The organism is Mesorhizobium sp. M1050, from assembly GCF_040318715.1.
GTDB lineage: Bacteria > Pseudomonadota > Alphaproteobacteria > Rhizobiales > Rhizobiaceae > Mesorhizobium.
This window is the reverse complement of the sequence record NZ_JAMYMV010000002.1, coordinates 111,310-168,105: the sequence shown is the minus strand read 5'-3', so window position 1 is coordinate 168,105 and position 56,796 is coordinate 111,310. Positions and strand designations below refer to the sequence as shown.

Sequence of the window (56,796 nt, the reverse complement as noted above, 5' to 3'; positions counted from 1 at the left end):
TGCACTGCTAACAGTGCCTGCCAATCCGAAAGGCAACGCCTGATGCCTGTCCTGATCCGACACAGGCCAGAGGCTCGGTGCGCTTCGGTCGCTTTGGGCGAATGGATGCGTCGGCGGGTGGTGAGTTCAAGAGGTCGAGATTCCGCTGGAAACGACTGTCGCGCGGAATCTCCGCGACCTGCTTTCAGGCAGCCTCGCTCAGCAAGACGATCAATGCGTTGTGCGTTCTTACCCTCGTCCGCGACGGACTTCGCTCGCCCTTCGTTCCGCCACCGCCAAACACCGAGACGACGAAATCAATTGGCGCAGCACAATCGATTCATCAATCACAGGACATGCTCTAGATACCGCTGCCGTCCGAATCCAGCTTTGACCGTATTGCGTTGATGGCATCCACAATGACATCGGCAGTCTGCAGGTCTAGCGCGATATCCAACAAGCCTTCGGTTGTCTGGATCGAGAGGATGCCAAGAGGGCCTTTCTCGTCCATGACAGTGCTGACATGAATTTCGGTCGGCACGAAAGGCAGCGCCTTTTTTCCGGTAGGCTTCATTGGGTAACTCATTGCCTTGGGCAGCTTCGACAATCGCGCAACGCGGCAACGATTTCAAGCGGACCAGACGACGCTACCAGCCGTAGGGAAGCCGTCATCAACGAGGTCGAGCATTTAACGCCGCAAACGTGATCACCGGGATTGCCTATCGTCACGCGGTTGTCATATGTTGGCGTTAAATACCCTTAATTCCGGATTTATGGATACATGGATAAAAAGTCCGCTCTCCTCGCATTGGCAGCACTCGGCCAGGATACCCGGCTCGAAGTCTTCCGCCTGCTGATTAAGGCGGGTGCCGATGGCATACCCGCCGGCGAGATCGCTTCACGGCTTGATACGGTGCAGAACACCATGTCGGCGCACCTGAAGGTCCTTGACCATGCTGGCCTGGTCCGCGCTGAGCGTGACGGCCGAACAATCCGATACGTCGCCGACATGACGGGCTTCCGCGACATGCTCGCTTACCTCATGGAGGATTGCTGCAACGGCGCGCCAGAACTCTGTCAGCCAGTTATCCAGGCTGTGACCTGCAAATGTTGAGGGAGGAAGCCATGAGCGATCAAATCTATAATGTCCTGTTTCTCTGCACGGGCAATTCGGCCCGATCGATCCTCGCGGAAGCAATCCTGAACCGCGTTGACGCTGGCAAGTTCAACGCATTCTCGGCCGGATCGCAGCCGAAGGGCGAGGTCCATCCCTATGCCCTCCAACTGCTGAAGAGCCTCAACTACGACACGTCGTTCGCGCGTTCGAAGAGCTGGGAGGAATTCGCGGCTCCTGGCGCCCCGGAGATGAACTTCGTTTTCACGGTCTGCGACAACGCAGCCAATGAGTCCTGCCCGGTCTGGCCCGGACAGCCGATGACGGCGCACTGGGGCATTCCTGACCCAGCCGCGGTGGAAGGCACCGACGTCGAAAAGCATCTGGCCTTCGCCGAAGCCTACCGCATGCTCAACAACCGCCTCTCGATCTTCGTGAGCTTGCCCATGAACATGGTCGACAAGCTCGCCTTGCAGAAGCGCCTGGACGAGATCGGCCGCAACCTGCCGAAGGCCGGCTGAACCCCGTGGCGAACGACCTGCCACGCCGCATCGTCGCGGAAGCCTTGGGAACCGCGCTGCTTGTCGCGACCGTTGTCGGCTCCGGCATCATGGCATCCCGGCTGACCCACGACGTCGCCATTTCGCTGCTCGGCAACACGTTGCCGACTGGGGCCATCCTCGTCGTGCTGATCACGATACTGGGACCGATCTCGGGGGCGCACTTCAATCCCGTCGTCACGCTGGTGTTCGCGCTCCGCCGCGAGATCGAAGCGAACGCGGCGCTCGCCTATGTCATCGCCCAAATCGTCGGCGGCATCGCCGGAACGTTTCTGGCGCACGCCATGTTCGAGTTGCCGATCCTGCAGGCCTCCGCGACGGTGCGGACCGGGACAGGGCAGTGGATCGCCGAGGCAGTCGCCGCCTTCGGCCTTATCTTCACCATCCTGGCAGGCCTGCGCTTCCGCTCCGACGCGATCCCCTGGCTGGTCGGGCTCTACATCACAGCCGCCTACTGGTTCACCGCCTCGACGTCCTTCGCCAACCCGGCCGTCGCGATCGCCCGCGCCTTTTCCGACACTTTTTCTGGCATCCGCCCGGTCGACCTGCCTGGCTTCATAGCTGCCGAACTGCTGGGGGCCTTGCTCGCGATGGCCCTGGCGGGTTGGCTGCTCGCCGAACCGAAACCAATGAGACAGATGAAGGCTGCCGAATGACTGTCACGATTTACCACAACCCCGACTGCGGCACCTCGCGGAACACGCTGGCCATGATCCGCCAGTCCGGCGAAGAGCCGCAAGTGATCGAATATCTGAAGAACCCGCCATCGCGCGAAAAGCTCGTCGAACTGTGCGATGGGAAAGACGCCTCGCCAATTGCTGCGCGAGAAGGGCACGCCTTACGCTGAACTCGATCTCGGCAATCCCAAGTGGACCGACGATGAAATTCTGGATTTCATGATGGCGCATCCGATCCTGATCAATCGTCCGATCGTGGTGACGCGTCTCGGCGTCGTCCTCGCCCGGCCTTCGGAAGCGGTTCTCGACATCCTGCCCAACCCCAATATCGGGCTGTTCGTCAAAGAGGATGGCGAGGTTGTCATCGACACAAAGGGCAAGCGCATTGCCTGATCGGGACCAGATGGCCGAAGACTCGATGCCGAACGTGGACGACGAGCAATCCTGACGCGTCACTGAATATCGCTCACTTCGGCGTGTAAGCCCCGGAAATCACATCCTATCTTTATCAGCGGCACTTCACGCTTCCTCATCGTCTACTCGCACGAAGGCTGCTCAGAATCTTCGCTCCATCTGAGCCGACCAACTCTCAGCCATAAGCAAACCCCCGGCCCAGAGGGCCGGGGGTTTGCGGCGATCACCGGAAGAGCTTCGGGCTGTGCTACGGGCGCGCTACGAGACGAACTCGCGCTTGAAGCGGGCGAGCTCATCTGGACGCACGAGGCAATTGCCGCAGCTGCCCATAGGCTAAGTGCGGGTGCCAGTGCCGATATCGCTTTCTTCATGCTTTTCCCAATCGAGCGACTGTCACGAATCCCGCAATCAGTATCAACCTTCTCGGCTCATCGTCGAACCGCGACGGCGATGTCGCGGCCGCCGGACTACGCTACCTGCTGGGTACTCGCCACGAGATGAAGGGCCGGGGCAACATGCGGCAGTTCGTGGATCGTCACGCTCGGGCACACCTTCCGCGCAAGGTCGCACAGGTGCTGATGGTGGGTGAAATAGACTACCTGGCCCACCTTTGCCATTTCCGCGAAGAGTCGGAAGGCTTCCTCTGCACGGAAATCGTCAAAGGTCTCCATGATGTCATCGGCAAGGAAAGGCACCGACCGATGCGAAGAGGAGAACTCGTGATATCCGGCAACGCGAAGCGCAAGATAGAGCTGGAACCGCGTTCCCTTCGACAGCGCGGACGCAATCTTCGATCCGCCGTCCGCGCTCACCGCGACCAGCATCTCCGTGTCCCTGTCAGGCTGGGTAGCGAGACCCCGGTAGTTGCCCCTGCTGATAGTATGGAACGCCTCAGACGCTTGAGCCATCATGGAACTCCGATGGCGGTCCCGGTAAATTCGAAGCGCCTGTTCGGCTGCCGCGACTCCAATGCGTAGATTGAGATAGCGGACAGCCTTTTCTTCGATTTCGAGCGACACAGTCCGGCGACGCTCTTCGACCCGGGCGACGGCATCGTCATCTCCTATTGCATTGACCGCGTCAGCCGCCTTGCTGTGTTCGGTGAACAGTTCCCGGTTCCGTTGATCCTGATCCTCGAAACGGCCTTTGAGTTCTGCCGCCTCCGTTTCAAGGGCCGCCCGATCAGTGTTCTCGAGGGACCGTTCAGCTTCGTCCAGGGTAGGTGATCCAACAGCGTTCATGATGTCTGTCGCGGCGGAATCAGCTTCACCTCTGAGCGTGGCTCGCCGCTCGAGCTGCTGCAGCACGACTCCGATATCCGTAAGCGAGGCCACGCCGAAGAACTGGAGGAGTTCGCCTTTTCGCCGTTCATGGATCGCGATGGCGTCAGACAACTCACGCTGCTTTTCCTTAGCGACCTGGATAGCCTGCTCTTTCTCAACGCGACGGGCCCAAGCGGACGCGGCCTCGCGAACGCGATTTTCTGTCGCCGCGGCGAGATCCAGCGCAGCGGACTGTTGTACGGGAATGCTCAGTTCATCAGCGAGGCGGCCCACTTCGGCAGCAAAATCTGCCTGGTCCCTCTCCATCTTCGTGACACGATCTGCCAGTCCGCTCTTCTTCTCGATGAAGGATCCGAGATCGCCGACGGCTGACAAGATCTCTCGAACGTCCGCGACCGGCCGTGGGCCTTGATCGCCCAGCCACGACGCAGAGCATGCCGCTGTCCATTCGGATGTCCAACGCTGATCGTCCGCGGTGGCTCCTTCAAGGATACGCTCGCGGTCTGCCAGTTCCCGCTGACGGTCCTCGAAGTCTCGCCGGAACTGCTTCATTTCGGACGCCCGGTCGACGAGGGCTTGGGCAAATGCCACCAGTGTCTCGAAGCTCGCGTTCGAATCATATGACGCGCCAACAGCGGCGAAGGCGGCTTTCAGTCGGTCGCCAGCGGCCACACCATCGGCTTTCGCCGCTTGCCGATCCCGCTCAGCTGCCCGAAGCGTGGACAATGCCTCGAGAGCCAGATCGCGCGAACCCAACCAAGCCTCAAGCCGTTCGGGGGAACTGTCTGCCTGAAAGCCGGGCGCGATGCGCAAGAAGGCCTCGGCAATTTCGTCGTTGATGCGTTGAAAGTCCGTTCTCGCCGCTTCGAGGAGCTCTTGGGCGCGGGCAATGTCCGCATCCATGACAACAGCGGCTTGAAGGCTCTGCTGAAGTCTCGCCAGTTCATTGACATGCACGAAGCGGGCGTTGGTTGCGAGGTCGTCGCGCCGGAGGGTCTCTTCGAAGAGGTCGGCCGTGCTCTCGTCCAATTTCCGGCGATGGTCTGCCCATGCCTCCTCGCGGGCCGCTCGGACGGTGCCAGCCTCCTGTTCGGTGACGATGCCTGCGACGGCTTCCAATGCTTCGAGTTCGGCGGTCAGGTGCTTGCGATCCGATGCCAGACGCTCCACCTCCTGCTGGTGGCGTTCGACCTTCTTTCGAGCCGTTGCGAGGTCGGCCTTCCACCGCTCGATGCTGAACTTGTCCGGTACGGCCATGTCGAGAAGCTGCTGCGGGTTCCCGGCCCACGGCCTCAGTTCGCGCAGCTTGGACGAGAGCGTCTCCTGGTGTGAAGCAAGGGTCCGGTCGGCCAGTCGCAGACGAACGCCATGGTCGTCGGCTCGCAGCACAGCCAGTGTGGCCGTCATGCCTGCCATGCCGGCGTCGGCAGAGGCATAGGATGCGGCTCCGGTGCCTTGTCCCGCGGCCTCGAATTTTTCGCGCGCTTCGGCCATGCGTCGCCGCGCACCTGAAACCTCGTTCTCTGCCGACCTGAGCGACGACGTCACGCCGGAGCGGCTCTCGATAAGGTCGCTGAGGGCGCCGACGACGGACGTCCCAAGAACCAGACGCGCCGGATCGGCCTCGTCCTCCTGGCCAATCCGACGCAGAATCCCTGCGATCGCAGCGTCGGCCTCGCGCATCTGCAATCGACGTTCGGGAATGTCCTTCGCCGCCGTGAGATAGCGCGCCCGCAGATCCGGGAGCCGCGACGCGCGATCGGCAAGCCTCAGTGCAGCATCGTCGACAGTCTCCTTTTCCAACTCCGACACAAGTTCATCGATGTTCTCGATGGCGCTTCTTGAGCGCGTCGCCAGTTCGATCTCGTCTTTCTGGAGCGTCGCAAGTTCCTCGGCCACCCCGATCGGGGGCTCCGGAAGGGATTCAAGGGGAGCGAGCTTCTCGCGGGCGGCTCGCAACGTTGTCAGACGAGGAAGCGCGATGAGCAGGCGTTGGATCTGGTCGATCCGCGACTGTATGCGGCCGCGAGCGGCAATCGTCTCTTCATACCGTGAGGCGGCGCTTTCTCGCGTGCCGACCAACTGGGCATATCGGCTGGCCAGTGTGTCGATCTTCGCCCGCTCCTCTTTGAGCGCGTCAAGCTGGCTCTTTAGCTCGCCCAATTCTCCGCTCCGCGCTCGCTTCTTGTAGAAGGCGTCCGCTTCCGTTCTCAGGTCGCCAAGCCGATGGCTCAGGTCGGCCAGGCCAGCGCTGGCCGAAAACAGGAGTTCTCCGAGGTCGCCCTTGCTCGCCAGGATGCTTTCACCGCCTGCCTCGAGCGTGTCGTCGTCGAGCGAGAACATCGTCCGGTAAGACCCCCGATCGATGCCTCCGAGATCTACGCGCAGCACGGCTTCGGAGATAGGCTGGTCATCCGCGTCAAGAAGGCTGTTCTGCGGGCGCTTGATGCGAAAAACCTCTCGCTCACCCGCCGCTAGTTCCAAAGCCGCGCCGAGCCGCATCGAGGCATAGGGATGCAGGAAGTCATAGGGGCTGCGCGTCTCGATCCCGAACAGGAGGTCCAGGACGGCCGCGAGCGCGGTCGATTTCCCGGCCTCGTTCGGGCCATAGACGATATGCAGGTCCGAGCTGCCCTTGGTGCGCTGGCCGAAGTCGATCGTGTGGTCGGTGAACTTTCCGTAACGGGCGAGATCGAGACGACGAATACGCATCAGGCAGCCTCCACGTCCGAGTCGGCATGCAGGCGTGCGACTACGTTGTCCGCGCCGTCATTCAGCAGGTCGGCAACGACGAGGTCGAATGCGGCCTCGTCCTCTCCGAGTATATGACGGCATTCCGGAGGCAGCTGTCCTCTCAGTTCCTCCGCGACCTCGAATGCCGCCGCCTTGAACGCATCCGAACCTGCAATCTCGTCCGAGATCAGACGCCGCAGTTCGCTCAGCGGATCTCCGGAATCGGCTTGCGCAGCCGACGGTGGCTGGCACTGGACCTCCAGTTTCTCGACCCAACAGCGACCCACCGTGGATGCCCGGTCATCGGCTTCGGCCTTGAGGAGGTCGATGTCGCATCGGATGCGCCAGGCGAGGGGAGTGATGCCCGTCAGGCGGACGCGCGCAACCAAGTGATCGGAAGCGGCATCCGTCCGGGTTCGTTCCAGCGCCTTTCCGATTTCCCGAGCCAGGCCGGCCCAGTCTTGAATCTGGCTCGTATCGACTTCGACGCGTTCGAATTGTGCGACGCTGGTGAAGCGCTCTTCGATCCGGACTGACAGGTCGTCGGCAACGGTTACGAGCGATACCGACTTGACGCCGGATTCGTTGATGTCGCGTCCTTGGGGCATGCCGGGCATGACCACGGTACATTTTCCTTCGAACACCGATCGTTTGTGGATGTGGCCGAGCGCCCAGTATTGGAAGCCCGCCGCCTGAAGGTCGGCGAGGCTGCATGGGGCATAGGGATTGTGGCCGCTCGATCCCGAGAGGCTGGTGTGAAGGATGCCGACGTTGAAGGCTCCGTCGATCGCGGGCTTGTACTTGCCGACGAGACTTTCAGGGGCCTGCGGATCGGCAAAGCTCAGGCCATGAACGACGACGGGGAAGTCGCCTCGCGCCCGGTCGACCGCGATGGCGTCGGCCCGCCCGCTGAACACCTTCACCGTTTCCGGAAAGACCAATTCCTTCGTGATCTGCGAGACGGCGTCGTGATTGCCCCGGATAATGAAAACACGAATGCCCGCTTCGTGCAGCCGACGCACCTGTTCCGCGAGAAACCGCGCGGTCTTCATCGATGTCTGCTCGCCGTCGTAGAGATCGCCAGCCAGCAGCAGTGCGTCGACCTGCTCTCGAAGGCAGAGATCAATGACACGGACAAATGCCTGCCGGGTCGCATTCCCGATCAGGTCGGCGAGCTCCGGGCTTCGCATAGCCAAAGACTTGAGTGGTGAATCCAAATGGATATCCGCCGCGTGAACAAACCGATACGCCACTTACGCTGCCTCCCGCAACCAATCAGCTGCCGCTGATTCCCAAGGAACCGTACGTTGCACGCCATAGCGGCAGCGGGTGCCAATTCCTGTCATTTGTCCCCAGGAAACTGCACAGGCTAAATGAAAAGGCCGAAAGGAAGCTGCGTGCGTGCAGCGCTGTCAGCAATTGCGGGGAAAGAAGCGCTAGTCCCGCTAGCGCAGACTACATGAAGAGGCCCGACAGGTGCGTGCGCGCATTGCCGAACTGGAGTGCGACCTCATGATGACCACACCTATGGGACGCGCGCAAAAATTGTCTTTCCCGTGCTAGGCGGGGGATGCATGACGCCTTGGTCAACATCCGACCAGCCGATCTTCCGGCCTTCCAATCCGCGAGACCGGCCGACAGGCAAGGCGGACGCGTCGAAGCATTGCGCTCGACGACCTTTCGGCTGAGCTGCCTGTACCGGGTTCCGTCCGCGAGGAAATGCGGCACAAGGTTCGCCGTTTACAAGCAGGGGACGCTGCGGTCATCGAGACGTTCGTCGCCTTCGCAGGACACCGGGATCGGATCGTCCTCGATTACTTTACCAAGGGTTGCGAAGTTGGGAAAACATTTCCCGGGATTCGTCCGCGTCCTTAAACGAATATGCCGTAAGTCGCGACAGTCGGCGGGGCGAGCTCTGACGATAGCTCTGGTCGGATCGACCGTTGTTTCGATAACATCGTTGAGGAGGTTATATTAATGGAAGGTTCGAAAGGCCCGGACGGAACCTCGCACGAGCTGGACCAGACCATGCCGCCACGGGACGCCGTCCCGTCTCGGCAGGGACGTCGCGGTCAGTCGGGCTTGAAGAAGAGGAATGAGCAGACGATCGACTACGAGAGCCTCGGCATTCCCAGCGCCGCGGTGCCGTTGTTCGAAGAGGCGCGGGAGATGTTTTCTTCGATCGGCCGAAAGAGAACGGACGAGGTCTTCACCTGCGGGGAGGCGCTCTCGAGGGTGCGCGAAAGCGCCCCCAGCCAGGAAGCGTTCGAGCGATGGTCGAAACGTGCGTGCAGCCTGACGAGGCGAGGGGCGGGCAACTACATCGCGGTTCACAACAATCTACGGGAGCATCGGAACGTCCTCGTCGACTGCAGCATGCCGGCAGCGGCGATGTACACTCTGGCGACCGCCGAACAGGAACTCCTCGCTTCCGTAGTCGCAGACCTCAAGGCAGGCAAGCGGCCAACCGTTCGCGAAATCAAGACGCTCGTTTCCGGTGAAACCCAAAGCCTGAAACGAGAGCCTGCCGACACCGCCGGATCCGAGGGCCTGAGGGCGCTGTCGCGGCAGAAGATCCAGAACGCGGTTCCGATCCTCGTCGAGCGGCTTTGGGGTATCCTGAAGGATATCCAGGAGGCGCTCGAGCCGCATTTCGAAGGCAAGAAGGTCGCCAAGGGAGCCCTCGTTGGGAAAGTGGAGCATCCAGCACGCCGAGCCGGAGCCGAGCTGCAGAGCCTGGCGGTCTTCGTCGAACCGAACGCCCAAAGCAGCAGCGATTGGATCGTACATCCGGCGCGCTTACCGCATGGAAGCCAGTGGTGGAAGGTTTCCCAGGTTCTTTACAAACTCGGCGGTCGCGAGGATTGGCCCGACGCCAGCGAACTGGGAGCATGGCTAGTGAACGACGTCGTGCCGGCGCTCGAATTCGCTGTCGGCGCAACCCGTTCAAAAGATGCCGTAGAATGAAAGCGAAGCGATCGCCTCCTCATGCGGCGCGCGGCTCCCGCCCAACGCGTACCTGGGATTCCCGCCGGCACTCGTAGGCCGGATGGCCTTGGGGGCGTCAAGCTGCGAACCTGTGGCAGAAGTGAGACGTGCGCTTGTTCAGCGCTTCCCGCCGATCCTCGGCCGGAAGGAGGAGGAAGGCATCAGCCATGCGCAACCCTCCCTACGCTGCGCGCGAGCCAGGTGGGAAGCTGAGGCGCTGCCGCAACCAGCTCGCTGAACGCAGCGGGCGGCAGTTTCCGTTTCAGGGTGTGTAGGGCAGTCTCTGCTCCCTCCGGTCCGAGCCAGGCAAGCGCTCGCACGGCCTGACCCGCTGGCCGATGTAGCATGGCGAGCTGCCAGCGCGGCGCGTGGCGAAGCTCGACGACCTGCTTGCCAAGGCTCATCATTCTAGTGCGCCGCGATGTCAGATAGACCGACGGGACCGGCACCTGCGTCGTAAGCCCGAGACTGTTGGCAGCAGCCGCACCGCTTGAGAGGATGACCTCGCCGCGCTGAGCGGCGAGCGCCTCGACCGCCTGTTCCACTGAGGGCGCTCGGAAACCGAACCGGCCCGTGACCGGCAGCAGGTAGACGCCGCGCCCGGCTCGGAGCAGGAGGCCCCGCTCGGCCAAACGCGACAAAGGCTTGGTCTAACGCGGCGCGGTTGGCTAGGTGAAGCAAGCTCTTCGCTGCGACGGGCGTGCCTCCCGGCAGCCGCTTCACATACTCCAGGATTTGTTCGGTCATCCTACACCGTCGGGCTGGAGTATCTGGCAGGCAGGGAAACCTATCGCCGGTCGATCACAATCCCGACCGCGGCTGCTACCGGGCCGGCGCAATGTCAGGTGACGCTCACCTACGCCTGCATGGGGTCCACAGGCTTGGTTTCCCCATTATCGTAGACTCTCCGCCAATCCAGTTCGACATTACGCCCGAACAGGGGCTAGTACCTCTGCACAGGGATTATGACTCTTTGGCCGTTGGCTTTGGATAGGCCTTGGCAATTTGAGGCGCGCGTTTTCGGTTGAGAACATCCAGTTGATGCGGGCGCCACTGGTGTTTCGCAGGTGCTCCCAGGCAGCGGTCTCTGCGACGAGGCGATCGTAGCTGTCGATACGACGATCGAGGCACTGGCCGCGCAGAACGCCGATTTCGATCTCGACCATGTTGAGCCAGCTGGCGTGCTTGGGCGTGTAGTGGAACTCCAGCCGTCGCAGGATGCGTCGCGCCTCTGATGGCGGCAGGGCCTGATAGAGCGCGGCGGGCGTGTGGGTTGACAGATTGTCGAGCACCACCCTGACGCGTTCGGCTTGGGGGTAATGGATATCGACGAGGTCGCGCATGCAGTGGGCAAAGTCTTGTGCTGCGCGCCGCTCGGTGACCTTGACCTTGCGCCAGGAACGATGCGCATCGAGGAAGACGAACAGGTTTGCGGTGCCGTTGCGTTTGCACTCGAAGTCGTAGCGCTCCAGCCTTCCCGGCGCGACCGGGATTGGCTGACGCACCTCGCCGATGAGTTGGGTCGGGCTTTCGTCGAAGCACACCACGGGCCGCTTCGGATCGGGTGCTTCGGCATAGAGGTCGAGCACATCCTCCATGCGCGCGACATATTCTGCATCGATCTTGGGAATGCACCACATGTCCTTGCGCCAGGGCTTGAGATCGTTCTCGGCCAGGCGCCGACGCACCGTCTCGCGCGACAGCTGTTCGTGCTCGGTCAGCTTGACGAACGCATCGGCCAGCAGCTCAAGGGTCCAGCGGGCCCGCCCGGGCGGCGGGCTGGAGCAGGCGGTGGCCACCAGCAAGGCTTCCTCCTTGCCGCTCAGCTTGCGCTCCGCCCCGGGGCGCGGCTCTTCGCTGAGTGCCGCCTCCAAGCCCATTTCCACGAAGCGGCGCTTGGTGCGGTAGACCGTGGAGCCACCGACCACTACCGTCGTCGCAATGGTCTCGTCGCCCAGGCCGGCATCGGCTGCGAGCAGGATCTGGGCTCGCTTGAGCTTGCGCGCTGGATGCTTGCCGCTTCGCAGCATCGTTGTGAGTGCGTCGCGTTCGGGTTGGTCGAGATCGACGCGATAGCGTACATTCATCCGGAAGGCCTCCTTCGGTTTGCGGAGATTCCGGAAGAATCGACAAATGAATCAATTAGTTGACGGGCGGTCGCCAGCGGGTCCCAGCTTCACCGAAAAGCAGGGCCAGTATCTCGCCTTCATCTGGACCTACGGCTTGCTCAACGCTCGCTCGCCGGCCGAACGCGATATGCAGCGCTTCTTCGGCGTCACCGCACCTTCCGTCCATCAGATGGTGCTCACCCTTGAGCGCACTGGATTGATCCGCAGGCAACCGGGCCTCGCGCGCAGTATTGAACTGCTTGTCGAACCCGATAGCCTTCCCAGGCTACAACCCATCCAATCCGTCAAATCCTCTGTGCAGAGGTACTAGTGCCGTTCACCGCATCCGCCGACGGCCGAGTTATTGCGGGCTCCAATGTCATGAAATAGCGGGATTTTTTGTCGGTTATGCATCGGCTGGCCTAACGATACTTCTCCCTGCTTACAGGGTAACAATTGACTCATAATGTTAGCCGCAGCTAAGTTTGGCGTTGAGAGGGGACCAACTGAGACTGATCGCATCCACCTGAAGGAGGTTGGATCACTATGTCAGGCAACATCGCAACTTGGTTTCGTACGCACTACATCGCAGCTATCGTCGGTCCAGCATCGGGGGCGATATTCGCCCTTGGTGGCACTTACTTTATCCATCCCTACTCGGGCAGCCAGCAGCAGTTGCCTGCACCTCAGATCGTCTGCGCCCAACCGCCCACGAACATGCAGAAACTTCCCCAAGGGGTTGCAGGTTGGTCGGGGCAAACTGGCACAAGCCAGTTTGCGATGAACGGCGGCCTGAAGGACGGGCTGCTTGGTGGACTAGGGAGCGACGCATATATCGATGACCGCGCTCTTTCCGGGTTGGCCGACGAGCAGTCGAGCTATCCTCAGTTCCAGGCGACCTTCAACCATAGCAAGAAATATGGGCCGCCCCCCGGAGTGAATAAGAGATCGGGTAAAGTCACCAGCTCCTTGAACGGCATGAGTGGATTTAATGCGGTGAGGCGATACACTCCGAATCCGAAGTTTGTGCCGTACCCGAAGAAGTCCAGTGGCGCGGGTTATGTTGACCCGGCTGACGCTGGTCAAAACTAGCAGTAAGACATATTTGACAAACCGCTTATCCCGTTCGCTCAGGGGACCACAACATCTTGACGTAGCAGAATTGAGGGAAAGCACCCCAAAACTGCCGCGCGGCGCCTTGGCGATGCCAAGGAGGGGCGCGGTGCCATTCACAGCAGCATCGTTCAGCTGATGGTGTCACGTTCGGGATGGGCAGTCACGGCGCCGCTCCGCGACGGCGTCAGATCATTCGGCGGCGATCGCCAGCGCCCTGCCTACCTCGCCGAACGGAACTCAAGGACCAGAAGAAGGTCGAGGCCCCAGTTCCAGGGCCACTTTGTCGCGAAGCTCGCCGATCTTGTCGAGGATGCGCTGGACCTCTGAAGCATCCGGGAGAGGTTCCGCCGTATATGGATCGTCGACAGGGTAACGAAAGGCGGTCGCCCAAGGCGATATCGGCACCAGCACAACGGCATCGCCAAGCAGCGGGTGCGTGTTGGGCAACGCGCCGACGAGCCTGCGGAGATCGTGGCCGCCCGATCCCCTGAGGTAGGGAAGCCCAAGATGGACGAGCAGCGTCTTGATCAGCTTCTCAACCGCCTGCTGGCAGTGATAGGCCGCTGCGGGAATGTTCGGTTCCGGATCCGGCAAGAGCGAGCGGCGGGCAGCGTCGATATCGGTGTCGGCGATATCTAGCCAGGCATGTGCATCGGAACTCACGGATGCGCCGTCATGCCCGAGGTCGGTTCGAGCGATCCGATGATCGCGTATCCGTCGCGTGCGATGTCATGGCTCAGGCTGTCGATATCGTCCCTCTTGGCTTCAAATACGGAGCGGCGCAACGGGTACACCTGGATGGACGCATCGAGGTCGGAAACGAGTTCCCAGAGTTTCGACGGCGTGAACTGCTGTGGCCGAACATTGTCCGGCAGCACCACGCAGAGATCCCAGTCGCTGTCGGGCTGGTGATCTCCACGCGCCCGGCTTCCGAACAGGATGACGGCCTCTGCATGGGTAGCCTCTGCAAGACGTTCTGCAGCGGTCTCGACATCTCGTTCAATGACGATCTCAGCCATGCTGTTCTCTCCAATCTTACGAGATGATACAGCGGGAGCACGCAATCGTGAAGCGGTGTTCACGCATCGACCACCCAGGCCCTGCCAAGATGCCGCTGTCGAAATATGCCGCCCGCACCGCCATTCACTCAGCGGCCAGCGCGATAGCCGGCCGTTGTGCGGGCAGCGCCAGTATCCGCGGAACGAGTTGATCCGGCTTGCTGTAGCGCCGCCGTCCGGTCATCCGCTCCTCGCCCTTTCGCCGCGGCATAAGCACTGGCCGCTTGGAACGCTTCAGCCGCATGTACTGGCGAGGCTCCTCGAACTCCCTCACGCCACAGAAGTCCCATCCATAGGCGCGGAACAGTTCCGGCTCTTCCTCTCGGAAGCGGTCCACCCACAAGACGAGGTTGTCGAGTACCTCGACCCGATGCACCCGATAGAAGCGGGCGAGATCCTTCACGATCTGCCGCTTGTTCGGGTGGCACATTTCCATGATGTCTTTGATGTGTTCCTTCTTCCACTGGGTCGTGTCTCCGACGATCCCGCAGTAGGTGACCGGACCGACCCGGCGGCCAGGCCCGCCAAAGCCTCTTCAAGGTTGCTTTGATCGCCTTCGATTGCGGCGAGATCAGTCAGCTTGTCCAGCCAGTGCTGCATTCGTTTTCCTCCGTGATCGCTCCGGTGCTTCGGTTCCTGCGCCGCCTGCGACTGTTTCAGCGATCGTAGCATATGGCTCCGCAGATCTTTATGGGCTCCATGCAATGAGGTTTAAGGACTAGGTCACAGCTCAGGAGATGAAGCTATTAGAGCGGCTCGCCGGTTTGGAGCCCGACCCGTAGGAACGCCAAGAACAAATCGCGCTTCCGGGTTCCTTGGAATTCCCCGTTGACATGGATCAATTTTCGCTGAAGCATTAGTAGAATATAAGTATTGCGTGGCCGATATGAATCGGCATTTCGTAGGAGAGGAAATTTGTTGATGATGTATATTACTATGAGTCGTATTGTCGAGGTCGTGACTTATTCTGAAGTCAAATTTGTATCGGACGATATTGACAATTCCATTTGTGTATTCGATGTGATGATGGCATCACTCCATGCGCAACAGATCGGAATTGAGCAGAGGTTGGAGTTCCGCTTCGATTTGAACGATATGAATATCGCTGGCCGATCTGCCGATGGCAGAAAATTTGATTACTCCATGCGCCTTGGGATTCCTTTTGGCCCGCCGGACGAACTTCCGGCATATTCGAGGTGCCGGAGCAAACCAAATGAGTTCATCGCGGATATTCTTTACTCGGCGTTGTATGAGCAGAGCGAGCGGCGCCAGACCGTCATTTCGGAGAACGGCCCGCATCCCGGCGCGAGCTTTCAAAGCTGAAGGATACAGGTGCGTTCGATGATTCTGAGGACAAATGTCGCGAGCAGAATCGAGCGATCGTTGAGGCTATCCATCATTTGAGGTTGAAGCGTTACTCGCCTCGATTGAGCGATCCGCGCACTATCTCGTATGTCGTCTCTGGCCAACAGGTGAGGCCGTGTCGGTCCCCACGGGACGCCGCACTGGCTGTCGTTTGCTTCGCTGACTCGCCGTCGTCCCCATGCGGCCATCATCATGCTTCCGTCAGCGTGACGTTTCGAGCGACCATGGCCGTTGACTCTGTCTTGAGTGTTCTGTATTTGTTCCCGTCACCATGAAACAGGCATCGCTCCTCATACGCTGATCGCCCCGACGCTGCACTTCGCAGCGGCCGATCATTCTTGCGTATGCGTATGGAGCGTCCCATGACCGCCCACCCTGAAATCCAAACCGACCAACTCGCGTCCGTCCGCGCCGATGCCGCGCGTCTTCATTTTCATCCACGCGGAACCGTTCGTTGTGTCGGCGCGCCTCTGTTCAGGAACCAGGTCGCGCGAGACCTCGGATGCCTGCTCGACCTCGACCCGGCGGTGGTCGAATGGTCATGCCTCCCGCTCGTCCTGCATCGCCGGGGCGACAGCCACGTTCCGGATTTCCTAGTCCTCCGGGAAGAGGGGGCATGTCTGTTGGATTCATTTGCTGCGGCAAGCGACCCTCGGGACCGTTGGAACGAGCAAGCCGCTGCCGAAATTGGTTTCCGTTACTCCGCATGGTCGGCTGATGATCTCAGAGCGGGGTACACGCTCGATAACGCGAAGGACCTCCTGCGGTATGCCCGTTGGCATTGTCCGCTGGGCGACCGTGTTCGCCTCCTTGCAGCGCTGGACGATAATGGCTCGCTGACCGTTGCGGAATGCATTCCGGCGTTTCGCGAAGCGCCGCCAATAGCAGGGTTTTCGTCGCTGGTCCTGCATCGCTTCGTCGAGATCGATCTCGACGAAGCCAGGATCGGACCCGAGACCGCCGTCCGCCGTATCCGCAGCTGAACGCGGCTTCGGAACACCACCGCCCGCGGCCGCACCCGAGCGCCGGGAACCATCAAGTCAGGATTTCCAATGAAACAGATGTCGAAAGCGCTGAGCATCAAGCTCGCCTCAAACGCAACGCGGTTCGTCGCTTACTGCACAGTAATGCGGGCACTCAGGCATCAACGCGAATTCCTGTCGGGACGGCCGGCCGTGATCGTCCTGATCGCACAGAGGGAAGAGGACGTGGAAATTTATGAGAGCGCGACCAAATTCCCGGCGCAGAGAGAATCGCTCATCACCGGAAGCGTGTACGATCGCGACCGGACGCTCGTCATGACGGTCAAACCGGAGGGCCGGAGAAAGTCCGAACGGTTCGACCTCCTTGGGCTCACAGGTTCCAACGACCGCATTATCGTTGTCACGCATTCCCGCGACCTTCTCGCGGAAAACGTCGACGCGGTTGCGGATGCCGTGCTTGTGCTTCCGGCCGTCCAGCCCCGATACTTCAAGGCGGCCGCCCGTTTCTGTCGCGGTCAGCTCCTGTCGGACGAGGACGCCTCATTCCTGGCGACGGTCCCGCTGCACGTTCTCGGCGCGATCTGGCGCAAGGGCAGGGGGCTGGACAAGGTTCTGCAAGCTGCTCGCGCCATCACCCTGACCGCTCCAAAGACGAGCCTAGGGCAGGGACCGACACTGGACGACCTCCATGGACTGGGCGCCGCGGCCGACTGGGGAAGGGAGCTTGCCGTCGACTTGAAGGACTGGCGCGCAGGCAAGATCGGGTGGTCGGAAGTCGACAGGGGAATCCTGCTCAGCGGGCCGCCGGGGTCGGGCAAGACGATGTTCGCCGCGGCCCTCGCGCGAACCTGTGGAGTCCATCTTGTCTTGGGTTCGCTGGCGCGCTGGCAGGCAATGGGCCACTTGGGAGATCTTTTGAAGGCGATGAGAGGCGCGTTCGCTGAAGGCATGAAGAATGCGCCCTCGATCGTGTTCATTGACGAAATCGATTCCGTAGGGGACAGGATGACCTTCTCCGGGCACAACGCGCAATACAGCCGTGAGGTCGTCAATGGCCTGCTGGAATGCCTCGATGGATCCGGTGGCCGGGAAGGCGTCGTCGTGGTCGGGGCGACGAACTTTCCGCATATGCTGGATGCGGCGCTGACCCGTCCGGGTCGCCTCGACAGGCATGTGAACATTCCGCTGCCGGACATGGCGGGACGACAAGGAATTCTCGGCTGGCATCTAGCCGCGGCGTCGTCTGCTCTGGACCTGACTTCCGTCGCCGCTCGCACGAACGGCTGGACAGGGGCAGCCCTGGAGCAGCTCGCCAGGCAGGCGCGTCGTCGTGCGCGCCGTGCCCGGCGCGACCTCGAAACCGCGGACTTGCTCGCTGAACTGCCAGATCTGGTACCTCTTCCTGAAGCCATGCTGTGGCGAAACGCGATCCACGAGGCCGGTCACGTTGTCGTCGGCCTGACGCTGGGTGTCGGCGATTTCAGGAGCGTGGAGATCATCGACGCCTTCGACTCGTCAGGCGAGACCATGCAAAGGGGAGGAGGGGCGCTTTTCGACGAGCAGGTCTTTCCGGAGCGGACCAAGGCCGGCTTCCTGGACCGGATCGCTCTCGCGCTTGCAGGACTGGCAGCCGAGGAGGTTGTCTTCGGTTCGAGGTCTGCCGGCGGAGGGGGCAGGAAAGGTTCGGACCTTCACATCGCCACGGTGACTGCCCTGCAGGTCGAAGCCGCCTACGGGATGGGTGGAGGATTCACGTTCCTGTCCGGGGCAAGCGAGGAGGAACTGCTGGTGACGCTGCATATGAACGGCGGCCTGCAGGCCAGGGTGGAAAACCTCCTTGCCGCGGAGTTCCGTCGCGCGAAGACGCTTGTGGAAGAGATGAGACCCGAGCTCGAAAATATTGCGGGGGCACTGCTTCGTGAGCGCCATCTCTCGGCAGAAGCGGTCGAGGAACTAATTTCATGGTAAGCGTTCTCGGACTGACGCCCTTCCGTGAATTGTCAGTGCCGTTCCTCCCGCCCCCGGGTCCTGAACTTCGCCTCGTGCTGCCCTCTTGGAAGCGCTGGAAACCTTGAAGGCGCAGGGCGATCATCGCCAGGCTCGCCGCTGAGCCAACGCGCCTATGTCGACGTACGTGTTCCACCACAGATCAAGGATTAAACTTCTGATGGCGGTTGCTACCGAATAGCGAGTATCTGGCTATCGGCAGTTTTGCGGGTTTCCTAGCGGTAGTTTTACGAGTCGGCTTGGTCGACGCAAGTGAGGACAGACCTAATCGCCCGAAGGATGCCGAAGTCTGCGTCTCAAACTTGGCAGCCGCCCTAGGTAAGAACCCTCTCGAAACGCGAAAGCTGGCGCTCGAGAACCTGCAAAGCTTCGGCATTAGGTAGCAAAAACCACCAGGCTTAAAATGGCATCCCTTCCCGATGACCTGCGCGCGTGGAAGGCCGTGCCCCAGGTCACGCTGAACACTGTCTTGCAGGTCTTTTCAGTGCATTCGAAACGGTTACGACTCGTCGTATGGCACTGCACCGTTCCGCAGCTAGGGCAAGTTTCTTACCCGGAACCCGGTCCGGAGTTGATCGGAGCGAAGTCAGGTGGTTAACGGCTTGCCACTAGGCAGCAAGAGCCGCAGCCATCCTGCGCAATTCAGGCATCATCTGCGGCTCTTCGGGTTCAACGATCTCAGAGCCAATATCCATCACGAGGGACTTGACCAACGTTGTCTTATTTAACGCACTTTTCTTGACGAGTTCGTCAAACTCGGCGCCAACGCGTGGAGTTATTTTCATCGAAAGACGTTTCGACGGGGTATCGTGCCAGCTTTTCCACTTCGCTCGATGAACCGCCGCGTTTTTACGAAGCCGCTCCACCAAGAAATCGTCATTTACAGACCTGTGCACGAAGTACGCGATCAGCGACTTCCGGAGGATCACGCCAGCAGAAGGATCAATCCGATAAGATGCTAGGTCCAACGTATCCATAAACGGCGCAGCCATAACCACTTCCAAGGGCCTGGAAGCAATCTCGCGAGCAACACGGATTGCTGGCGTCGACTGCGGCGGGATAGCCACAACGGCGCCACACTCGTCGCATGTAGCCGCCATGATCTGCTTCGCCATGCCGATCCCGCTTTCGAAAGGCACATCGTGATAGTCGAAAGTCGTCGTAACGACTTTCCGGCACTTTTCGCAGAGCGCCTTGCTCTTATCTCCAGCATACCAGATTTTCATGTTAGCCTACCTTGATGGATGTACACTTATGAAGACCGTGTCAGGGTCAACGAAATAGAATTTTATGTACCATCCATCTCGTTTGAGGATATGGACTTCAATGCCTTCGAACTCATGGTGCTCAGAACTCTCATGATGCGTGCCATTGCACCTGTCGATAATCGGTATCAGTTGCTCGGGGGAAATATCGCCAGTCATCAAGGCATTCTTGTCCTCGATGCTCCCGCGGGCCGCATGCTGATAAGTACCTTCCTTCAGTGCCTTGATGACGCGATACCTGACGCCCTTGAAAGCCATCCGTTCCTCAATATACGAAGTTCTTCGTAAAATTCAACAAAAAAATCACGCCGCAAGCGAGAAGGTTGCGTGACTACCCCTACTCAGTAACCCGTTATCAAATGGACAACCAATACGCGCCGGGCGCTGTGAAGCGCCTTGTGAGCGGAACTTTTTGCTTTTCGATTCCAAATACGTAGGCCGCTTTCGGTGGTTTTTGCTACCTAACACCGTAGATTTCGGCCGTAAACGCCACCAGGTCTGACCGACCGCCTCATCGCGAGCCGGTCTGGACATGCTTCTTCCGTAGGCCGGGACTCATCGAGCCATTCCACGGCCCCGCCGATCATGATGGCGGCAGGCGGTCCTCGGCCTTGTTCTCAGGCCGGATATTGCCGCCAGCGTATTTGCCGTCGATCTCGTCTTCGCCCTCAAGCAACATGTTTCCCCTGCGCCACGCGATCGCCTCGCGCAGTTTCATCAGAAGCACACAGGCCGTCTTGTATTGCACGCCGATCTTGGCGAGCGGGATTCAAACCTCAAGGCTCGCGTGTCCGGCCGGTAGGGCCCGCGGATACAAGAGCGTTCATCTCCGCGAGCGTTTGGACGATCGAGGTAGCGTCAGGCGCAACACCTCAGATGCTGGCTCGGGGTCTCCAAAGACCTGACGTCGATCCTAGCAGATGGTCCTTTCACAAGGTCTCGTTTCATAGGAATTTCCCAAGTTTCCTCGATCGGATTGAAAAGGCCGGGTAATTCAAAATGAGCATGGATTCGAAGGAAATCGTGGACGTCCATCGAGACGACAGGGATTCTGTACACAATCGCGGTCGCCGCGATCGCAAGGTCTTGGCCCGGACCTCGCCGATGGTTCTGGGGAGACGGCACCCACAAATGCCGCAGGCTCGGGACCGTAGTCATCGATGCGTACGTCCGCGCAACTGCGGCATCCATAGCGAGGAAGACCATATCGGTTTCGAGCACTTCATTCAGCCAGCGTGAGAGATCGTGGGCCCGGCTGGGGTTCCTCAACCGCAGCGATTCAATGCCCCGCTGCAGTTCGAAAACCGCGCCGAATGGAATTGCCAGCCGATGACTCGACGTCGCCCAGTCCGCCCAGGCGAGGACATGCCGATTCGGTCTCTTCTTTGTGAATTCGCTCAGGACATTTGTGTCGAGAAGAAACATTCCGGTGGGCTCCTTTGCGGCCAGAATTGCTTTATGATGCACGAGGCCTAAATCAGAACCACCGGCGAATAGTAAACGCGGTCAATTGGAGCGTGCATTGGCGAGCGGCGGGACAAGTGGCGGTCGTACAGGACGTGGCATCTGGACCGTCAAAGAGGCGAGGGCACGATTCAACGATTTGTTGGCGGCTGCTGCCGAAGAAGGGCCGCAGGAGATTCACGACCGTCGACGGACGTTCGTGCTCCAGATGTCGAAACTCGGACCGAGGAAGTCCGCTCGGGATGTCTTGCTGAAGGGCGGGCCGCTGAATGATGATGAAGAGCTTGATCTCGACTGATTTGCGCGGCTGTTCCAGGCAGGCGATCTTGCGGCTATATAGCCTGCTGCCGACCTCCAGCGATGACATTCGATCGTAGACAATAACCAGCTGCCTTCCACGATGACGTTGTTGCCGATGGACTCTTTCAGCGGGTGGATCGAGCACTCATCCTCTTCGCCCCCGCACACCTCGCAGAGCATGTGCATGTAGTCCGCGAAAGCCGGATAGCTGAAGTTCAGCGTTCTGCCATCGAGGACCGGAAGCAGCCGTGCTGTTTTGCGCTGAAATCAATCATCCAAGGGCGCGCCACCCATTGCCCAACAGCCTACATTCGTTCAGATGTGGTGTTCAATACAATGTGGAGGGGCAGGTCACGGTGTGTGGTCAGCTGCCGTTGAGAGGTTTTCCGTGAGCGGAGACGCGCTGCATCGGTTTATCGATACTGTCGAGGGCCACTATAAGTCGCCAAACCCGGAGCCGCTGCTGCTTTCGCGTTTTGGGCAACAGCACAAAGAACTGCTGGCTGAGCTCAAGGCAGAGTTCGTTTCGCTCAAGGCTGCGGTCCGCGCGGCAGGCGAGGACCGCATCCGATTCATTGACACGACGGTCGGTCGCGAGGCAATCGCTCCTGTTGCGATTGCTGCCGAACTGCAATTACAGATCCAGGAAGATTCAGCCAGCCGACAGCAGGCGGCGAACTACTTCGAGAGCCTGCCGACGCCGGTCCAGATCGCCTTCTGCGTTCGGACCGATGCTGGAGAGAATGTCGCAATCGATACCGTCCGGCCGTTTCGTTTTGCTAAAGTCACAGCGCCGGACCTGGTCCGGCCGACGCAGCGTATCATCCCGGATGTGTATCGTCGGCCCGGTCTTTCACTGCGCACCGCGTCCTTGCAAGATAGGGAAACGCTTTGGCGCCTTTTCCTTGCCTGGTCTAGCGAAGCCAATGTCGATCCGGGGATTTTCCGGCAAGGTGAGGCGTCTACTGCGCTCGGCAGGCTGCTTGCGGCGCAGCCGGCCGACCTTATTCCCCGGCTTGTGATACCCGCCGATATCGCGCAGATCCTGCTCAAACATTCCTGACGATGGCCAAGAAGAACGCGGTACAAGATGTTTCTAGGTCGGAGAAGCGGGGCCCGCCTGGGCCGACGCCGCTGCTTCTCATTGCTGGTCTGCCCGAAATGACGGCGCTGCCTGCCGCGGCGACCATCAATAATAATAGCCGCACACAGTGGCGCGCAATCGCGAGCGTGTTTACCAATCGCGACGGCGGTATCTACGGCGAGCCCGGCGCCATTCTTGAGCTCGGCAGGAATGCGTGCCGGTTCGCGACTGCTAGTGAGCGAGACTCCGATGGCGTTCCGACTCCCAGTCGCATCGCTATGGCCTATGTCGATGAGCCCGGATACGAGCATCTCTGGGACGTTTTCGGTCATGCTGTCTGGCCGATCCCCCTCCGCCATCCCGACTGGACATGGCCGAGGGGGCGGCACTGGCGTCACGAGATCGAGACAGTGAACCGAGTCCTTGCACACGCGATCGCCGCAGCCCGGGCGGATAACTCCGAAGCGACCCGACTTCGGCTCGAAGCGCACCGCGCCGACGACGTCCTCCTGCTGCCCGGTCGCAATTTCCATCTCAATTGCGAGAGCCGCCTTATTGAGCGCTTCCGCGCGTTCATGTCGGGTCAGATCGATATTGCCGGGATCGAAGACGGAATTCGCGTCGAGAAATTCGCCTTTGAGCGGCTCGCTGAATTCTACAAGCGCATGGGTGGGCGAGGGAAGCGCTACGCCGTCGACAGTCGGGACGTCATCTTCGCCAAGAGCAACCATGGCCAAGATGGTGGTCAGCATGGGATTGCTGCGTCTACGGAGATCACTGCGCCGCTACTCCAGCGTACGCTTGAGAGCCGATATCGGTTTGGCACGCCGTTGGATCCGCCGGGATTCCAACATGATGCGCAACGTGAAGGCGGTAGCCCATTCAACTACGAGCCATTCCACTGCGTCACCAAGGGACAGGTCCAAATGAGTGGCGATCACGTCAATGTCTTCCCCAGCGACGTGGTGACCGGAATGATTGGAGGCTGAAAAAGTAAAGGGCGGGCATCACTGCCCGCCCGATACATTCAACGCGTTATCTTCATTTTCCATCGACTAGTTGGTTCCAACTACGCGGTCCCCAAAGTTCCGCGACTCGAAGGTCGCAGCTACCCGGTTTCCACGGACCGAACGGCCCTCGACAACATGGCTTCGGGACGGCCCCGATGCGCCAGTGAGCTTTCACCGCAAGGCGGCTTAGGCTCGAATTAGGATAACATCAAACTCGTTGCCTTCATGAGGCACGAGAATATCTTAGTCGTGGGCACGCGTTCTGGCAAGTGTCGGCTAATTCTGTCGACGCCCTATTGCAAATCGGCTCGATCGGCAACAACTCAAATCCGTCCGCCCGGCTTCGGGATCAAAGCTTAGCCCGCTCGGCTTCGCGCCACCAGAATCTTCCAATTTGAACCGAGTTCCCGCAGCCCCGGTTGCAAACAAAATGTTGAGGCTGGCGCCGTGAAGGTGTTCACAAGCGTAGCATGTGGGCGCTCCTTCGCTCTCATCCGGCGAACAATTCCTTGTAACCGGTGGTCGCCATCCAGTTCGCCCGATCGAGGTGGCTTCGCGCGGCTTTCCGCGCGCGCTCCGGTTCTTCCACCGGATCGATGCCGAGGATGATCTGCGCCATCTCCTCATAGCTGGCGTCGTCGGCAGATGCATCCAGGAACCTTATGTAGACCGTGAAGTGCTCCTTGTCGTAGGCGGTCAGCCTGTCGGACCAGGGAACTTCGTCTTTAAGGCCTGGTTCAACGTCTGGGTGTTTAACCATGATACCGGGCTCCGAATCGGAACATATCTTTCGACGAGCTACCCAAGGGAGGGAGAACATCGTCCCAAAGACGACATCCCGATCATCATCCGCAAGCGCCCGCTCGAGGCGATATGCGCCCTTCTGGGCGATGCAACCCCAGGTTAGGGATGAATTACAAAAAGCTCAAGACCGTGCGTCTGCACGTCAAGTTTCCGGCGGGCTGCTCAGCCATCAATTTCATCTTCCCAAAGAGAGCATGCCGGAGCAGAATCCGTCCCCTTCGTTTCGAGACGACTTGCGGCCGAGACGCGCGTCTCAGCAGGCATGCCGTCATCCTGAAAATGCGCCAAGCACTGCGGCACGGTCGCCAACAAAGGTGTCTAGCAGCTTGGAAACGGACTTGCGATAACCGAGATAGGTCGCAACGCGACTAGTCGGCGTTCCTGCGACAGCGGGAAGGCCGATGGAGAAAAGGGCAATCACATCGCATGAAGCGAGGACTTCTCGACCTCGAAGCTTCATGGGTGGTGCGAAAATCTTCGGCTCTTTCGTTCCGTAAAGTTCACACGAAGGGATCGGAAGATCAGAACCAAGCTCCCTCCGGTCCAAGGGCGGTCAGCATCATTGGATCAACACGTGCACGAAGGCGGGACGTGGCACTATAGGCCTTAGTGCCGACGAGCATGGCGATAGACCTGCCGGGGTTTTATTTGCTTTCAGCGGCAGCCACCACTAATAAGCATTGCTTCACCGACTATGTCTCACGCTACCCGGAGAGTTTCGTGACAGAACGCGACAAAAACATCGATACCCTCATCGAACTCACCGCCGATGTGGTCTCAGCTTATGTCTCCAACAATCCGGTTCCGGTGAGCGATCTTCCTGCCCTGATCGGCCAAGTGCACGCAGCGCTGAAAGGCACGGCCGGCAGCGTCTCCGCAGAAGAGCCGGAGGCTCTCAGGCCTGCAGTTCCGGTCAAGAAGTCGGTGACTCCGGACTACATCATCTGCCTTGAGGACGGGAAGAAATTCAAATCGCTAAAGCGCCATCTGTCGACCGACTTTGGGCTGACACCGGACGAATATCGGGCCAAATGGAGTCTGTCGGCAGATTATCCGATGGTCGCGCCGAATTACGCCGCGACGCGCTCGGCAATGGCCAAGACGATGGGCCTCGGCCGCAAACCGAAAGAGCCGGAAGCGCCGGTGCCGGCGAAGCGGACCCGCAAGAAGGTCGCAGCTTAGTTTCTGCAATCGAGACTCTTTTCAAAGCGCGGCAGCCACCGGCACTGTCTGCGCGGAACTAGAAAGGGGCTGGGCATCGCCAGCCCCTTTCTAGAAGACATCCTTGCTTTCACGAGGAATTGGCGACGGCTTGCAGCAATCTGCCGCCCCGGATTTCCGGTCGAGCCATGTTCTCGCCCGCTTTTATCGAGCGGGTCGCCGATGCCTACGCTTGCACTTTCCCCGTGCCCGATTGCAGGCAGCGAGCCAACTGCATGGCGGAGGTTGCATCCTCCAATATGGCGGCCCGCTTCGCAAAGCCGAAGAAGGCATTGCGCGCTACGCTTACGGGTTTTCGCCGATCGTATGCGTCGCAGCACGCCCTGAGGGCGGCTTCGTGGATGACGTCTCTGCGATCTTCAGGCCAGTCGTTGAGGAAATCGATAGCGTCCGCAAGGCTGGCAATCTCTTACACGACGTATGCTGCACGTTTCACGAAAAGTGGACTGCTGAAAGCCTCCGGGTTCATTCGTTTCTCCCAACCTGCTGAACCGCTGGTTTCCCTAAAACAGGCAGCCTCATCGACACCCGCGGGCGAGGTGCCCAGTGGGCGAGGTGCTGACCTTCGGTCCCGATTGCCTGAGCCAATCAGGCGGCGGCCTTAAGTTCCTTCAAAGCCATCTCAAAAGCATCCTTGATCGGCTTGGATACATCCTCGGTAGCTCTCAGCATCAAGGCTTGGAGGACCTTGGCCTGCTCGGCGGATTTTTCGATCTGTTTGTGCAGGAAAGCGATCTGCACCTCGAGGAACTCGGAGGGCGACTTCACGGCAACCAGTGCTTCGAGATGCGTGAAGCCAGCTTCGGCATTGGCCCGCAGAGAGGCAATCATCTGCTGGGACACCTCGTTGCTGGTGGTCTTGGTCATTTCAAAGGTCGACTCAAAAGCCTTTTGAGTCGTTTCGGCGCCCGAACTCAATTTGGAAAATGCCTCCTTCGACCGCTCAAGGCCCTGTTCGGCGACAGCGCGGACTTGCTCGACAGGCCTGGACCGGTCGAAGGCAGGGGAGCCGGCGTTTTCGATCGTTTCGGTATTTCCGGTGATCTTGGACATTTTTTCGATCCTTTTCCACGGGCGACAGCTAAACAAAGCCACCGTCCTCTATGTACGGACTAGTCGCAACGGATTTATGAAGCTGACATGAATTTGCGCGAGCAAACTTTGCCTGGTGCTGCGCGAAATTGGGCCAGCAAAAGCATGACCAAAGAGCCGGGGATTCCTTGGCCCCACGCGGCTCCGGATGTCCGCAATTCAGCCACGGTCTGCTTCGAGTCCTGAGGGTGAATTCGACCGAGGACGAGCGAAGATATTGATCGTCCAATTAGGGAAATTTGATCAGTCCGTGAAGCGCTGGTCCGACCTGAAACCGGGCGATGTCGTCGTGACAATCCGCCGGCGCATTAAGGTGGCGGGCGTGCACGAGGAGATCGGACAGGGCAGCCTCTCGACTTTTAGAGTCCCCGATAGGGGATCAGGAAACCCCACGCCTTTAGGCGGCTGGGATTGCGGCGCGGCAATCAACGTGAGATCGCAGCGTCAATCAGGGGTTCTTCCGCATATTTGGTGCAGGTTGTGGGATTCACGGCCGGTGCGAATAAGTTCAAAGAGTGGGAATCGCAGTCGACGCCGTGATTTGCCCGTGCTCCATTCCTTCCGCTCGCTGATTTCGCCCGAGCTTTCGATTGTCCAAATTCTCCCGCGGGCTGACAGGGTTGTGCTTGTTGCCCGTGCGAAGGCGATGGAATCGTGCTGTCCATGTTGCGGTCGCCGAACCCGCCGCGTCCACAGTCACTACATGCGCCGGTTGGCCGATCTGCCGTGGCAGGGACGGGTTGTCGAAATCCAGCTTCGCGCACGACGGTTTCGATGCGCCGATCTCCAATGCCCGCGCCGGATCTTCACCGAGAGGCTTCCTGAGACGGTTCAACCGAAAGCTCGACGCACGGTTCGGCTCGGCGAAAGCCAGCTGTCGATCGGCTTCGCGGTCGGCGGCGAGCCGGGCTCGCGCCTGTCGCGCAAACTGACCATGCCGGTAAGCGGCGACACGCTGTTGCGGATAATCCGCGCGGCTGGGTTCGAGCCGCCGGAAGCGCCCCGTGTGGTCGGCATCGACGACTGGGCCTGGCGCAAGGGGCAGCGCTACGGAACGATCATCTGCGATCTGGAGCGCAACCGCGTCCTCGATCTGTTGCCGGATCGAAATGCCGACACGGTCGCATCATGGCTGGAACGCCATCCTGGCATCGAGGTCATTGCGCGCGATCGTGCCGGCGTTTATGCCGAGGGCGCCCGTCGCGGTGCGCCCGATGCAACGCAGGTCGCCGACCGCTGGCATCTTCTCCAGAACCTGGGCGAAGCGTTGCGTCTGGCCGTCGGTCGCCATCGCAAGGCGGTCAGCGCCGCCGGAAAGGCCGTGGCGTCCGAGATGGCCGGAAACGACGACGCCGAGCCGGAACCACCGGAAGAGACTTCCACGAAGCTTGATGCCCTGCGCCGGTCGCGACGCGACCAGCGCAGTGAACTCTATGCTGAAATCCTTGACTTGCGGGAGGCCGGCCTGTCGCCGCGCCAGATCGCGCCTCGGATTGGCATGAACGTGAGAACGGTCGAACGCTGGCTTGCAGCGGGCGGGGAGCCCGAGCACCGACGGCCGCCCGCGCGCTCGGTCCTCATGGATCCTTTCCAGGACTATCTCGAAACCCGCTGGCAGGAAGGCCAGCGCAACGGGTTGCAACTGTGGACCGAAATCAAGCGTCGCGGCTTCCAAGGCAGCAAGGCGACCGTCTACAGGTGGACCGCCGCCCGCAAGGAGCGGCCACCGACCGCTCCGCCAAATTCGCGATGGCGGCCGCCATCGCGTCGGAACTGCGCATGGCTCCTCAGCGAGGACCCGACATCTCTCGACGAACAGACCGAACGGTTCTTGTGCCATCTTTATGAACACGCGCCACAGCTTGCTATCGCGGGCGAACTTGCCCGCCGTTTTGCTGCATTGATACGCGGCGACGATGATGCCGGCCTCGAGCAATGGATCGCCGACACCGCGGACAGCGAACTGGCTTCCCTTGCAGCAGGCATCGGCCGTGACATCGAGGCTGTCCGGGCGGCCATCACCCAGCCCTGGAGCACCAGCCCCGTCGAGGGACAGATCAACCGCCTCAAAACCATCAAGCGCCAGATGTACGGGCGCGCCGCTTATCCGCTCCTCCGGAGCCGACTGCTGGCAGCCGCTTGACCCAACCGGACAAAGGGGCACCCGAAAAAATAGTCCCTGCACCAAATATGCGGAAGAACCCCAGATTGTCGCGCGCTTCTCTCCCAGATTGTCGCGCTATATGGGATCGCGGCGCTTGCCGTGTAGACTGGCTGGATGGAAGCGTACAAGCGTGGCAGCCACACGGTTTGGGACTGCAAGTATCACCTGGTTTGGGTGACGAAGTACCGTTACGCGGTGCTTGGCGGCGACGTTGGAAACCGGTGCCGGGAGTTGCTGCGCGAGACGGCGCGCGCGCATGAGATGGTTGTGCATGCCGGCTCGATCAACCGCGACCATGTGCATATGCCGGTGTCGATCCCGCCGCGGCTGTCGGTCGCCGGTTCTGGAAATTGCGGAAGAACACCTCATTCGTCATTACGCTTGCGATAGTGAGGCCGATGCCACGCAGATGACTCAGTTGGACGATCCCGGGAGCTGTGGTCTCGGCGGCCTGACGCTGCTCAGCCTCGACCTCCATGATCATCTCGATTACTTGCCACAAGCGGCGGCACTCGCGCTTGATCTCGTTCTTCAGGCAGGGCGGCAGATCCCGCCCGTCAGCCGTGCGCAGCGTCTCGAGCTGCTCACGCCAGTCTCGCCTGGCCGGTTTGAAGTCACGGATGCCCTGGGTCATCAAGAGCCCCTTGATGCGGCTCGAATGCTGGCCGCGTTCGTTCACGAGCCGAGCCCGTTCCCGGCTGCGACGGCGATCGTTCTCCTGCTCGAGACTCGGCACGCGCACGACCCGGCAGACCCTCGGCTCGCCACGTTCCAGCGCCATCAGCGTGCGCAGCAGCGCCGCCGCATCGAGGCGGTCCGTCTTGGCTCGGCGTGACCGGCGGTCGACCAGGATGCTAGCCGCGTCCAGAACCTGATTGGCGATGCCGCGGTCGCACAGGAAACGATGCAGCCAGAAACCGTCGTAGCCGGCCTCGTAGCACGACATTACCCGAACTGGACGCGTCAAGGCGGCCTGCGCCTGTTCGCGCCGGTGTTCAATGAGAGCCATAAGCCCTTCGGTGTCACCTCCTTGCAGGCGATGCAGGCTGATCTTGTCGGCCGAAGGCGCGTGCAGAGCGACAAGCCAGCTCGACTTGCTCAGACCGTATGTTCTCGGAGTGAAGGCGGCTCACCCCCGCGATAAGGTGAGATCGGGGGTTGCTACGGATTGGCCGAAGCCGAGCCCCAGCTTAGAGAGGGTGAACCATGGATCAGCATAACAGGCTTTTTGTCGGTTTGGACGTCTCGAAATTGAAGATTTCTGTGGCCGTCGCAGACGGTGAGCGGGGCGGTGAAGTAAGGTTTTATGGGGATATAGCCTCGGATCCGACCTCAGTGGCGAACATCGTGGAAAAAATGGCGAAGCGAGGAGCTGTCCTCCACTTCTGCTATGAAGCCGGTCCGACAGGTTACGAGCTTTACCGTCAGCTTACCGACATGGGTCACGACTGCGTGGTGGTCGCACCATCCCTGATACCAAAGCGCCCTGGTGATCGAGTGAAGACGAACCGGCGCGACGCGGTCAGCCTGGCAAGGCTACATCGTGCAGGTGAGCTGACGGCAGTCTGGGTACCAGATCGCGGACACGAAGCCATGCGCGATCTCGTGCGGGCTCGAGAGGCTGCACAGGAGGCTCAAAAGCGGGCGCGTCAGCAGCTTCAGTCGTTCCTACTTCGACATGGCCGCATCTATTCGGGCCGCTCATCCTGGTCGCTGGCGCATATGCGGTGGATATCGACTCTGAAGTTCGAGCATCCGGCGCACTTCATCGTGCTCAAGGAATATTGCCAGGCGATCGAGGATGCCGAGGTGCGCTTGAAGCGTCTGACCGATTTGATCTCGGAGACTGTCAAATCCTGGACGATGGCTCCTGTCGTCGAAGCCTATCAGGCGTTACGAGGCGTATCGTTGATTGCCGCCGTCGTCTTTGTTGCCGAAATTGGCGACATCCGCCGCTTCGAAAACCCCCGCCAGCTGATGGCCTTTCTTGGCCTGGTTCCGTCAGAGAGCTCGACAGGTGAACATGTCAAACGTGGTGGGATCACTAAGGCCGGGAACTCTCGGGCCCGTCGCATGCTGATCGAAGGCGCATGGGCTTACCGCTTCCCTGCGCGGGTAAGTCGAACCAAGCAAGCGCAGTTGGAAGGCCTACCGAGAACCGTTCGCGAAATAGCGTGGAAAGGTCAGCTCCGCCTCTGTTCTCGCTATCGAAAAATGATCCTCGCAGGGAAGCACAAGGCCATCGCGATCACCGCGATCGCTAGAGAAATGGGGGCTTTCCTGTGGGCTATTGGCCAGGAAGTGCAGCCAGCTCATCAAGCCTAACCTAGCATCCGCATCTCGCGAGTAATTGAAAGGAGGAGACAAGATCGATCATCCGCTGATGCGCAATGTCGGAGGCAGGGCCCCGGTCGGGGAACCTTCGATGGAATTGAGTGGCCGACTACGTCGATGCCCGTGCTTAGATAGAAGCAGCCCCAGGCGTACACACGGAAATGCGGTATCCAACCCGCGTATAAGAGTTTGCAAACCGTCGTCTTGAGGCCCCGTCTCCTACATTGCGCATTAGCTACACCATGCAGGACCAGCCATTATTGGCTGGACGAACAGTCGTGGCTACGCCGCTTGCAAATGAACATAAGAATTCCAGTGCAACGAAAATCGTGGCAGTCTTCTCGACGGCGGGCGGCGGAGCAACGGATGAGAGATTCATGAGACGTCTCCAAGGTTAGGATGTCGGACCCCGAAACCTTACCCGAGTTCCGCCGCCCGTCGCCTCCGGCCGAGCATGACGGACGGCATGGAGGCCTACGTGCTGGATCTCGATAGGCACGTCGTAGCCGATGCCTGGCATTGGACGCCAGAGGAAAAGCCCGACGAAGTGAACCGGCTTGCTATTTCCTGGCTGCAAAAACGGTTCCCGCCAGTCGAGCGCTGATGCCGACGCCGAGTGGGTCGCCGGATATATTTCAATCTTTCCGCCCCTGCCGGGTGAAGTACGCATACGACGAAGTCTTGCTCGGATGCGTACAGGTAATCTGCACTCCGAGCTGATTGAACTGTCCCCCTTCGCCATGTCACAGGCTTTCCCTGTCGCGGACTACTACGGGGACTCCGCCAGCATGATGGACGTCGGGGCCAACTCCCTGGCCATTCCATCAGGCCTTCCCTCATTCAAGGTTGCGCGGGTGGAGGGAGGCACCGGTGCAGGGGAACCTCATTGAACTGATTGTATCGCGAAGAGTCACATCTCTAATTCCCCGCACTCGCCATCTTCCGCCCGGCGGTCGCCTTCTCCAGCCAGCCGAGTTCCATCTCCGGCACGGACGACAGCAGGAGATCGGTATAGTCGTCGAACGGCGGCGTCAGCACCTGGCTCTTGGCCCCATAGCGCACGACCTCGCCGCGATACATGACGGCGATGGAATCGGCGATCGACTTCACAGTCGCGAGATCGTGGGTTATGAAGAGGTAAGCCACCTGCTCGATCTGCTGGAGATTGAGCAACAGCTTCAGGATACCGTTCGCCACGAGCGGGTCCAGGGCCGAAGTTACCTCATCGCAGATGATGAGCTTGGGCTTGGCCGCCAGCGCACGGGCGATGCAGACGCGCTGCTTCTGGCCTCCCGACAGTTCGGCCGGATAGCGGTCGATGAAGCCCTTGCCCATCTCGATTTCCTCGAGCAGCTCCTTGACCCGTCGGTCGCGCTCGGCGCCCTTGAGGCCGAAATAGAAGGTTAGCGGCCGGCCGATGATCGTGCCTACGGTCTGGCGCGGGTTCATCGCTACATCGGCCATTTGGTAGATCATTTGAAGCTGGCGGAGGTCTTCCTTGGTACGGCCGCCGAGTCGGTTGGAAAGCTTACGGCCCTCGAAGGTGATTTCACCCTGCTGCGGCGGCAACAGGCCAGTGATCGCCCGCGCCAGCGTCGATTTTCCGGAGCCGGATTCGCCGACCACAGCCAGCGTCTGGCCACGATGGATGTCGACCGAGACATTTTTCAACACCTTTAAAATGCCGTTGCCGTAGGCGGCCGTGACGTTCTTGACCGATAGGATCGGTTTCGGCGTCGGCTGCTTCTCTTCGTGTTCGAGACGGTGCACGGAGACCAACGCCTGCGTATAAGCCTGCTTCGGCTCCTTGATGATCTGATGGGCGGTGCCCGTCTCGACCATCTTGCCGTGGCGTAGCACCATGATGTCGTCGGCCACCTGCGCGACAACGGCAAGGTCATGGGTGATATAGAGCGCGGCAACACCTGTGGCGTGGATTGCTTGCTTGATCGCGGCAAGCACGTCGATCTGCGTCGTCACGTCGAGCGCCGTGGTCGGTTCGTCGAAGATGATCAGATCCGGCTCGGGGCAGAGCGCCATCGCCGTCATCACGCGTTGCAGTTGTCCGCCGGAAACCTGGTGCGGATAGCGCTTGCCAATATTTTCCGGGTCGGGAAGGCTGAGCTTGCGAAACAGCGCCACAGCCCGGCGCTCGGCCTCGGCGCGGTTGGCTAAGCCGTGCTTGAGCGAGCTTTCCACCACCTGGTCCATCAGCCGCTGGGAGGGATTGAAGGCCGCCGCCGCAGATTGCGCGACATAGCATACTTCATGGCCGCGCAGTTTGCGGATGCCGTTCTTACCCTGCTTGAGGATATCGCGGCCGTTGAGGATGACCTCGCCGCCGGTGATCCGCACCCCGCCGCGGCCATAGCCCATCGGCGAGAGCCCGATGGTGGATTTGCCGGCGCCGGATTCACCGATCAGGCCCAGCACCTTGCCCTTCTCGAGCATCAGCGACACATCATCGACGATGGTGATCGTCATCGGCTCTTCGCCGGGCGGATAGGTGGTCGCCTCAATGCGAAGATTGCGGATGTCGAGCAGCACATCAGCCATTGCCGCGCCCTCCCTTGAGATCGGTGGTGCGGTTCAGGACCCAGTCGGCGACCAGGTTGACGGAGATGGCGAGCGCGGCAATCGCCGCAGCCGGGATCAGCGCCGCCGGGATGCCGAAGACGATGCCATCCTTGTTCTCCTTGACCATGCCGCCCCAGTCCGCTGCCGGCGGCTGCACGCCGAGGCCGAGGAAGGAGAGAGCGGAGAGGAAGAGCATTGCATAGATGAAGCGCAGCCCGAGTTCCGAGACCAGCGGCGACAGCGCATTCGGCAGGATTTCGGCGAAGATCACCCACCACTTGCCTTCGCCGCGAACTTTGGCAGCTTCGACAAAATCCATGACGTTCAAGTCCGATGCGACCGCGCGTGATAGGCGGTAGACACGGGTGGAGTCGAGCAAGCCCATTACGATGATTAGCGTGGCAATCGTCGAGGGCAGGACCGAAAGCACGACCAGTCCGAAAATGAGCGTCGGGATCGCCATCAGGAGGTCAACGATGCGCGACATCACCGTGTCGAACCAGCCGCCGACGACCGCAGCGGTGAAGCCTAGGATCGCGCCCGTGGAAAAGGATAAGATCGTTGCGAGCACGGCGATGAAAATGGTGGTCTGGGCGCCATAAATCAGCCGCGACAGCAAGTCACGGCCGAGATTGTCGGTGCCGAACGGAAACCTCGGTGACATCGGCTCCCAGACTGCACCAGCTATTTCGCCGAGTCGATGGGGCGCGATGAGTTGGGCGAAGATCGCCGCCAACAAGAACAGCGCCGTGATGACGAGGCCAATCAATGCGCCGGGCGGGATACGTCTAAACATCAGCCGCCCTCACTTCGGATGTCGCAGACGCGGATTGGCGAGAATGGACGCCACGTCGGCCGCGACATTGAGAAAGATATAGACAGCCGCAAAAATGAGGCCGACGGCCTGCACTACGGGCACGTCGCGCTTGGCGACATGGTCGACGAGATACTGGCCCATGCCAGGATAGACGAAGATCACTTCGACCACGACGACGCCGACCACGAGATAGGCTAAGTTGAGCATCACCACATTGATGATCGGTGCGATCGCATTCGGGAAAGCATGTTTCCAGATTATTTCAAACGCCGTGAGACCCTTGAGTTCCGCAGTTTCGATATAGGCCGATTGCATCACATTGAGGATCGCAGCACGTGTCATGCGCATCATATGCGCCAACACTCCGAGTGTCAGGGCTGTTGACGGAAGCGCGATTGCCTTCATCTTCTCGGGAAACTGCATGCCATCATAAACGGTCGAAATACCAGGAAATAACTGGAATTTGACGGCGAGGAAATAGACCAGAAGGTAGCCGATAAAGAATTCCGGAACCGAAGTCGACGCCAAAGCCACGCCGGTGATCAGCTTGTCTATCGGACCGTTGCGATAGCGCACAGCCGTGAGCCCGAGGATGATCGCCAGTGGAATAGCGACAATAGCCGCCCAGAAAGCCAGGAACAATGTGTTCCAAAGCCGCTCCCTGATGGAGGTCGCAATATCCAGCTGGGTGGTCAACGACTTACCGAGGTCCCCCTGGAGGATGTCGAACAGCCAGCGGAAATACCTGATATAGGCAGGGTCGTTCAGCCCCATCTCTTGGCGCAGGTTTGCGAGTGCCACCGGCGTTGCCGCTTGCCCAAGAATTGATTGCGCGACGTCGCCGGGCAAAATCTGAGTTCCAGCGAAGATCAGGACCGATACGGCGAATAAGAGAATGATACCCAGCGCGACGCGCTGGGCAATGAGTTTCGTGATGGGAGACGACATGTCCGATCGCTTGGTTCACGCTGCAAGCCAGCAACGCTGCAGGGCGTAGCCGCCCGACAGTTCGTAGCTCGGATCTTCAACCCAGCCTTCGACACCGGGGCCGGTAGCATCGATATAGTCGTTGAACATCGGCGCGATCAGGCCGCCTTCGGCCTGCAGGATCGTCGCCATATCTCGATACATGCCCTTGCGCTTAACGATGTCGAATTCGGAGCGAGCGGCCACCAGCAGTTGGTCGAACTTCTCGTTGAAGAAGCGCGTGTCGTTCCACTCGGCCTTGGAATAGTAAGCCGCGGTATACATCTGGTCTTGCGTTGGACGGCCGCCCCAGTAAGAGGTCGAGAAGGGCTGCTTATTCCAAACTTCCGACCAGTAGCCGTCGCCTGGCTCGCGCTTGATATCGAGAGTGATGCCGGCTTGGGCGCAGGACTGCTGATAGAGCTGAGCCGCATCAACAGCACCGGGGAAGGCAACGTCAGAGGTTCTAAGCAGGATCGAACCAGAATGGCCGGACTTCTTGTAGTGGAAGGCCGCCTTTTCGGGATCAAAGGGGCGTTGCTCCAGATCATCGGGGAAAAGCGGATAAGCCTTATTGATCGGAATATCGTTACCAATCGAACCGTAGCCCATCAGTATCTGGTCTACCATTTCCTTGCGGTTCATCGCATATTTCAGCGCTAGGCGAAGATCGTTGCTGTTGAAGGGCGCGGTGTTACAGAACATGTTGAAAGGATAGAAGCCGCGGCCCGACCCGCTGCGGACTGTCACACCAGAGACGCGCTTGATCAGGCCAACGATCTTAGGCTCAACGCGATTGATCATGTTGACTTGGCCGCTCTGGAGCGCCGACACGCGGGCGGTTGCATCATTGATGACGATGATTTCCACCGTCGAGGCGTGGCCAATATCGGAGTTCCAGTAGCCGTCGTATTTCTCTAACACATGGCGAACGCCCGGCGAGTTTGCTACAACTTTGTAGGGTCCGCAAAAAATTCCTTCCGAGGGATTATCCTTACCCCCGTTCGGCTGGATCATCAGATGATAATCACCCATCAGGTAGGCAAAGTCGACATTTGCGTCCTTAAGACTGATAACCACGTTGCCGCCGTCGACCTTAATCTTTTCTATGCCGGTCATCACACCTAACGCGCCCGATTGTGACTTCTCGTCAGAGTGGCGTTCTAGCGTCGCCACCACATCCTCTGGCGTAACACTCTTGCCGTTGTGGAAGGTCACGCCCTTGCGGATCTTGAAAGTCCAGGTCTTGGCGTCCTTCGAGGAACCGATCTCCTCGGCAATGCGCGGCACGATCTCCAAGCTTGGGGAAAAGCTAACTAATCCTTCGCCGATCTGATAACCCAGCATAATCGGCACCTGACTTTCCCAAGTTGCGGGATCAAGACTGTCAGTAGAGCTACCGCCCTGCATACCAGCCTTGAGTGTGCCACCCTTAAGCGGTCCTGCAGCGCGGCTAGCTGTTGCAATCAGGCCGTTTGCAAACGCGACCCCGACGCCAAGAGCCGACGCGCGGCCCAAGAAGTCGCGCCTGCTCAACTTCCCCAATGCTACGTATTTGCTCATGCCGTTCAATTCATCATTCATTGTAGTTCCCCTTGTTTAGCCGATCTGGCTTTGTTTGGAGCGCTCGCCGCTTCTTCAAATTTACTACTGGCCTTGCAGACGGACTGGTCTGATCTTCACCGAAGACGCTTTGTTAACCCGAAAATACAAACCTCTCGGTTATTTTCGTTATTGGGCTCTGGCGGTCGCCAGGCTCTCCACGTATCTCTGGAGCATCCAAAACTCGAAACATATGTAATGAGTCGATGAAGATCTTAAACTCTATAATTTTTCTGTTGCGAAACTTGAACATATAAACGTAGAAATTGTTGTATGTATTTCCGTTTGTGAGACCAGAATTGCTTTCCCACTCGGCCCAGACACGGTCGCCTTCGGCAACCATGTCGCCAATTGTCGATGTCCACGGGCCGACTGGCTCCATGATCGATTTGCTAACGACATCCTTCTCTTCTTTTGTCATCCACCCGGAGCATGGCATGTCACCTGACAGAAAAAACCGGCAGTCGTCGTCAACGAGTTCTTTCTCCCCGCTAAAGTACCTCAATGCTAAGGCTTTATTTTCTGCTTCTGACACCGGAGCATCTCCCTTTTGAAACAAATATATTAGGACCAGTACGGTTTACCGTGTGCGTCCGCGACTCTACGGCTACGCCACAATTATAGGCAGCGGACGGTTGGCACTTGAGAGTTCGCTATTGCGTTCCAGGGGATCTGTTGATCGGCCTTGGCTGGTGAACTGACACCGGAAGTTTCTCGAACCTCGCCTTTATCTGAAGAGCAAGATGTAACGAGTGAAAGCGAGCCTGGAATAAGGCTCCTCCCTGGAACCAAAGGCCCTCCTGAGCTGTAGGTTTCCACATGTTCCGCAACTCGCCTTCCCACGGACCCGGGTCCATGGCAGTATCGGATCCCAGCCCCCAGCAACGTCCTACTCGCTGCTCGCAATCCTTTGAGATGAGCGCACCAATCCAGCTTTCCATTGGTTCAAAGCCTGTGGCGTAGATTATGGCGTCAGCATCAAGCTCAGAGCCATCGCTGAGGACCACGGATTTCTGCCTGATTTCCTCGATAGTCGTCGCGCTCCTGACCTTGATCTGTCCGCTGATGATCAGGTCTGACGCGCCGACATCGAGGTAGTAACCTGATGCCCGTCGATAATATTTAGCAACCTGACCAGTGCCGTCCTCGCCAAAATCGAGAAGAAACCCGGCTGCCCGTAATTGCGCGTAAAACGTCGCGTTTCCTCGTTGAATTTCGTCGCAGTCTTGTCTTTGGTACCGTTCTCTAACCCGGTAGGGCATCGAAGCCGAGAGTAGGTCACGCCTCTCAGTGCTGGCGTCATCGGGGGGGGTCGCATCCGCCTTCACAACTGTGGTCGATGAACGCTGGATCATGGTCACATCGGCGTCCACCGTCCAGAGATCGGCGCATATGTCGTGAGCAGAGTTGTTCGAGCCCAGCACGATAACGCGCTTGCCGGCCAGGCTTTCGCTTTCTCGATGTTCGCTCGAATGATATTGTACGCCCCCGAAAGATTCAGCCCCCGGCAGCGCCGGAATTTTAGGCTTTCCTGAGAGGCCGGTGGCAATAACGAGTTGTTTTGGTCTCAAAACCACCGTCCCGCTTTCGCGCTCGACATTGACAACCCACTCGTTGTTTCTATCGTCAAAGTGCGCGCTGCGGACGTTAGCCGAACACCATATGTTTAGCTCCATCGCCTTCGCATACATCTCAAGCCAGTCGGCAATCTTGTCTTTCGACATGAAAACAGGCCAGTGGTCGGGAAACGGTATGTAGGGCAAATGGTTTGACCAGACCGGATCATGCAGATAGAGAGACTTATAGCGTCGACGCCAGGCATCTCCTGGTCGCGGCAGAGCGTCGACAATCAAAGTGGGGACATTGAGCATTTTGAGCCTGGCCCCTAAAGCCAACCCTCCCTGTCCGGCGCCTATCACGAGGCAGTAGGGCTGGATTTCGGCACCGAGTGTTTGTTCTTCCCGCTCACGCTCCTCGAGCCAGGTCAGTCTTTCCCTACTCACCTTATGCTCAACACCCAACGGACGCCGCTGTCCCGCCCGCTCCTCGAACCCCTTTAGTTCTGTAATCGAAGTAAGCAGCGTCCAGCATTTCCCATCACGAAGCCGGATATGGCCTTTACCCCGAGCTGTCGCTGTCTCAAAATTGAACCAGCCCTCAACCCGATTCCCTACAACTTGCTCGCTGTCGTGCAGTATGCAGATGCGGCCGAGTTGGCCGAGCTGTTCATGCAGCATACTCGCAATGGCACCGGGACCGTCCATCGTCGCTATCGTCCAAGTGAAGGCGACTAGGTCCCGCCAAAAACACTCGCCCGCCGAAAACATCGATACAACTGCCTCGACCCGACCCGCATTGACAGCCGCTTCGAAGGCTACGAGCCATTCCTCGATCTGATTGGCCTCATTGCTGATATAGCCCTCGCCGGAGGAGCTCTTGAATTCTGAGGTAACGTCGCTCAATGTCTAAATTCCCATTCGGTTTTGACAGCCAGTTTCGAAAGGCATTTGTACATCGTCGCATGGACGTGAACTTCGTGAGCGTGCCGTTCGCTCAAGCGTATTCCCGAAACCCGCTTCGGAATGGTGTTCTGGTCGAATCCATCTGGCTCCGTCTCATTTCAACGGGAGCTCGACCTCAGACCAGAGGTTGACGGGTTGAATTCACGCCGGTTACTCGCGACCTTTTCGACTGCCTTCGCTTGGTAGCGTTCTGCCAGCGCTCCCAAGAATAAGCGTTGCGTTTCGATGACCCGCTTCATGCGCCCTGCGGTCGTCTGCCCGAACGGGCGCGCGCCGACGATGTAGAAGCAGCGAAAAAGCGACAATACATAATCAGCTAGATAACCGTTGTGGGTTTCCGCGCCCGGCTTCAGGACGCCCGGGGTGACGAGCCTGATAAGTTCGTAGCGAACCACCTCGGAGAGATTGGGAGACTTCACTGGACGACGTCCTCGTACATCTGCACCGTCTGCTGCAACGGGTTGCCGGTCCCCATCGATTGGACGCACGTTTACACCCTCATCCGAGTTTGTCAACTGTTAACAGTTTACAAGGCGCTGCTGCGACTTCCCTCGTCCAGATTACCTGAGCAAAAAATGGTCTGTCAGACGCCGGTCCGTGAAGCGCGCCCTGCTCGTCAAGCTGGGGGCTTAAACTGCGTGAGCGATGGGCTTCAAGCGCGCCGCAGTGGCGGTCGGGCGAAGCTTGCGGTCATCACGCACAGCATGCTCAAAACAGGAGAGGTCTTTAACGAAGTGGCTGGCGCCAGCGCATAAGCAAAGAGCCAGCCTCCGCGCGTCGAACTTGATTTGATGCACTGCCATTCACTGCGGGCAAAAATCCGCTTGCAATCCGCGCTCCTGCGCTAACCGTTCCTGAAGAGGGCGATTGAAAAACTGCGGTGGCATAGCTGGTTTGCGGAGCTTGCGCCTTGGCCGGGATTGTCAGGCAGAGCATCGGGAGTCGTTGATGTTGGCGGGTGCGACGGCGATCTCCTCGACCAGACCTTTATCGGCGTCGGCACCGACATGGGCCTTGAAGCCATGAACCGCCGGTCGGCCCTTATGCTTGACCCAATGGTCCTCTTCGTCATCGTCACTGGCCGAGGCGATGATCGTCGCATCGACAAGCGCACCGGTCTTCACCCGAATCGTTTTGGCCTTAAGCTGGCCGGAGATCTCGTCGAACAGCGTCTTGTCCAGACCATGGGCCACAAGGGCTTTTCGAAAACGCACGAAAGCCGTTCGCTCAGGTGTCGGCTCTTGAGCCTAAAACCCGCGGAACCGTCGGAACGATCCTCTGTCGTCCAACACCTCGGCAAGCTTGACGTCGGACAAGTCGTACCAGATCGACAGCAGCATCGCCTTGAACAAGGCCTCTGGCGGCTAGGCAGGCTCGCCCTTCGAAGAGTAGGAAATCACACAAAGGGCCTGATCGATCGGCACTCAGTCAATTAGTCTGGCAAGCTCATCCAAAGAAGAATGCTGGCAGCGATCAACGGCAAAACCAAACTTTTCCTGACCAATGCGCCGACGTGACATCGCATCATCGCATCCCTCAATCCATTGTACTGATTGAGAGAATCACACATAACACACCAGTCCAGACCCCCGCGAGCAGGTCTCATAACTCAAGATTTTACCCTAATTCCCGCGCTCCACATTTTCGTGCCGACAATGGCCTTCTCCAGCCACCCGAGTTCCATCTTCGGCACCGACGACAGCAGCAGGTCCGTGTAGTTATCAAACGGCGGCGCCAGCACCTGGGCGCTTGGCAGCCATAGCGAACCACCTCGCCGCGGTACATCACCGCGATCGAATCGGCGATCGACTTCACCGTGGCGAGGTCGTGGGTGATGAACAGGAAGGCGACGTTTTCCTCCAGCTGCAGATCGAGCAGCAACTTCAATATGCCGTGCGCCACCAGCGGATCGAGCGCTGAGGTCACCTAGTCGCAGATGATCAGCTTGGGCTTGGCGGCGAGCGAGCGGGCAATGCAGACGCGCTGCTTCTGGCCGCCGGACAGTTCGGCCCTTCGGCCGGATAGCGGTCGATGAAGCCCTTCCCCATTTCGATCTTGTCGAGCAGTTCGGCGACGCGGACGTCGCGCTCCCTGCCGCGCATGCCGAAATAGAATTCCAGAGGCCGCCCTAATGGTGCCGACCGTCTGGCGTGGGTTCGTCGGCACATCGGCCATCTGGTAGATCATCTGCAACTGGCGCAGATCCTCCTTCGGCTGCGGCCATAGGCGGCGGTGACGTTCTTCACCGACAGGAACGGCGCGGTGCCGGATTTCTGCTCGGCATGTTCGATCTCATGCACCGAGACCAAGGCCCTAGAGCACGTCCTGTTTATTCCGGTTCATATCCTGCGGCTTTGAAGTAGTTGGCACATTCGGCTGGGGTGAAGAGGTCGACGACCGCGCCGACCGCGTCCCACAGAGCCTTGATGGTTCTCTCGGCCTTTGCTCGCAGCAGCGCCTTGAGTTTGGCGAAGGCGTTCTCAATCGGATTGAAGTCGGGACTGTAGGGCGGCAGGTAGAGCAGGCTCGCGCCTGCGGCCTCAATCGCGTCGCGCACGCCGGCGGCCTTGTGGGCGGGCAGGTTGTCCATGACGTCGGGACCAGCACCTGCTCGACATAGGCCAGGAACACGTTGCCGTTCATGGCGCCGTCGTAGACGAAGGGCGCAGTCATGCCCGTCAGCCGCAGCGCTCCGGTGAAGGTCGTGGTCTTCCAGTGGCCATGCGGCACGCCGGCCCGGCAGCGCTCGCCGCGCGGCGCTCTTCCACGCAGGCGGGCCATCTTTGTGGAGAGGCCGGTCTCATCGATGAACACGAGCTTCGCCGGATCGAGATCGAGCTGGCCATCGAACCAGTCCCGGTGCCGCTTCAGGACATCGGGGCGATCCTGCTCCAGTGCGTGCGCGGACTTTTTTTGAATGTCCAGCCATGGCCGCGAAGCCAGGCGCTCAAGGCGCTGCGGCTGATCCGCATCGACTGCTCGGCGACGAGCCGCTCCACCATCTCGTTCAGCGTGATGTCCTTGCGCTCCTCGATCAGCCCGACGATGAAGGCTTCATGCGCATCGAGGCCGGAGGCGCGGCGGCGGCCCTGCGGGCGTGGCGCCAGTTCGCCGATCTTCGCCCGCGCAATCCAGCGGATCGCGCTGGACACTCCCACGCCGAACCGCGCCGCCGCTTGCCGCGCCGACATGCCCTCGTCCGAAGCCTTCAAGACCCGCGACCGAAGATCCCCGCTCAATGCTCTTCCCATCGTCCACCTCCATCGAGGTGGATGTTGAATCAGCACAAAACGCAGCCGTCACATCACAATCGATTCATCGATCACAGGACGTGCTCTAGTATACTCTTGGCATGGGTCTTTGATGATATGCCTTGTGCCGCCCCATTCGACGAGCCGGCCATGGCGTAGCACTATGATCTCGTCGGAAACCTGAGCGACGACGGCAAGGTCGAGGGTGGTGGAGAGCGCCGCCACATCGGTGTCTCGGATGCCCGTTTGTCCTCTTTGGCCATGCCGGAAACACTCTCAAAGACTATCAGTCAGCAATCCGAAAAACGTCCGGTAAACCGACGTGACCTCGATCCGGCGGCCTCAAACGCCATCGTAGCAATCCTGATCCGAGAAGGGATCGACTACCTGCAAAGCAAGGCGGTCGTCAAACGCGTCCGCGCGCAGGCCGGACTGTCAGCGCCGGTGAAACGGCGGACATCAATCAACCGGCTGAGGGTCGAGGAGGAACTGATCTTCATCGACCATGCAAGCTCTTTGTAACAAACCCGTCTGCCGAGACGTTATTGAGGCGGACGGCACATTTGATAGAGCTGATAGTCCGTTCCGTCAACGACAACCGGCCCAAGGCAGGAAAAGCCCAGTCCGGTTGTCATTTTGTGAGATCTTATATTCGTCGGACGTATGATAGAGACCAACCGATTGATAGGTCGGGTTTCGAAGGCGAATTCGATCACTGGTTTAAGGCTTTCCGCCGCAATCCGTTGACCGGACCGGTCTCCGAATAAGTAGCATCCAATTGCGATGTCGTTGTCATTGAAGGGGCGCAATCCAGACAACCCCACGAAGCGCAAGTCGCCATTGCTTTCGCGTTGATAGACCATCCAGAATCCAAACCCGTGGGTCTTCCACTCATTAATATAGAGGGAGAGCCACGCATCGGACATTTCCCGCGTCGGCGGAATTCCCTCCGTCGTCAATTTTACTACTAGCGGATCACAGTATAGACGGTGCAGAGCATCGGCGTCACAAGGACGTATGGGGCGCATAAATAAACGTTCTGTTTCCAGATTCATATGAAACACCATCTAATTGTACTGATATGCTAGCAACACCCAAATTCAGCTGCGGTTCGGCCCGAGGACCAAAGGAGCGGGCCATATTGCTCGATGAGGGCAAACGCGCATGCGATCACGTCAGAGTGGCTGTCAACGCGACATAAGAACTCCTGGCGCGATCGACGACCTGGCTGACATCGTTGCCTCGCTTGAAAAGCATTGTCCGACCCTTTTCCGAATGGCTGTAAACGTCCAACAATTCCTGATCGCGCGTTTGCCAGAAATGCGATATCCGCATGCACAACAGCGGCGGGGGTGTCGCGCAAAGGGCGCCTTGACAGCGCCGTCTGAAAACGAGGAGCACCTATGTCGGGTAGACATTGCCATTCAATTTGCGACAAAGCCTCTCTCAATCCGTGTGATTCGTTTGCGGAGAACGGTGCATGTACCGTGCCAACGCAGAAAATCATTTCACAACAACATGATGCCTCTAATGTAGCGATGTCGCATGTCCGGCATCGTCGGAAGTCGGACAACGTGTAACGGTGCAACGGGTAGCGAAGGCCATCTCAGCGGCGTAACCTTGTCTGGATAAAAACTCGATACGACCTGCGGCGTGTCGGCCACAAAGTCAGACTGCCACGCCGACGAAGTCCCGCCTTATACTCCGGCCACTTCGCCACCCTGAATTTCATCTTCTCGATACCATGACGGCATTGTCACCTCCTACGAAAACGATCCCCCGTTGGGCAAAGAAGTTCGGCCCGGACTATGCCCGTCGCTTCCAACGCAAGCAGCCCAGCCATGACGACGTGTGGCATCTGGACGAGGCAGCCATTCCCCATCGGATGACCTGCGGTGGGAAACGATTGCGCTTGTAGCTGATCGGAGAGGTGTTCTTCCAGCTGCGTCTATCGCAATGTCTCCTCGCAACCCGTTACCGTGACATAGCTCCTGCGTCAGATACTGCCACAAGGCCACTATCAGTTTGCGCGCCAAGGCGACGATCATGGTGCGGCGGATGCGCCCTTTGCCGGCGCCGACGCGCTATTGAAACCAGCGCGCGCATGACCCCGAGACCGGATACGTTGATGCAGACAGAGCAGAGCAATCTGAAGACCCCATCCGACACCTCTATCGGTTTTGTCAGGTCCGCAACACACGCTTGTTTAGACAATTCTTGTTTTGCCTCGGGCTAAATAGGTGAAAACCAATCACAAAATTTCTGTTGGGCTCGATCAGCTAAATTGGCACGAGTTTTGAGGCGCTTCGGTGCGAAGCGGCGGGAGCTGCCGACCCGACGTTCATGTCGGTAAAGGCAATGGATGGAACGAAGGAAGGAAAGCAATGTGTTAGGTCCGCGTCAGATCGTCTTCTACGGGAAGGGGGCATCAGCAAGTCCACCACCTCCGAAAATAGGCCCGCAACGGAAGCTATACCGTTTCGGCTCCGCGAGCCTTTACAAGACCAGGAAAACAGAAGCGCACACATCCGTTGGGAGCCTCGATGGCGAGGTAGCTGCGAAAGCGCGAGTGGTGAAAAAGTTTAAGGCGGTTGCCCCCGCTCGCTCACTTCGTTCGCGACCCTCCCCACAAGCGAGAGTGGGCGCTTCGTCCTCATACCCTCCGGCGAGCGGGAGAGGTGCAGGCCCAGCCAGTAGCGCGGCAGGACTGCCGATGGCCGCAACGAAGCCGCGATACAGGTTGGTGGGTCGACAGCATCAAGTTAAGCTGGATTCGTTGCTCTGGTCCTTGCTCCGCAGGATTTGATCCCTGCCTCGCAGTCGTAATTCACTGCCCGCAACAATGGAAGGGCTTCCTATGGCGTGGAATGAAAAAGAACTGGAAAGGCTTCGCGCGCGCTACGGCTCCGGACATGGCGGCGAGATGATCGATCCGCGCTTCCGCAAGGTGGCGGACCGGATATTCTTCGAGGGAGGCCGCTGTGCCGCGCCCTATGCCGGCATCTCGACTTTTCTGGCGGCGCCCTACCTGCCGGTGGACCAAGAGCGCCCCGATTTCCGCGACCTGCAGGTGGCGATGATCGGTTTGCCGATGGATCTGGGTGCCTCCAACCGGCCGGGTTCACGTTTCGGGCCGCGGGCACTGCGGTCCATCGAACGGATCGGGCCTTACAATCACGTGCTCGACTGTGCGCCTGTCTTCGACCTAAAGGTGGCCGACATTGGTGATGTTGCCTTTGCCAGCCGGTACCGGCTTGAGCAAAGCCACGAGGACATCGAGAGGCGGATCGGCCAGATCGTCGCGGCCGGAGTTATCCCGCTTTCCGTCGGCGGCGACCATTCCATCACCCATCCGATTTTGCGTGTGATCGGCAAGGAGAGGCCCGTCGGGCTGATACATATCGATGCGCATTGCGACACGGGCGGGCTATTCGACCAGACGAAATTCCATCATGGAGGCCCTTTCCTTAACGCTGTCCTCGATGGCGTGCTCGATCCCACGCGCACGATCCAGATCGGCATTCGGGGCTCCTCGGAATATCTGTGGGAATTCTCATACAATTCCGGCATGACCGTCATTCATGCCGAGGATATCGCGAAAATGGGAATCGATGGTGTGATCGAGAAGGCGAGGGTGGTTGTCGGCGACGGCCCGGCCTATCTCTCCTTCGATATAGACGGTCTCGACCCTGCTTTCGCGCCCGGCACCGGGACGCCCGAGATCGGTGGTCTCTCCACGCGCGAGGCGCAGGCGATCGTGCGTGGCATGAAGGGCATGAACGTGGTTGGTGGCGATGTGGTCGAGGTCGCTCCGCAATATGACGCCACCGCCAACACAGCCCATGCCGGCGCCCAGATGCTATTCGAGATACTGAGCCTAATGGTTTTCAGCCCCGCTATACCCGCGCTGACGAAGGGCAATTGAGCCGCCAGATGAACGGGGAATTCGCCCGTCTGACGGACGCATATGGCGCGGCGATCTGGGGTTCTTCCGCATATTTGATACTGTTGGCGAAGTCACGCCGGGGCTGCTTGAGCCATGAGACGTGTGAAGCGCGATGTCCTTGTCCGTGCGACGGGGTCTTCGGTGATCCAGCGCGCCAAACGCATGAGATTCATGGCCGCGGCTGTGGCAAGATGCTGAAGGTGGGCTTTGGCTTGACCGATGTAGCGGGCGTGGCGCATGCCGAAGGCGCGCACCGCGTACGATATTGTCGCTTCGATCCCAGCTCGGCAGGCATATAGTCTTGCGAATTCGGCTGTCTGCTGTCGTTGGCGCCCGTCCTTCAGCGCTTCGTGTTGATCTTGCATGCGCAGCGTCATGCTGCGCCGATTTGCATGTGCCCCTGCGCAATCAACGCGATCGGAGCAAGCACCGCAGTCTTTGCGGGAGAACTTGATCTTGAATACCGAGGTTGCACCATTGTCGGTAGCTGCAGTCCAACTGGAACTGTACGCCCCCCGCGGACAGGTGACGCGGCGTTCATCCCAATTGATTTGAAAGGCGTCGGCAGTGAAGCCCTTGCCCGCCTGGGCTTGCCAGCGCATGTCGCGACGAACAGGCCCAATCAGATCGACTCCAAAGCGTTGTCGGGTCTCAACAAGAATTCCAGCGCTGAGATAGCCTGTATCGACGAAGTGCTGAGATGGCAAAATACCCTGTTGTTGCAGGGCTTCGTGAACGGGTTCTGTGGCCTGGTCGTCGGCGACCGGCGCCGTGGTCGTTCGCACATGCGCGCCGGGAAGCAGCGGTGGTTACGCTTTCGACCGAGCAATTGCACTGGATTCTCGACGGCATCGACATCGATGCAATGGTGCGCCATCCGGTGCGGCAATATCAGGTTGCCGGTTGAAGGCTCTCGAATTGAGCGGTTGACGCGGCGGCATGCTTTCGATTCAAGAATCAGATGAATCGACCCGGCGAACCGACTGTTGAAGAGTTGATGGCGCGCATTGCTGCGCTGCAGGCGCAGAACCGTCAACTCGCCGAACGCGTCAACGCGCATGGAAAAGAGCGCTTACGCTCATTCTCTTTCACATGTCATCCAACCGCGCTTCGCGTTGTCCGCAGTCCGACAATGCCAGATATACACATCGCCGTCTTTAGATCCAACGAATTGTTTTTCAACGTTTTTTCACTTGGCACAATATATGCGGAGTTACCAGAAAAGGCGTCACGAGTGAGGAGAAAGCCTTTGTCGCCCGTAAAACAAATCTCGAATTACACCGTCGTCAAACTGCCAGTAAGTCAGCTGCGACCGACCGAGAAAATCAACTTTGAACGCGCTCGAACGCTGGCCAAGATGATCGCCAAAAAGGAACTGTGGACCCGGCCGATGCTGGTCGAACACCGCCATTCGATGATCATGGATGGTCATCATCGCTATTTCTGTGCCACGGAGCTCGGTTTATCGTCTGTTCCATGCGTCTTGCTTTCCTATGATGATCCAAACTTGCATGTGACCTACTGGTCCGAGCCCGGGCCCGTTGCTGTGGATCGGATCATCCAAGCCGGCCTTTCCGGCGACCTGTTGAGCTATAAAACGACCCGACACAAGTTACAGGTTGCGCTGCCAAGCTGCTCCGTCGATCTCGACGACCTGAGATGAGGGACGATCAATGATCCAGGAATACTCTGGCGACGAACCGGAGCCGCTACTCAGCGAGTGGACGCTCGATTTGCTCAACAGCCGATCCGAACTGGCCGCTTGGGTCGACGGATTCGGATCGCCGTTGCATGTGGTATTTCCAGACCAAGCCAACCGAAATTACCTCCAATGGCGGAACGAGTTGCAGGCAGTCTATCGCGATTGTCAGGTCCAGTTCGCGTTGAAGGCCTGTAAGTCCGCGTCGCTCCTGCGCGCATTCGCTCTGGCTGGCGCTGGTGCTGATGTTTCTTCGGCCCACGAAATGACTTCGGCCTTCATGAACCTAGTTCCAGTGGAGCGCATCTCGATGACAGGTCCGGCGAAGTCCGATTACGAAATCAGTCTGTGCATACGCAATGGGCTAGCTATCCACGTCGACTGCATCGAAGAGCTGAAACGCATTCTTGCACTGGCCGACACGGTAGGAAGTGTCCGCCGTCTGTTCCTTCGGGCCCGTCCCATAAGCGAGCCCGGCTCGCGCTTTGGAATGACCGAAGGTCAGTTCGTGGCCTGCCTGCCGCTACTTGAAAAGGCCAAAGTAGAGCGGATTGGTGTGTCCTTTCATATCAACGACTACAAAGTTCAAACTCGCGCAGAACAGTTGCGCTCCTCCATCGCTTTTCTACGGCGTCTCTGCGCCCATGGCCTGCCCCCCGGCGGCATCGACATCGGCGGTGGATATCCCATGCGGTACCTTCAGAGGTTCGATCCGGCCGCATATAGTCGAGGCGCCCATTGGGCCAGCATGGCAAAACCTGGCAGCTATCCTTATGCTCCGGAGCTTGCCGGGGTGCGTCACGCAGCCGCAGTGATCCAGATCGCCCTAGCGGAGCCGGCAGACCAAGGCTTCTTGGAGCGTCACCGGCTGCCGATCATACTGCAGCCTGGTCGCTCGCTTCTCGACCAGTGTGGGATCAGCGCTTTCAATGTGATTGACGTCAAGGACCTTGGAGACGGTCGATTCGCGGTGGTCCTCGATGGTATGTCCTTTTCACTTTCTGAGACTTGGTTTGGCGCCGATTTCGTGCCTCCTCCGGCGATTCTGTCGCGAGAAAAACGTCCAGCGCCGCGACACAATGCGCGCTATTTTCTGCTCGGACGCAGCTGTCTCGAATCCGATGTCATTCGATGGCGCGCCCTTGCAGTCGAGGGTGGCGTTTGCCCTGGTGATCTCGTCGTCTTCACAAACACCGCCGGTTACCAAATGGATTCGAATGAGAGTTCATTCCACCAAATTCCCTTACCTAGAAAGATTGCCGCCGTCCGGCGATCGTCCGGATGGAAGATCTTGGCCGACGAAACCCCTTCGCAAGGAAGAACCGCCCAATGATCGTCGATAGCGTTCTTGAAACGATTGGACGGACGCCCTTGCTGCGACTTCCTTTGCGAGGCGGTGAGGTCAACCTTTATGTCAAGCTGGAAATGTTCAATCCTACTGGCTCGATGAAGGACCGCATGGCGTTGAGCATGGTCGACAACCTGCCTATCACGCAAAATGAGCCTGCTATCAGTATGGTCGAATCCTCGTCAGGGAATACGGCCAGTGCGTTGGCTATGATCTCCGCCGTGCGCAGACTCGAATTCACTGCCCTCATGGACTCCCATGCAAGCCTCGACAAGATCCTTACTGTTCGTGCATTCGGCAGCAATGTCCAAATCCTTGGCAATGACGATGGCGCGTTAGCCACAGACCAGCGTGACGAGGAAGCCAGGCGGATTGCCATCGAAGAGGATGCTTACTGGACCGAACAGCACAACAACCCCGCCAACGCCGCCGGCTACATTGGGCTAGCGGCTGAATTGCTAGATGATCTCGGCCCGACAATCACGCATTTTGTGTCGGCCATCGGTACCGGCGGATCACTTTGCGGGACCGCCCGTCAACTGAGGCTACATATCCCCGAGGTCAAAGTGATTGGTGTGGAACCTGTCGGAAGTATCATCTTTGGCGGTCAGGGAGGGTACTACCGTCAATCGGGTACTGGTACGCCCGAAGGGGCCAATGTGGGCATTGTGATCGATTACGACGTGATAGATTGGGGCCGAAAAGTGGCCGACGACGAGGCTTTTTCGATTTGCCACTACTTGGCGCGGCGGCATGGATTGCTGGTCGGCGGCTCGACTGGCGGTGCGATCTACGAGGCGCTTGGCGTGGCCCGTGAAGCGCCGGTTGGATCGCGCATCGTCACCCTGGCATGCGACAGCGGGACAAAGTACCTGGACACAATCTTTAATCGGGACTGGCTGTCGACTCAGGATATTCACATAATTGACGTTGAGGCGCAGTTTGCCGACCTTTTCGCGAAAGCACCGGCTGTGCCGCAGCTGCTAATGGCTCCAGACCCACTTGGCCGCTGAATGTTTAGGAAGCGTCGATGAATTTCTGAATCGAGAAGCCCATCTTGGGGATTCCCAAATATTGCGTTGCTTTGTAGAGATTTGGATGATCGATGTCGCCGCGATAAAACTGAGTTATGAGGCGGTTCCCCGGTGCTGGACGAGCGCGATCGTCGTCGTTTTGCGGCTGCGGAAGCGCTCACCGCGGGTTGGCGTGGGATCGCTGCCGTGTCCTGCACATCTGCGAGACCTTCGTCTGGAGCTTGATGCCCGGTCTAAGCTTGCTGCGCGACGATTCCCGTCGCGAAGGAGGAGACAGGCATGAAACAGCGCCAAACTCGTCACCGCCAACTGCTCTCTTCGTGCCCAAGACCCCACCAGCGCCAAACCGAAGCAAGCTGTTGCCTGGTAGGCACGCTGCTGTCGAAGTCCCTCGACGTGTTGGCTGTGACGGAGGTCGGAGATGAAGATCACAGATGCCCCCTGACGCGCGGCACCTGAGGAACATTGTAAAAACGCACCGCAAAGGCAACCGTCGACCGTGAACTATCCGCAAGCTGTTGATCTAGCATGTTGATTGAGGCGGATAGCGGCTTTCGGATTGCAGGATTAGCGGTTTATGGGGGCTGTTTTCCTGCAATTCGTTTTGCGATTCCCTTGTGCTGCGGCGCGTGATTCACTTGGTTTGGCGGCGGCGAATCGAGGGGACGGCGAATGTCCAGGCCACGCGAGAAGCGGGAGACGGGAAAGCAGGATCTGTTCCGCTCCAGGCTCGATCAGATCATCAATATGAAGCACGAGCTGGTGCGGCTGGCGCAGGCGATCGACTGGCCGGTGCTGGAGGAGCGTTTCGGCGCCGTCTATTCGGACGGCCCCGGAATGCCGCCCTTGCCGACCCGGCTGATGGCGGGGCTTGCGATCCTCAAACACACTTTCAACGTGTCGGATGAGGTGCTGTGCGAGCGCTGGGTGGAGAACCCCTACTTCCAGTACCTTTGCGGCGAGGAATTCTTCTGCCACGCGCTGCCGTTCGATCGCTCGTCGATGACGCGCTGGCGCGGCCGCATGGGCGAGGAGCGGATCGTGGCGCTGTTGCAGGAAAGCCTCAGCCTCGCGGTCAAGACCGGGGCGATGAAGCCGTCCGACACGCGCCAGGTGATCGTCGACACCACCGTGCAGCCGAAGAACGTGATGTTCCCGACCGACGCCAAGCTCATTCACCGGGCGCGTAAACGGCTGGTGCGGCTGGCCAGGAAGACGGGGCTCAATTTGCGCCACAGCTATGTGCGGGTCGGCAAGCTGGCGCTGATCAAGCACCAGCGCTATGCCCACGCCAAGCAGTTCAAGCGGGCCAACAAGGCGCTGCGCAGGCTCAAGACCTATCTCGGCCGGACCATTCGCGACATCGCCCGCCAGATTGCCGGCGATGCGGGGCTGGACGCGCTCTTCAAATGGCCGCTCTACCAGGCCGCCACCGTTCTCGAACGGCGTCAGCGCCAGCGCGGCCGCAAGATCTACAGCCTGCACGCGCACGAGGTGGAATGCATCGGCAAGGGCAAGGCGCACATGCCCTACGAGTTCGGCGTCAAGGTCTCGGTGGCCACCACGCTGAAGCGCTCCAAGGGTGGCCAATTCGCCCTGCATGCAAAAGCACTGCCCGGCAATCCCTACGACGGCCACACGCTGGCAAGCGTCATCCCCGATATCGAAGAGACCATCGGCAACGAGATCGGCCGCATCCTCGCCGACGCCGGCTATCGCGGCCACAACGCACCGCAAAACCACAGGTTCAGGGTCTTCACCAGCGGCCAGAAACGCCGCGTCACCCCGGCAATCAAAAGCCAGATGCGGCGGCGGTCGGCGGTCGAGCCGGTGATCGGCCACATCAAGGCCGAGCACCGCATGGGCCGCAACTACCTCGCCGGCCAGCAGGGCGACGCCGTCAACGCCATCCTGGCCGCCGCCGGCTACAACTTCTCCCTCCTGCTCAGGTGGCTGAAGGGTTTTTTGTCGCTCTTGATCGCTCTCTTCCAACTCCGGCCCAAGCCGGTCGCCGCTTAGGGGCTGGATTGTTCACGGTCGACGCAACCAGATCGCCGCTTCAGGCCGCCAAAATCTCCGTGCATCAAGCGGGTTAGATGGTCAATGCCCGTTGCCGGGCCACGTCCTTATGGCTCAATCACGAGGTAGCCGAAGTCACCGTTGCGGACGTGCTCGTAGCGACGGCAGGTCGAGAGCACAGGATCCAGTCGCGATTGATCCAGATAGCCGGTCTCCAGATAAGTTGGTGAGCGCCATCGTCGATTCTGGATGGAGGCCACCAAACTCACGAGTGGGCCAACAACGTCCTCGGAGTCGCAAATCGCTATTGGCGGCATCTGTGGCCTCTCCTCGAGCTCACACGCGGAGTAATCGGCATCGCCGCCATAGGGAACGTTGGCCACAATACAGTCAGGTTCGGGGATGGTCACGTCGTCAACGAAGAAGCTTTCATAAAAGGTGATGTCAACGCCGTGCCGCTTGGCGTTTGTCCTAGCAAGACACAACGCGTTGGGATCTATGTCGCACGCCGCAATTTCAAGGTCCGGCCTTTCGCACTTTAGCGAAATCGCGAGCCATCCGCAGCCAGTTCCGACCTCCAGAATTCGCCCGCCGGAAGGGGCATCGCGGAGGACACGCTCAGCTAGCTCAAGGGCGTAATCATCTGGGATATAGCAACGGCGATCCAGACGGAATTCGCGGCCAAAGAAACTAGCATGCCCGCGCAGGTATGCGTTCGGCTCTCCAAATCGTTTTCTGGTGGCCAAGCGATATAGTCTTGCGTCGTCTCCGCCTGCCAGCCTAAGTATTTCTTCAATTTCCGGATCAGAAACCATATACTTTTTCAGTATAATCAATGCCATCTCTCGTTTATTGCGCTCTTGTGGGATAGCACCACCTTTTATATTTGCGCTCATTTCGTTGTTCCTCAGTTAGAGAAAAGCGTAGGGACAAGAAGTTAGGGAAGGTGGAATTTTGCGTTAGCGATTGCCATCGCCAAAGACCTATCAGAAGACCACCGGCGCTCATAACAAGCATGTATCGTGCCAAACGAAAAAATTCTTTGATACAATGTGTTGGCTTTGAGACCACTATTTCGCATAGCCGCCTTCGTCTGACATCGGACAAAAATTGCTTCCGGAACGCGGCATCGTGCTCGTACACCGTTCGCACAAGGGATTGAATAACCGGGCGGAGAATTCGCATGTGCCGCTGCGAGCGCATGATCCAGTGCTTCCGACTTACAACGCTCCGCATTCGAAATTCACCGCCGCCGCCTCCAGGCCCTGGTGGAGCGGAAGCCGTGACTAGGGTCCGCCGAAATCAGCGCGGCAGGGCGTTGGCACGGATCGTTTAGCGGTCTGAGTTAGGCAGGACGGAACGTCAACAGCCCTTATCGTTTAGTCATTCCTTTCAAACACAATAGCGCCCGCCGTCATGGTATCGAGAAGATAAGACTCAGGGTGGCGAAGTGGCCGGAGTATGAGGCGGGACTTCGTCGGCGTGGCAGCCTGGCCTTGTGGCTGACACCGGATGCCCTGTGCGGATGGCAAGTACCAGGACGCAAGACCCGGGGCGGCCAGCACCGCTATTCCGATCTGGCGATCAAGACCGCCTTGACGCTGTACCTGTTGTTTGGCCTGCGGCTGAGCCCAAGCAGAGACTTGTTCTGTACTGCAATTGATGGGGCTGGCATTCGCTGTGCCCGATCATACCACCTGAGCCGTCGGGCGCAGACATGGCGATCTGCCGGAAAGCGGCCCGAAAATCAGGTTCCACCTGCCGGACCGTTGCATGTTCTGGTGGACAGCACTGGTTTTCAGGTTTACGGCGCGGGCCAGTGGCTGGAGGAGAAGCATGGCGCCAGATCCCGCCGTGGTTGGCGAAAGCTGCATCTGGCACTGCATGCCGATAGCGGCGAGATCATTGCCCATACCATGACGGATCAGCACACTGGCGATGTCTGTCAAGTTGAGCCCCTGCTCGACCAGATTGGTCCGGGTCCGATCGGACGGTTCACTGCCGACGGTGCCTATAATAGACCGCCCGCCTACGCCGCAGTCATCGATCACAGCGCGGGGGGCGACTGTCGTCACTCCGCCTCGCGCTAACGCGGTCGAACCAACCGACGATAGACCTCCCGACCCAAGGGACCGGCATAGCCGCAATCAGCAGAGACGGGCGAATGAAATGCCAAGCTTCCACCGGCCGCGGCAGGCGCGCGCGGGTCGAGATCGCCAGCGGGCGATACAAATCGATCATCGGACCACGGCTGCGGGCTCGGTCGTTTCACGCTCAGCAGACGGAAGTCTGCCATCGGCTGCGCCATCCTCAACCGCATGCTTGCCTGTGCACGCCCCGCAATCCGTTCGCCGGAAGGCAAAGGAAGCGTAGCCCGCGTCATCAAAGATCGAGATCCGCCACGCTCCAGATCCGTGCAACGCCTACAATTGACGCATATATTCGCGCGCCGATCGGAATGAGGTCGTCAGGGAAGTCGTAATCCGGATTGTGCAGGGCAGGCAGGTCCTCGCCCGAGCCGAGCATCATTAACGCGATCTTCGCACCGCGACCGAAATATCCGAAATCCTCCGAACCGCGCAAAGGAAGCGTTCCCGGACCGTGAGCGACGCCGATCCGGTCGAGCGCATCGCAAACAATCGAGGTGGCGACGGTGTCGTTGCGGCAGGTCACGAAAACGTCAGTATAGCGGATTTCGAGCTTGAGTTCGTTCTCCTGCGCAACCTTTCGGGCGAGCGCCTCAACCTTTTCGATCAGCGCCGTCATGCCCTCGTCCGTTAGGGAGCGCAGGGTGGCGAAGAGGTTCGCCTCGCCGGGGGCCACGCCGAAGGCGGGGGCACCCATGTCAGTATGGGTGATCGTGACCAGCGTGAACTCGGGATCGCTTGTCGAGGTGCCGCCCGGGCTGCTCATCGCCGAAAGCTCTGGCATTAGGCGCGAGATTGCCGGCATCGGCGACACACCCGTCTCCGGCTGCGAGGCATGGGCGGTCCTGCCGGTCAGCTTCAGCATGATCCCGCGCGATGCACAGCAGACAGGACCGTCAACGATCCGGACCTGGCCAAACGGGACACCCGGCATGTTGTGGATCGCGAAGGCGAAATCCGGCTTGAGCTCGGCGAAAGCCGCATCCTCGACCACCTTGCGCGCGCCGGATCCATCTTCCTCGGCGGGCTGAAACATTAGGATGACCGCGCCTCTTTGCGGATGCTTCCGGCCGAGAAGGCGCGCCATCGCGGCGATCATCGCCATATGACCGTCATGACCGCATTGATGCCCCTTGCCGGACACGGTGGAGCGATAGGGAATGTCGGCGATATCCTCGATCGGCAAGCCGTCAAGTTCGCAGCGCAGGAGCACCCGCGGGCCGGGCTTGCCGCTGTCATAGATCGCGGCCACGCCGTGGCCGCCAATCTTCGTGAGGATACTGTTCGGGCCGGTCTCGCGAAGCATCGCGGCGACGGTCGCGGCAGTGCGCTCCTCCTCGCCAGACAGTTCCGGATGGCGGTGGAGGTTGCGGCGCCATTCGGTTAGTTTCTTAATATCCGCATTGGTTAGGCTCGGGAGATCAACTTTCATCAAAACGCCTCCGCTGCCTTGCCGTAACGTTCGATCATGCCGAAAAGATCGCGCGGATCGTCCGGATCGGCGAGCATGTCCAGCATATCCTGGCGCGGGTGCTCCTTGAGCAAGGTCTTAAGGTAGCGCAGCGCGCTGAAATCCTCGGTGGCAAATCCGACCGAGTCGAATAAGGTGATTTGTTTGTCGCTGGTCCGGCCGACGGCCTCGCCGGTCATGACCTGCCAGATTTCCGTCACCGGATGGTCTTCGGGAAGCTGCTGGATCTCACCCTCTATTCGAGTTTGCGACGGAAATTCCACGAAGATGTCCG

53 protein-coding genes and 9 pseudogenes (1 of these 62 only partly in view) are annotated in these 56,796 nt (G+C 59.3%); 28 read left to right on the top strand and 34 right to left on the bottom strand.

Going from position 1 to position 56,796, the window contains the following annotated elements:
* Positions 1–340: 340 nt before the first annotated feature.
* Entirely contained in the window at positions 341–586 is a 246-nt protein-coding gene (locus NKH57_RS02105) for a hypothetical protein (RefSeq protein ID WP_352941266.1), read from the bottom strand.
* Positions 587–760: 174 nt separating this feature from the next.
* On the opposite strand from NKH57_RS02105, the gene NKH57_RS02100 reads away from it, so the two are divergent.
* The 4 genes and pseudogenes from NKH57_RS02100 to arsC all read left to right on the top strand — a co-directional run bounded on the left by NKH57_RS02100 (position 761) and on the right by arsC (position 2,723).
* Positions 761–1,093, top strand: a complete 333-nt coding sequence (locus NKH57_RS02100; RefSeq protein ID WP_352941263.1) for an ArsR/SmtB family transcription factor — start codon at positions 761–763, stop codon at positions 1,091–1,093.
* An 11-nt stretch (positions 1,094–1,104) separates the two neighbouring features.
* Positions 1,105–1,614: an arsenate reductase ArsC gene (locus tag NKH57_RS02095; RefSeq protein WP_352941261.1), complete on the top strand. Its 510-nt coding sequence runs from the start codon at positions 1,105–1,107 to the stop codon at positions 1,612–1,614.
* A 5-nt stretch (positions 1,615–1,619) separates the two neighbouring features.
* On the top strand, positions 1,620–2,309 hold the full coding sequence (locus tag NKH57_RS02090; RefSeq protein ID WP_352941259.1) for an aquaporin: 690 nt from the start codon (positions 1,620–1,622) through the stop codon (positions 2,307–2,309).
* Positions 2,306–2,723 (top strand): annotated as a pseudogene (gene arsC, locus NKH57_RS02085) (arsenate reductase (glutaredoxin)). The gene NKH57_RS02090 and the pseudogene arsC overlap by 4 nt, the downstream one beginning before the upstream one ends.
* A 488-nt stretch (positions 2,724–3,211) precedes the next feature.
* Here the strand turns inward: arsC and NKH57_RS02080 are convergent.
* Positions 3,212–6,739 carry an AAA family ATPase gene (locus NKH57_RS02080; protein ID WP_352941257.1) on the bottom strand — a complete coding sequence of 1,176 codons (3,528 nt, stop codon included), beginning with the start codon at positions 6,737–6,739 and terminating at the stop codon, positions 3,212–3,214.
* On the bottom strand, positions 6,739–8,013 hold the full coding sequence (locus tag NKH57_RS02075) for a metallophosphoesterase family protein (protein ID WP_352552585.1): 1,275 nt from the start codon (positions 8,011–8,013) through the stop codon (positions 6,739–6,741). The genes NKH57_RS02080 and NKH57_RS02075 overlap by 1 nt, the downstream gene beginning before the upstream one ends.
* Before the next feature lie 724 nt (positions 8,014–8,737).
* Here NKH57_RS02075 and NKH57_RS02070 point away from each other — a divergent pair.
* On the top strand, positions 8,738–9,727 hold the full coding sequence (locus NKH57_RS02070; RefSeq protein WP_352511147.1) for a hypothetical protein: 990 nt from the start codon (positions 8,738–8,740) through the stop codon (positions 9,725–9,727).
* Positions 9,728–9,909: 182 nt separating this feature from the next.
* On the opposite strand, the pseudogene NKH57_RS02065 reads toward NKH57_RS02070, so the two are convergent.
* Together NKH57_RS02065 and NKH57_RS02060 are read right to left on the bottom strand one after the other, a co-directional pair.
* A pseudogene (locus tag NKH57_RS02065) lies at positions 9,910–10,495 on the bottom strand (DUF6088 family protein).
* A gap of 216 nt (positions 10,496–10,711) precedes the next feature.
* A pseudogene (locus NKH57_RS02060) lies at positions 10,712–11,835 on the bottom strand (IS630 family transposase).
* Between the two features lie 46 nt (positions 11,836–11,881).
* Here NKH57_RS02060 and NKH57_RS02055 point away from each other — a divergent pair.
* The gene (locus NKH57_RS02055) at positions 11,882–12,187 is read left to right on the top strand and encodes a LexA family protein (protein WP_352511145.1); all 306 of its coding nucleotides are present in this window, start codon (positions 11,882–11,884) and stop codon (positions 12,185–12,187) included.
* 215 nt (positions 12,188–12,402) lie between these two features.
* Entirely contained in the window at positions 12,403–12,948 is a 546-nt protein-coding gene (locus tag NKH57_RS02050; RefSeq protein ID WP_352941251.1) for a hypothetical protein, read from the top strand.
* Between the two features lie 261 nt (positions 12,949–13,209).
* Here the strand turns inward: NKH57_RS02050 and NKH57_RS02045 are convergent, their stop codons facing one another.
* The 4 genes and pseudogenes from NKH57_RS02045 to NKH57_RS33840 form a co-directional block, all read right to left on the bottom strand.
* Positions 13,210–13,635 carry a HEPN domain-containing protein gene (locus NKH57_RS02045; protein WP_352511143.1) on the bottom strand — a complete coding sequence of 142 codons (426 nt, stop codon included), beginning with the start codon at positions 13,633–13,635 and terminating at the stop codon, positions 13,210–13,212.
* Positions 13,632–13,991, bottom strand: coding sequence for a nucleotidyltransferase domain-containing protein (locus NKH57_RS02040; protein WP_352511142.1), 360 nt, complete (start codon positions 13,989–13,991; stop codon positions 13,632–13,634). Before NKH57_RS02040 ends, NKH57_RS02045 begins: the two co-directional genes overlap by 4 nt.
* A 124-nt stretch (positions 13,992–14,115) precedes the next feature.
* Positions 14,116–14,466 carry a hypothetical protein gene (locus NKH57_RS02035; RefSeq protein ID WP_352511141.1) on the bottom strand — a complete coding sequence of 117 codons (351 nt, stop codon included), beginning with the start codon at positions 14,464–14,466 and terminating at the stop codon, positions 14,116–14,118.
* Positions 14,467–14,543: 77 nt separating this feature from the next.
* Positions 14,544–14,630 (bottom strand): annotated as a pseudogene (locus NKH57_RS33840) (transcriptional regulator TraR); the annotation flags it as partial.
* 321 nt (positions 14,631–14,951) lie between these two features.
* Between NKH57_RS33840 and NKH57_RS02030 the strand changes: the two are divergent.
* The 3 genes from NKH57_RS02030 (at position 14,952) to NKH57_RS02020 (ending at position 18,346) form a co-directional block, all read left to right on the top strand.
* Positions 14,952–15,353 (top strand): hypothetical protein, encoded by a 402-nt coding sequence (locus NKH57_RS02030; protein WP_352941248.1) that lies wholly within the window; start codon positions 14,952–14,954, stop codon positions 15,351–15,353.
* Positions 15,354–15,757: 404 nt separating this feature from the next.
* Positions 15,758–16,378 carry a hypothetical protein gene (locus NKH57_RS02025; RefSeq protein WP_352512711.1) on the top strand — a complete coding sequence of 207 codons (621 nt, stop codon included), beginning with the start codon at positions 15,758–15,760 and terminating at the stop codon, positions 16,376–16,378.
* Between the two features lie 69 nt (positions 16,379–16,447).
* A complete protein-coding gene (locus NKH57_RS02020) occupies positions 16,448–18,346 on the top strand; it encodes an AAA family ATPase (protein WP_352941245.1) in 1,899 nt (632 codons plus the stop codon).
* A gap of 647 nt (positions 18,347–18,993) precedes the next feature.
* Here NKH57_RS02020 and NKH57_RS02015 read toward each other — a convergent pair.
* From NKH57_RS02015 to NKH57_RS02000, 4 genes are all read right to left on the bottom strand, one after another.
* On the bottom strand, positions 18,994–19,611 hold the full coding sequence (locus NKH57_RS02015; protein ID WP_352552577.1) for a hypothetical protein: 618 nt from the start codon (positions 19,609–19,611) through the stop codon (positions 18,994–18,996).
* A gap of 6 nt (positions 19,612–19,617) precedes the next feature.
* Positions 19,618–19,908 carry a hypothetical protein gene (locus NKH57_RS02010; RefSeq protein WP_352512707.1) on the bottom strand — a complete coding sequence of 97 codons (291 nt, stop codon included), beginning with the start codon at positions 19,906–19,908 and terminating at the stop codon, positions 19,618–19,620.
* A 325-nt stretch (positions 19,909–20,233) separates the two neighbouring features.
* Positions 20,234–20,368 carry a hypothetical protein gene (locus NKH57_RS02005; protein ID WP_352809131.1) on the bottom strand — a complete coding sequence of 45 codons (135 nt, stop codon included), beginning with the start codon at positions 20,366–20,368 and terminating at the stop codon, positions 20,234–20,236.
* Between the two features lie 140 nt (positions 20,369–20,508).
* On the bottom strand, positions 20,509–21,075 hold the full coding sequence (locus tag NKH57_RS02000; RefSeq protein ID WP_352512705.1) for a PIN domain-containing protein: 567 nt from the start codon (positions 21,073–21,075) through the stop codon (positions 20,509–20,511).
* A 97-nt stretch (positions 21,076–21,172) separates the two neighbouring features.
* Here NKH57_RS02000 and NKH57_RS01995 point away from each other — a divergent pair, with 97 nt between their 5' ends.
* The 3 genes from NKH57_RS01995 to NKH57_RS01985 all read left to right on the top strand — a co-directional run bounded on the left by NKH57_RS01995 (position 21,173) and on the right by NKH57_RS01985 (position 23,487).
* Positions 21,173–21,412 (top strand): hypothetical protein, encoded by a 240-nt coding sequence (locus tag NKH57_RS01995; RefSeq protein WP_352512704.1) that lies wholly within the window; start codon positions 21,173–21,175, stop codon positions 21,410–21,412.
* 390 nt (positions 21,413–21,802) lie between these two features.
* The gene (locus tag NKH57_RS01990) at positions 21,803–22,477 is read left to right on the top strand and encodes a hypothetical protein (protein ID WP_352552569.1); all 675 of its coding nucleotides are present in this window, start codon (positions 21,803–21,805) and stop codon (positions 22,475–22,477) included.
* 2 nt (positions 22,478–22,479) lie between these two features.
* The gene (locus tag NKH57_RS01985; protein WP_352552568.1) at positions 22,480–23,487 is read left to right on the top strand and encodes a hypothetical protein; all 1,008 of its coding nucleotides are present in this window, start codon (positions 22,480–22,482) and stop codon (positions 23,485–23,487) included.
* Positions 23,488–23,998: 511 nt separating this feature from the next.
* Here NKH57_RS01985 and NKH57_RS01980 read toward each other — a convergent pair.
* Positions 23,999–24,268, bottom strand: coding sequence for a DNA -binding domain-containing protein (locus NKH57_RS01980; protein ID WP_352552566.1), 270 nt, complete (start codon positions 24,266–24,268; stop codon positions 23,999–24,001).
* 764 nt (positions 24,269–25,032) lie between these two features.
* Between NKH57_RS01980 and NKH57_RS01975 the strand changes: the two genes are divergently transcribed.
* Positions 25,033–25,494, top strand: coding sequence for a Ros/MucR family transcriptional regulator (locus NKH57_RS01975; RefSeq protein ID WP_352941239.1), 462 nt, complete (start codon positions 25,033–25,035; stop codon positions 25,492–25,494).
* Positions 25,495–25,699: 205 nt separating this feature from the next.
* On the opposite strand, the gene NKH57_RS01970 is transcribed toward NKH57_RS01975, so the two are convergent.
* Positions 25,700–25,918: a DUF982 domain-containing protein gene (locus NKH57_RS01970; protein ID WP_352941353.1), complete on the bottom strand. Its 219-nt coding sequence runs from the start codon at positions 25,916–25,918 to the stop codon at positions 25,700–25,702.
* A 203-nt stretch (positions 25,919–26,121) separates the two neighbouring features.
* On the bottom strand, positions 26,122–26,586 hold the full coding sequence (locus tag NKH57_RS01965; RefSeq protein ID WP_352941236.1) for a phasin: 465 nt from the start codon (positions 26,584–26,586) through the stop codon (positions 26,122–26,124).
* A 187-nt stretch (positions 26,587–26,773) separates the two neighbouring features.
* Between NKH57_RS01965 and NKH57_RS01960 the strand changes: the two genes are divergently transcribed.
* Positions 26,774–28,768 carry an ISL3 family transposase gene (locus tag NKH57_RS01960; protein ID WP_502907262.1) on the top strand — a complete coding sequence of 665 codons (1,995 nt, stop codon included), beginning with the start codon at positions 26,774–26,776 and terminating at the stop codon, positions 28,766–28,768.
* A gap of 135 nt (positions 28,769–28,903) precedes the next feature.
* Positions 28,904–29,167, top strand: a pseudogene (gene tnpA / locus NKH57_RS01955) (IS200/IS605 family transposase); the annotation flags it as partial.
* Here tnpA and NKH57_RS01950 read toward each other — a convergent pair.
* Complete coding sequence (locus NKH57_RS01950) at positions 29,073–29,798, bottom strand: hypothetical protein (protein WP_352941228.1); 726 nt, start codon at positions 29,796–29,798, stop codon at positions 29,073–29,075. The pseudogene tnpA and the gene NKH57_RS01950 sit on opposite strands and share 95 nt — an antisense overlap.
* 197 nt (positions 29,799–29,995) lie before the next feature.
* On the opposite strand from NKH57_RS01950, the gene NKH57_RS01945 reads away from it, so the two are divergent.
* Both NKH57_RS01945 and NKH57_RS01940 read left to right on the top strand, forming a co-directional pair.
* Positions 29,996–31,114: an IS110 family RNA-guided transposase gene (locus tag NKH57_RS01945; protein WP_352941226.1), complete on the top strand. Its 1,119-nt coding sequence runs from the start codon at positions 29,996–29,998 to the stop codon at positions 31,112–31,114.
* Between the two features lie 475 nt (positions 31,115–31,589).
* On the top strand, positions 31,590–31,727 hold the full coding sequence (locus tag NKH57_RS01940; protein ID WP_352941224.1) for a hypothetical protein: 138 nt from the start codon (positions 31,590–31,592) through the stop codon (positions 31,725–31,727).
* A 314-nt stretch (positions 31,728–32,041) separates the two neighbouring features.
* Here the strand turns inward: NKH57_RS01940 and NKH57_RS01935 are convergent, their stop codons facing one another.
* From NKH57_RS01935 to NKH57_RS01895, 9 genes are all read right to left on the bottom strand, one after another.
* The gene (locus tag NKH57_RS01935; protein ID WP_352941221.1) at positions 32,042–33,679 is read right to left on the bottom strand and encodes an ABC transporter ATP-binding protein; all 1,638 of its coding nucleotides are present in this window, start codon (positions 33,677–33,679) and stop codon (positions 32,042–32,044) included.
* Positions 33,672–34,499 (bottom strand): ABC transporter permease, encoded by an 828-nt coding sequence (locus NKH57_RS01930; RefSeq protein WP_352941350.1) that lies wholly within the window; start codon positions 34,497–34,499, stop codon positions 33,672–33,674. The genes NKH57_RS01935 and NKH57_RS01930 overlap by 8 nt, the downstream gene beginning before the upstream one ends.
* A gap of 6 nt (positions 34,500–34,505) precedes the next feature.
* Entirely contained in the window at positions 34,506–35,465 is a 960-nt protein-coding gene (locus NKH57_RS01925) for an ABC transporter permease (RefSeq protein WP_352941218.1), read from the bottom strand.
* A gap of 15 nt (positions 35,466–35,480) precedes the next feature.
* The gene (locus tag NKH57_RS01920; RefSeq protein ID WP_352941216.1) at positions 35,481–37,067 is read right to left on the bottom strand and encodes an ABC transporter substrate-binding protein; all 1,587 of its coding nucleotides are present in this window, start codon (positions 37,065–37,067) and stop codon (positions 35,481–35,483) included.
* A 112-nt stretch (positions 37,068–37,179) separates the two neighbouring features.
* On the bottom strand, positions 37,180–37,620 hold the full coding sequence (locus NKH57_RS01915) for a nuclear transport factor 2 family protein (RefSeq protein ID WP_352941214.1): 441 nt from the start codon (positions 37,618–37,620) through the stop codon (positions 37,180–37,182).
* A 118-nt stretch (positions 37,621–37,738) separates the two neighbouring features.
* A complete protein-coding gene (locus tag NKH57_RS01910) occupies positions 37,739–39,499 on the bottom strand; it encodes a flavin-containing monooxygenase (protein ID WP_352941347.1) in 1,761 nt (586 codons plus the stop codon).
* Positions 39,500–39,705: 206 nt separating this feature from the next.
* Positions 39,706–40,026, bottom strand: coding sequence for a hypothetical protein (locus NKH57_RS01905; protein WP_352941212.1), 321 nt, complete (start codon positions 40,024–40,026; stop codon positions 39,706–39,708).
* A gap of 504 nt (positions 40,027–40,530) precedes the next feature.
* Positions 40,531–40,800, bottom strand: coding sequence for a transposase (locus tag NKH57_RS01900; protein WP_352941210.1), 270 nt, complete (start codon positions 40,798–40,800; stop codon positions 40,531–40,533).
* Between the two features lie 54 nt (positions 40,801–40,854).
* Positions 40,855–40,947 carry a hypothetical protein gene (locus NKH57_RS01895; protein WP_352941344.1) on the bottom strand — a complete coding sequence of 31 codons (93 nt, stop codon included), beginning with the start codon at positions 40,945–40,947 and terminating at the stop codon, positions 40,855–40,857.
* 409 nt (positions 40,948–41,356) lie between these two features.
* Here NKH57_RS01895 and NKH57_RS01890 point away from each other — a divergent pair, with 409 nt between their 5' ends.
* Complete coding sequence (locus tag NKH57_RS01890; RefSeq protein ID WP_352941208.1) at positions 41,357–41,527, top strand: hypothetical protein; 171 nt, start codon at positions 41,357–41,359, stop codon at positions 41,525–41,527.
* Positions 41,528–41,533: 6 nt separating this feature from the next.
* Here NKH57_RS01890 and NKH57_RS01885 read toward each other — a convergent pair whose 3' ends face one another.
* The 3 genes and pseudogenes from NKH57_RS01885 to NKH57_RS33835 all read right to left on the bottom strand — a co-directional run.
* On the bottom strand, positions 41,534–41,782 hold the full coding sequence (locus NKH57_RS01885; RefSeq protein ID WP_352941342.1) for an ATP-binding cassette domain-containing protein: 249 nt from the start codon (positions 41,780–41,782) through the stop codon (positions 41,534–41,536).
* Positions 41,783–41,936: 154 nt separating this feature from the next.
* Positions 41,937–42,858: pseudogene (locus NKH57_RS01880) on the bottom strand (IS630 family transposase).
* A gap of 63 nt (positions 42,859–42,921) precedes the next feature.
* Positions 42,922–43,098: pseudogene (locus tag NKH57_RS33835) on the bottom strand (ABC transporter); the annotation flags it as partial.
* Between the two features lie 15 nt (positions 43,099–43,113).
* On the opposite strand from NKH57_RS33835, the gene NKH57_RS01875 reads away from it, so the two are divergent.
* Complete coding sequence (locus NKH57_RS01875; protein ID WP_352941205.1) at positions 43,114–43,380, top strand: hypothetical protein; 267 nt, start codon at positions 43,114–43,116, stop codon at positions 43,378–43,380.
* 20 nt (positions 43,381–43,400) lie between these two features.
* On the opposite strand, the gene NKH57_RS01870 is transcribed toward NKH57_RS01875, so the two are convergent.
* A complete protein-coding gene (locus tag NKH57_RS01870) occupies positions 43,401–43,886 on the bottom strand; it encodes a GNAT family N-acetyltransferase (protein ID WP_352941339.1) in 486 nt (161 codons plus the stop codon).
* Between the two features lie 721 nt (positions 43,887–44,607).
* Here NKH57_RS01870 and NKH57_RS01865 point away from each other — a divergent pair.
* Positions 44,608–44,734 (top strand): annotated as a pseudogene (locus NKH57_RS01865) (IS6 family transposase); the annotation flags it as partial.
* 981 nt (positions 44,735–45,715) lie between these two features.
* Positions 45,716–46,783, top strand: a complete 1,068-nt coding sequence (gene speB / locus NKH57_RS01855) for an agmatinase (RefSeq protein WP_352941203.1) — start codon at positions 45,716–45,718, stop codon at positions 46,781–46,783.
* A gap of 92 nt (positions 46,784–46,875) precedes the next feature.
* Here speB and NKH57_RS01850 read toward each other — a convergent pair whose 3' ends face one another.
* Complete coding sequence (locus tag NKH57_RS01850; RefSeq protein ID WP_352941201.1) at positions 46,876–47,589, bottom strand: transposase; 714 nt, start codon at positions 47,587–47,589, stop codon at positions 46,876–46,878.
* 176 nt (positions 47,590–47,765) lie between these two features.
* Here NKH57_RS01850 and NKH57_RS01845 point away from each other — a divergent pair, with 176 nt between their 5' ends.
* From NKH57_RS01845 to NKH57_RS01830, 5 genes and pseudogenes are all read left to right on the top strand, one after another.
* A complete protein-coding gene (locus NKH57_RS01845) occupies positions 47,766–48,467 on the top strand; it encodes a ParB N-terminal domain-containing protein (RefSeq protein WP_352941199.1) in 702 nt (233 codons plus the stop codon).
* Positions 48,468–48,477: 10 nt separating this feature from the next.
* The gene (locus tag NKH57_RS01840) at positions 48,478–49,836 is read left to right on the top strand and encodes a type III PLP-dependent enzyme domain-containing protein (RefSeq protein ID WP_352941196.1); all 1,359 of its coding nucleotides are present in this window, start codon (positions 48,478–48,480) and stop codon (positions 49,834–49,836) included.
* Complete coding sequence (locus tag NKH57_RS01835) at positions 49,833–50,864, top strand: PLP-dependent cysteine synthase family protein (protein ID WP_352941193.1); 1,032 nt, start codon at positions 49,833–49,835, stop codon at positions 50,862–50,864. The genes NKH57_RS01840 and NKH57_RS01835 overlap by 4 nt, the downstream gene beginning before the upstream one ends.
* Before the next feature lie 85 nt (positions 50,865–50,949).
* Positions 50,950–51,086 (top strand): annotated as a pseudogene (locus NKH57_RS33830) (ISAzo13 family transposase); the annotation flags it as partial.
* A gap of 471 nt (positions 51,087–51,557) precedes the next feature.
* The gene (locus tag NKH57_RS01830; RefSeq protein ID WP_352941189.1) at positions 51,558–52,904 is read left to right on the top strand and encodes an IS5 family transposase; all 1,347 of its coding nucleotides are present in this window, start codon (positions 51,558–51,560) and stop codon (positions 52,902–52,904) included.
* 107 nt (positions 52,905–53,011) lie between these two features.
* Here NKH57_RS01830 and NKH57_RS01825 read toward each other — a convergent pair whose 3' ends face one another.
* The gene (locus tag NKH57_RS01825) at positions 53,012–53,800 is read right to left on the bottom strand and encodes a methyltransferase (RefSeq protein WP_352941186.1); all 789 of its coding nucleotides are present in this window, start codon (positions 53,798–53,800) and stop codon (positions 53,012–53,014) included.
* 546 nt (positions 53,801–54,346) lie between these two features.
* Between NKH57_RS01825 and NKH57_RS01820 the strand changes: the two genes are divergently transcribed.
* Entirely contained in the window at positions 54,347–54,994 is a 648-nt protein-coding gene (locus NKH57_RS01820) for an IS5 family transposase (protein WP_352941184.1), read from the top strand.
* 292 nt (positions 54,995–55,286) lie between these two features.
* Here NKH57_RS01820 and NKH57_RS01815 read toward each other — a convergent pair whose 3' ends face one another.
* Both NKH57_RS01815 and ocd read right to left on the bottom strand, forming a co-directional pair.
* Complete coding sequence (locus NKH57_RS01815; RefSeq protein WP_352941181.1) at positions 55,287–56,483, bottom strand: amidohydrolase; 1,197 nt, start codon at positions 56,481–56,483, stop codon at positions 55,287–55,289.
* Positions 56,483–56,796 carry the 3' end of an ornithine cyclodeaminase gene (gene ocd / locus NKH57_RS01810; RefSeq protein WP_352941179.1) on the bottom strand. 754 nt of this gene lie beyond the right edge of the window, so 314 of the gene's 1,068 nt are visible here — the last part of the coding sequence; its start codon lies off the right edge, out of view — the gene reads right to left on this strand; it ends in the stop codon at positions 56,483–56,485. The genes NKH57_RS01815 and ocd overlap by 1 nt, the downstream gene beginning before the upstream one ends.

Excerpts from the sequence above, each read along its gene's own strand:
- NKH57_RS02100 (WP_352941263.1), top strand. The coding sequence starts at position 761 with ATGGATAAAAAGTCCGCTCTCCTCGCATTGGCAGCACTCGGCCAGGAT.
- NKH57_RS02095 (WP_352941261.1), top strand. The coding sequence starts at position 1,105 with ATGAGCGATCAAATCTATAATGTCCTGTTTCTCTGCACGGGCAATTCG.
- NKH57_RS02080 (WP_352941257.1), bottom strand. The coding sequence starts at position 6,739 with ATGCGTATTCGTCGTCTCGATCTCGCCCGTTACGGAAAGTTCACCGAC.
- NKH57_RS02070 (WP_352511147.1), top strand. The coding sequence starts at position 8,738 with ATGGAAGGTTCGAAAGGCCCGGACGGAACCTCGCACGAGCTGGACCAG.
- NKH57_RS02055 (WP_352511145.1), top strand. The coding sequence starts at position 11,882 with ATGAATCAATTAGTTGACGGGCGGTCGCCAGCGGGTCCCAGCTTCACC.
- NKH57_RS02050 (WP_352941251.1), top strand. The coding sequence starts at position 12,403 with ATGTCAGGCAACATCGCAACTTGGTTTCGTACGCACTACATCGCAGCT.
- NKH57_RS02040 (WP_352511142.1), bottom strand. The coding sequence starts at position 13,991 with ATGGCTGAGATCGTCATTGAACGAGATGTCGAGACCGCTGCAGAACGT.
- NKH57_RS02035 (WP_352511141.1), bottom strand. The coding sequence starts at position 14,466 with ATGGAAATGTGCCACCCGAACAAGCGGCAGATCGTGAAGGATCTCGCC.
- NKH57_RS02030 (WP_352941248.1), top strand. The coding sequence starts at position 14,952 with ATGATGTATATTACTATGAGTCGTATTGTCGAGGTCGTGACTTATTCT.
- NKH57_RS02025 (WP_352512711.1), top strand. The coding sequence starts at position 15,758 with ATGACCGCCCACCCTGAAATCCAAACCGACCAACTCGCGTCCGTCCGC.
- NKH57_RS02020 (WP_352941245.1), top strand. The coding sequence starts at position 16,448 with ATGAAACAGATGTCGAAAGCGCTGAGCATCAAGCTCGCCTCAAACGCA.
- NKH57_RS02015 (WP_352552577.1), bottom strand. The coding sequence starts at position 19,611 with ATGAAAATCTGGTATGCTGGAGATAAGAGCAAGGCGCTCTGCGAAAAG.
- NKH57_RS02010 (WP_352512707.1), bottom strand. The coding sequence starts at position 19,908 with ATGGCTTTCAAGGGCGTCAGGTATCGCGTCATCAAGGCACTGAAGGAA.
- NKH57_RS02005 (WP_352809131.1), bottom strand. The coding sequence starts at position 20,368 with ATGAAACTGCGCGAGGCGATCGCGTGGCGCAGGGGAAACATGTTGCTT.
- NKH57_RS02000 (WP_352512705.1), bottom strand. The coding sequence starts at position 21,075 with ATGTTTCTTCTCGACACAAATGTCCTGAGCGAATTCACAAAGAAGAGA.
- NKH57_RS01985 (WP_352552568.1), top strand. The coding sequence starts at position 22,480 with ATGGCCAAGAAGAACGCGGTACAAGATGTTTCTAGGTCGGAGAAGCGG.
- NKH57_RS01980 (WP_352552566.1), bottom strand. The coding sequence starts at position 24,268 with ATGGTTAAACACCCAGACGTTGAACCAGGCCTTAAAGACGAAGTTCCC.
- NKH57_RS01965 (WP_352941236.1), bottom strand. The coding sequence starts at position 26,586 with ATGTCCAAGATCACCGGAAATACCGAAACGATCGAAAACGCCGGCTCC.
- NKH57_RS01960 (WP_502907262.1), top strand. The coding sequence starts at position 26,774 with ATGTCCGCAATTCAGCCACGGTCTGCTTCGAGTCCTGAGGGTGAATTC.
- NKH57_RS01950 (WP_352941228.1), bottom strand. The coding sequence starts at position 29,798 with ATGGCTCTCATTGAACACCGGCGCGAACAGGCGCAGGCCGCCTTGACG.
- NKH57_RS01945 (WP_352941226.1), top strand. The coding sequence starts at position 29,996 with ATGGATCAGCATAACAGGCTTTTTGTCGGTTTGGACGTCTCGAAATTG.
- NKH57_RS01940 (WP_352941224.1), top strand. The coding sequence starts at position 31,590 with ATGGAGGCCTACGTGCTGGATCTCGATAGGCACGTCGTAGCCGATGCC.
- NKH57_RS01935 (WP_352941221.1), bottom strand. The coding sequence starts at position 33,679 with ATGGCTGATGTGCTGCTCGACATCCGCAATCTTCGCATTGAGGCGACC.
- NKH57_RS01925 (WP_352941218.1), bottom strand. The coding sequence starts at position 35,465 with ATGTCGTCTCCCATCACGAAACTCATTGCCCAGCGCGTCGCGCTGGGT.
- NKH57_RS01920 (WP_352941216.1), bottom strand. The coding sequence starts at position 37,067 with ATGAATGATGAATTGAACGGCATGAGCAAATACGTAGCATTGGGGAAG.
- NKH57_RS01895 (WP_352941344.1), bottom strand. The coding sequence starts at position 40,947 with ATGCTGCTGTCGATCTGGTACGACTTGTCCGACGTCAAGCTTGCCGAG.
- NKH57_RS01885 (WP_352941342.1), bottom strand. The coding sequence starts at position 41,782 with ATGGCCGATGTGCCGACGAACCCACGCCAGACGGTCGGCACCATTAGG.
- NKH57_RS01870 (WP_352941339.1), bottom strand. The coding sequence starts at position 43,886 with ATGCGCCCCATACGTCCTTGTGACGCCGATGCTCTGCACCGTCTATAC.
- speB (WP_352941203.1), top strand. The coding sequence starts at position 45,716 with ATGGCGTGGAATGAAAAAGAACTGGAAAGGCTTCGCGCGCGCTACGGC.
- NKH57_RS01845 (WP_352941199.1), top strand. The coding sequence starts at position 47,766 with ATGAATCGACCCGGCGAACCGACTGTTGAAGAGTTGATGGCGCGCATT.
- NKH57_RS01840 (WP_352941196.1), top strand. The coding sequence starts at position 48,478 with ATGATCCAGGAATACTCTGGCGACGAACCGGAGCCGCTACTCAGCGAG.
- NKH57_RS01835 (WP_352941193.1), top strand. The coding sequence starts at position 49,833 with ATGATCGTCGATAGCGTTCTTGAAACGATTGGACGGACGCCCTTGCTG.
- NKH57_RS01830 (WP_352941189.1), top strand. The coding sequence starts at position 51,558 with ATGTCCAGGCCACGCGAGAAGCGGGAGACGGGAAAGCAGGATCTGTTC.
- NKH57_RS01825 (WP_352941186.1), bottom strand. The coding sequence starts at position 53,800 with ATGAGCGCAAATATAAAAGGTGGTGCTATCCCACAAGAGCGCAATAAA.
- NKH57_RS01815 (WP_352941181.1), bottom strand. The coding sequence starts at position 56,483 with ATGAAAGTTGATCTCCCGAGCCTAACCAATGCGGATATTAAGAAACTA.